The sequence below is a fragment of the Methylobacterium sp. WL8 genome, from assembly GCF_008040045.1.
GTDB classification, from domain to species: domain Bacteria; phylum Pseudomonadota; class Alphaproteobacteria; order Rhizobiales; family Beijerinckiaceae; genus Methylobacterium; species Methylobacterium cerastii.
In genome coordinates, this window is the sequence record NZ_VRVF01000013.1 from 1 (window position 1) to 56952 (window position 56952).

At 69.5% G+C, this 56952-nt stretch carries 50 protein-coding genes, 1 tRNA gene and 1 pseudogene (1 of these 52 only partly in view); 30 read left to right on the forward strand and 22 right to left on the reverse strand.

The window, feature by feature from the left end; genetic code table 11:
* From FV234_RS26615 to FV234_RS07175, 5 genes and pseudogenes are all read left to right on the forward strand, one after another.
* Positions 1 to 96 (forward strand): annotated as a pseudogene (locus FV234_RS26615) (porin family protein); the annotation flags it as partial.
* 265 nt (positions 97 to 361) lie between these two features.
* On the forward strand, positions 362 to 1108 hold the full coding sequence (locus FV234_RS07160; protein WP_147828593.1) for a DUF2076 domain-containing protein: 747 nt from the start codon (positions 362 to 364) through the stop codon (positions 1106 to 1108).
* 546 nt (positions 1109 to 1654) lie between these two features.
* Complete coding sequence (locus FV234_RS07165) at positions 1655 to 2068, forward strand: transposase (protein WP_147828544.1); 414 nt, start codon at positions 1655 to 1657, stop codon at positions 2066 to 2068.
* Positions 2065 to 2412 (forward strand): IS66 family insertion sequence element accessory protein TnpB, encoded by a 348-nt coding sequence (gene tnpB / locus FV234_RS07170; RefSeq protein WP_147763623.1) that lies wholly within the window; start codon positions 2065 to 2067, stop codon positions 2410 to 2412. Before FV234_RS07165 ends, tnpB begins: the two co-directional genes overlap by 4 nt.
* 102 nt (positions 2413 to 2514) lie before the next feature.
* Complete coding sequence (locus tag FV234_RS07175) at positions 2515 to 4020, forward strand: IS66 family transposase (RefSeq protein ID WP_187273611.1); 1506 nt, start codon at positions 2515 to 2517, stop codon at positions 4018 to 4020.
* Between the two features lie 173 nt (positions 4021 to 4193).
* Here FV234_RS07175 and FV234_RS07180 read toward each other — a convergent pair whose 3' ends face one another.
* On the reverse strand, positions 4194 to 6071 hold the full coding sequence (locus FV234_RS07180) for a TniQ family protein (protein WP_147828546.1): 1878 nt from the start codon (positions 6069 to 6071) through the stop codon (positions 4194 to 4196).
* Positions 6071 to 7000: a TniB family NTP-binding protein gene (locus FV234_RS07185; RefSeq protein ID WP_210250860.1), complete on the reverse strand. Its 930-nt coding sequence runs from the start codon at positions 6998 to 7000 to the stop codon at positions 6071 to 6073. Before FV234_RS07185 ends, FV234_RS07180 begins: the two co-directional genes overlap by 1 nt.
* A gap of 16 nt (positions 7001 to 7016) precedes the next feature.
* Between FV234_RS07185 and FV234_RS07190 the strand changes: the two genes are divergently transcribed.
* The gene (locus FV234_RS07190) at positions 7017 to 7943 is read left to right on the forward strand and encodes a heparan-alpha-glucosaminide N-acetyltransferase domain-containing protein (RefSeq protein ID WP_246686131.1); all 927 of its coding nucleotides are present in this window, start codon (positions 7017 to 7019) and stop codon (positions 7941 to 7943) included.
* A gap of 187 nt (positions 7944 to 8130) precedes the next feature.
* Here FV234_RS07190 and FV234_RS07195 read toward each other — a convergent pair whose 3' ends face one another.
* The 8 genes from FV234_RS07195 to FV234_RS07230 form a co-directional block, all read right to left on the reverse strand.
* Positions 8131 to 8391 (reverse strand): hypothetical protein, encoded by a 261-nt coding sequence (locus FV234_RS07195; RefSeq protein ID WP_147828548.1) that lies wholly within the window; start codon positions 8389 to 8391, stop codon positions 8131 to 8133.
* A 477-nt stretch (positions 8392 to 8868) separates the two neighbouring features.
* Entirely contained in the window at positions 8869 to 9423 is a 555-nt protein-coding gene (locus tag FV234_RS07200) for a threonyl-trna synthetase (RefSeq protein WP_147828549.1), read from the reverse strand.
* A gap of 4 nt (positions 9424 to 9427) precedes the next feature.
* Positions 9428 to 12685 (reverse strand): CusA/CzcA family heavy metal efflux RND transporter, encoded by a 3258-nt coding sequence (locus tag FV234_RS07205; protein WP_147828550.1) that lies wholly within the window; start codon positions 12683 to 12685, stop codon positions 9428 to 9430.
* A gap of 13 nt (positions 12686 to 12698) precedes the next feature.
* On the reverse strand, positions 12699 to 14063 hold the full coding sequence (locus tag FV234_RS07210) for an efflux RND transporter periplasmic adaptor subunit (RefSeq protein ID WP_147828551.1): 1365 nt from the start codon (positions 14061 to 14063) through the stop codon (positions 12699 to 12701).
* Positions 14064 to 14205: 142 nt separating this feature from the next.
* Positions 14206 to 14568 (reverse strand): hypothetical protein, encoded by a 363-nt coding sequence (locus FV234_RS07215; protein ID WP_238272898.1) that lies wholly within the window; start codon positions 14566 to 14568, stop codon positions 14206 to 14208.
* A 65-nt stretch (positions 14569 to 14633) separates the two neighbouring features.
* Positions 14634 to 14879, reverse strand: coding sequence for a hypothetical protein (locus tag FV234_RS26110; RefSeq protein WP_187273609.1), 246 nt, complete (start codon positions 14877 to 14879; stop codon positions 14634 to 14636).
* Positions 14880 to 15061: 182 nt separating this feature from the next.
* Positions 15062 to 16048, reverse strand: coding sequence for a cation diffusion facilitator family transporter (locus FV234_RS07225; RefSeq protein WP_147828552.1), 987 nt, complete (start codon positions 16046 to 16048; stop codon positions 15062 to 15064).
* Between the two features lie 45 nt (positions 16049 to 16093).
* Entirely contained in the window at positions 16094 to 16843 is a 750-nt protein-coding gene (locus FV234_RS07230) for a cation transporter (protein WP_147828553.1), read from the reverse strand.
* Between the two features lie 68 nt (positions 16844 to 16911).
* Here FV234_RS07230 and FV234_RS07235 point away from each other — a divergent pair, with 68 nt between their 5' ends.
* Positions 16912 to 17331: a helix-turn-helix domain-containing protein gene (locus FV234_RS07235; protein WP_147828554.1), complete on the forward strand. Its 420-nt coding sequence runs from the start codon at positions 16912 to 16914 to the stop codon at positions 17329 to 17331.
* Between the two features lie 320 nt (positions 17332 to 17651).
* Here FV234_RS07235 and FV234_RS07240 read toward each other — a convergent pair whose 3' ends face one another.
* Positions 17652 to 18449: a L,D-transpeptidase gene (locus FV234_RS07240; protein ID WP_147828555.1), complete on the reverse strand. Its 798-nt coding sequence runs from the start codon at positions 18447 to 18449 to the stop codon at positions 17652 to 17654.
* 247 nt (positions 18450 to 18696) lie between these two features.
* Here FV234_RS07240 and FV234_RS07245 point away from each other — a divergent pair, with 247 nt between their 5' ends.
* From FV234_RS07245 to moaD, 4 genes are all read left to right on the forward strand, one after another.
* Positions 18697 to 19422 (forward strand): chemotaxis protein, encoded by a 726-nt coding sequence (locus tag FV234_RS07245; protein WP_147828556.1) that lies wholly within the window; start codon positions 18697 to 18699, stop codon positions 19420 to 19422.
* A 63-nt stretch (positions 19423 to 19485) separates the two neighbouring features.
* Positions 19486 to 21570, forward strand: a complete 2085-nt coding sequence (uvrC, locus tag FV234_RS07250; RefSeq protein ID WP_147828557.1) for an excinuclease ABC subunit UvrC — start codon at positions 19486 to 19488, stop codon at positions 21568 to 21570.
* Positions 21571 to 21665: 95 nt separating this feature from the next.
* The gene (gene pgsA, locus FV234_RS07255; RefSeq protein ID WP_147753593.1) at positions 21666 to 22265 is read left to right on the forward strand and encodes a CDP-diacylglycerol--glycerol-3-phosphate 3-phosphatidyltransferase; all 600 of its coding nucleotides are present in this window, start codon (positions 21666 to 21668) and stop codon (positions 22263 to 22265) included.
* Between the two features lie 97 nt (positions 22266 to 22362).
* Entirely contained in the window at positions 22363 to 22614 is a 252-nt protein-coding gene (gene moaD / locus FV234_RS07260) for a molybdopterin converting factor subunit 1 (protein WP_147828558.1), read from the forward strand.
* Here moaD and FV234_RS07265 read toward each other — a convergent pair.
* Genes FV234_RS07265 through aroA form a run of 3 tightly spaced genes read right to left on the reverse strand, consistent with a single transcriptional unit; the run spans position 22611 to position 25845 of the window.
* Complete coding sequence (locus FV234_RS07265; protein WP_281407951.1) at positions 22611 to 23795, reverse strand: multidrug effflux MFS transporter; 1185 nt, start codon at positions 23793 to 23795, stop codon at positions 22611 to 22613. The genes moaD and FV234_RS07265 overlap by 4 nt on opposite strands.
* A 48-nt stretch (positions 23796 to 23843) precedes the next feature.
* The gene (locus FV234_RS07270) at positions 23844 to 24491 is read right to left on the reverse strand and encodes a (d)CMP kinase (RefSeq protein WP_147828559.1); all 648 of its coding nucleotides are present in this window, start codon (positions 24489 to 24491) and stop codon (positions 23844 to 23846) included.
* Positions 24492 to 24495: 4 nt separating this feature from the next.
* Complete coding sequence (gene aroA / locus FV234_RS07275; RefSeq protein WP_147828560.1) at positions 24496 to 25845, reverse strand: 3-phosphoshikimate 1-carboxyvinyltransferase; 1350 nt, start codon at positions 25843 to 25845, stop codon at positions 24496 to 24498.
* 340 nt (positions 25846 to 26185) lie between these two features.
* On the opposite strand from aroA, the gene FV234_RS07280 reads away from it, so the two are divergent.
* Both FV234_RS07280 and FV234_RS07285 read left to right on the forward strand, forming a co-directional pair.
* A tRNA-Ala gene (locus tag FV234_RS07280) sits at positions 26186 to 26261 on the forward strand.
* Between the two features lie 285 nt (positions 26262 to 26546).
* Entirely contained in the window at positions 26547 to 26765 is a 219-nt protein-coding gene (locus FV234_RS07285; RefSeq protein ID WP_147828561.1) for a hypothetical protein, read from the forward strand.
* Between the two features lie 24 nt (positions 26766 to 26789).
* Here FV234_RS07285 and pcaD read toward each other — a convergent pair whose 3' ends face one another.
* Complete coding sequence (pcaD, locus tag FV234_RS07290; RefSeq protein ID WP_147828562.1) at positions 26790 to 27563, reverse strand: 3-oxoadipate enol-lactonase; 774 nt, start codon at positions 27561 to 27563, stop codon at positions 26790 to 26792.
* Positions 27564 to 27565: 2 nt separating this feature from the next.
* A complete protein-coding gene (locus tag FV234_RS07295) occupies positions 27566 to 28411 on the reverse strand; it encodes a 3-keto-5-aminohexanoate cleavage protein (RefSeq protein ID WP_147753589.1) in 846 nt (281 codons plus the stop codon).
* Between the two features lie 218 nt (positions 28412 to 28629).
* On the opposite strand from FV234_RS07295, the gene aroQ reads away from it, so the two are divergent.
* The 3 genes from aroQ to FV234_RS07310 all read left to right on the forward strand — a co-directional run bounded on the left by aroQ (position 28630) and on the right by FV234_RS07310 (position 30285).
* The gene (gene aroQ / locus FV234_RS07300; protein WP_147753590.1) at positions 28630 to 29085 is read left to right on the forward strand and encodes a type II 3-dehydroquinate dehydratase; all 456 of its coding nucleotides are present in this window, start codon (positions 28630 to 28632) and stop codon (positions 29083 to 29085) included.
* Between the two features lie 140 nt (positions 29086 to 29225).
* Positions 29226 to 29780 carry a hypothetical protein gene (locus FV234_RS07305; protein WP_147828563.1) on the forward strand — a complete coding sequence of 185 codons (555 nt, stop codon included), beginning with the start codon at positions 29226 to 29228 and terminating at the stop codon, positions 29778 to 29780.
* Positions 29781 to 29868: 88 nt separating this feature from the next.
* On the forward strand, positions 29869 to 30285 hold the full coding sequence (locus FV234_RS07310) for a DUF2147 domain-containing protein (RefSeq protein ID WP_147828564.1): 417 nt from the start codon (positions 29869 to 29871) through the stop codon (positions 30283 to 30285).
* A gap of 176 nt (positions 30286 to 30461) precedes the next feature.
* On the opposite strand, the gene alaS is transcribed toward FV234_RS07310, so the two are convergent.
* Complete coding sequence (gene alaS, locus FV234_RS07315; protein WP_147828565.1) at positions 30462 to 33146, reverse strand: alanine--tRNA ligase; 2685 nt, start codon at positions 33144 to 33146, stop codon at positions 30462 to 30464.
* A gap of 315 nt (positions 33147 to 33461) precedes the next feature.
* On the opposite strand from alaS, the gene FV234_RS07320 reads away from it, so the two are divergent.
* From FV234_RS07320 to FV234_RS07340, 5 genes are all read left to right on the forward strand, one after another.
* Positions 33462 to 34646, forward strand: coding sequence for a transglycosylase SLT domain-containing protein (locus FV234_RS07320; protein ID WP_147750784.1), 1185 nt, complete (start codon positions 33462 to 33464; stop codon positions 34644 to 34646).
* A 181-nt stretch (positions 34647 to 34827) separates the two neighbouring features.
* Complete coding sequence (locus FV234_RS07325; protein ID WP_147750790.1) at positions 34828 to 35349, forward strand: response regulator; 522 nt, start codon at positions 34828 to 34830, stop codon at positions 35347 to 35349.
* Positions 35350 to 35466: 117 nt separating this feature from the next.
* A complete protein-coding gene (locus FV234_RS07330) occupies positions 35467 to 36366 on the forward strand; it encodes a transglutaminase family protein (protein ID WP_147828566.1) in 900 nt (299 codons plus the stop codon).
* 68 nt (positions 36367 to 36434) lie between these two features.
* A complete protein-coding gene (locus tag FV234_RS07335) occupies positions 36435 to 37253 on the forward strand; it encodes a transglutaminase family protein (RefSeq protein ID WP_147828567.1) in 819 nt (272 codons plus the stop codon).
* Positions 37254 to 37403: 150 nt separating this feature from the next.
* Positions 37404 to 38075 carry a L,D-transpeptidase gene (locus tag FV234_RS07340; RefSeq protein WP_147828568.1) on the forward strand — a complete coding sequence of 224 codons (672 nt, stop codon included), beginning with the start codon at positions 37404 to 37406 and terminating at the stop codon, positions 38073 to 38075.
* Between the two features lie 631 nt (positions 38076 to 38706).
* On the opposite strand, the gene FV234_RS07345 is transcribed toward FV234_RS07340, so the two are convergent.
* Together FV234_RS07345 and FV234_RS07350 are read right to left on the reverse strand one after the other, a co-directional pair.
* A complete protein-coding gene (locus FV234_RS07345; protein WP_147764034.1) occupies positions 38707 to 39042 on the reverse strand; it encodes a hypothetical protein in 336 nt (111 codons plus the stop codon).
* A gap of 161 nt (positions 39043 to 39203) precedes the next feature.
* Positions 39204 to 39692 (reverse strand): phasin, encoded by a 489-nt coding sequence (locus tag FV234_RS07350; RefSeq protein WP_147828569.1) that lies wholly within the window; start codon positions 39690 to 39692, stop codon positions 39204 to 39206.
* 228 nt (positions 39693 to 39920) lie between these two features.
* On the opposite strand from FV234_RS07350, the gene FV234_RS07355 reads away from it, so the two are divergent.
* The 5 genes from FV234_RS07355 to FV234_RS07375 all read left to right on the forward strand — a co-directional run bounded on the left by FV234_RS07355 (position 39921) and on the right by FV234_RS07375 (position 49192).
* Positions 39921 to 42686 (forward strand): ATP-binding protein, encoded by a 2766-nt coding sequence (locus FV234_RS07355; RefSeq protein WP_147828570.1) that lies wholly within the window; start codon positions 39921 to 39923, stop codon positions 42684 to 42686.
* Between the two features lie 349 nt (positions 42687 to 43035).
* On the forward strand, positions 43036 to 44985 hold the full coding sequence (gene acs, locus FV234_RS07360) for an acetate--CoA ligase (protein WP_147828571.1): 1950 nt from the start codon (positions 43036 to 43038) through the stop codon (positions 44983 to 44985).
* A gap of 144 nt (positions 44986 to 45129) precedes the next feature.
* On the forward strand, positions 45130 to 45504 hold the full coding sequence (locus tag FV234_RS07365; RefSeq protein ID WP_147828572.1) for a DUF485 domain-containing protein: 375 nt from the start codon (positions 45130 to 45132) through the stop codon (positions 45502 to 45504).
* On the forward strand, positions 45501 to 47195 hold the full coding sequence (locus FV234_RS07370) for a cation acetate symporter (protein ID WP_147828573.1): 1695 nt from the start codon (positions 45501 to 45503) through the stop codon (positions 47193 to 47195). Before FV234_RS07365 ends, FV234_RS07370 begins: the two co-directional genes overlap by 4 nt.
* 290 nt (positions 47196 to 47485) lie before the next feature.
* The gene (locus FV234_RS07375) at positions 47486 to 49192 is read left to right on the forward strand and encodes an MFS transporter (protein ID WP_147828574.1); all 1707 of its coding nucleotides are present in this window, start codon (positions 47486 to 47488) and stop codon (positions 49190 to 49192) included.
* 169 nt (positions 49193 to 49361) lie between these two features.
* Here the strand turns inward: FV234_RS07375 and purH are convergent, their stop codons facing one another.
* Together purH and FV234_RS07385 are read right to left on the reverse strand one after the other, a co-directional pair.
* Positions 49362 to 50960 carry a bifunctional phosphoribosylaminoimidazolecarboxamide formyltransferase/IMP cyclohydrolase gene (purH, locus tag FV234_RS07380; protein ID WP_147828575.1) on the reverse strand — a complete coding sequence of 533 codons (1599 nt, stop codon included), beginning with the start codon at positions 50958 to 50960 and terminating at the stop codon, positions 49362 to 49364.
* Positions 50961 to 51033: 73 nt separating this feature from the next.
* Entirely contained in the window at positions 51034 to 52779 is a 1746-nt protein-coding gene (locus FV234_RS07385; RefSeq protein WP_147765108.1) for a heparinase II/III family protein, read from the reverse strand.
* 105 nt (positions 52780 to 52884) lie between these two features.
* On the opposite strand from FV234_RS07385, the gene FV234_RS07390 reads away from it, so the two are divergent.
* Positions 52885 to 53211 (forward strand): amino acid transporter protein, encoded by a 327-nt coding sequence (locus tag FV234_RS07390; RefSeq protein ID WP_238272892.1) that lies wholly within the window; start codon positions 52885 to 52887, stop codon positions 53209 to 53211.
* Positions 53212 to 53500: 289 nt separating this feature from the next.
* Entirely contained in the window at positions 53501 to 53728 is a 228-nt protein-coding gene (locus tag FV234_RS07395; RefSeq protein ID WP_147750769.1) for a hypothetical protein, read from the forward strand.
* 3 nt (positions 53729 to 53731) lie between these two features.
* Here the strand turns inward: FV234_RS07395 and FV234_RS07400 are convergent, their stop codons facing one another.
* Positions 53732 to 54637, reverse strand: a complete 906-nt coding sequence (locus FV234_RS07400; protein ID WP_238272907.1) for a metal ABC transporter substrate-binding protein — start codon at positions 54635 to 54637, stop codon at positions 53732 to 53734.
* A gap of 302 nt (positions 54638 to 54939) precedes the next feature.
* Between FV234_RS07400 and FV234_RS07405 the strand changes: the two genes are divergently transcribed.
* Both FV234_RS07405 and FV234_RS07410 read left to right on the forward strand, forming a co-directional pair.
* Positions 54940 to 56712, forward strand: coding sequence for an ABC transporter transmembrane domain-containing protein (locus FV234_RS07405; protein ID WP_147828577.1), 1773 nt, complete (start codon positions 54940 to 54942; stop codon positions 56710 to 56712).
* Between the two features lie 213 nt (positions 56713 to 56925).
* Positions 56926 to 56952, forward strand: partial view of a cobalamin B12-binding domain-containing protein gene (locus FV234_RS07410; protein WP_238272891.1) — the beginning only. The gene runs 951 nt beyond the window's last position; only the first 27 of its 978 coding nucleotides appear in the window; it begins with the start codon at positions 56926 to 56928; its stop codon lies beyond the right edge, outside the window.

Here is a 56952-nt window from a genome sequence, read left to right on the forward strand (position 1 = left end):
GGCGTGACCGTCGTGCAGAGCGGCCTGAACCGCAACAACAGCACCGAGTTCGCTGTCGTGCGCGCCGGCCTGAACTACAAGTTCGGCTCGTACTAGGACCTTCGGGACCGGACGCGGCCCGCACCCCCGGGCCGCAGCCGAACCCGATCCTCGACCCGACACGCAGAAGCCCGGCCGAAAGGCCGGGCTTCTTGCGTTTCCGGCATCTTGCTTTTCAAGAGGTCGTCCGGCCCTGAAGGCGAGGGTGCGCCTCACGGTGAAGTTTTCCGCGCGGCCCCTGACAAAGCGCCGCGTCCTCCCCATCTCTTCTGCATCCAGGCGGCGCGAGACGCCGCGGGTTCGACCTGAGGAGGACGACTCCATGAACAGCGAAGAACGCGACGTCATCTCCGGTATCTTCCAGCGCCTGGAGCAGGCTTCGAGCCAGCCCCGCGACGCCGATGCCGAGCGCTTCATTGCCGACAAGCTCCGGGCCCAGCCCTACGCGCCGTACGCGATGGCGCAGCTCATCTACGTGCAGGAAGAGGCGATCAAGAGCCTGAACCAGCAGCTCGAGCAGGCCCGCCAGCAGCAGGCGCAGCCGCAAGGCTCGGGCGGCGGCGGCTTTTTGTCGAGCATCTTCGGCGGCGGCTCGCAGCGCCAGGATCCGCAGCCGCAGCAGCGGGCCGGCGGCGCCTGGGGCAACCAGGGCGGCGCGCCGCAGGGAAACCCTCAGCAAGGCTATCCTCAGCAAGGCTACCCGCAACAGGGTTATCCGCAGGGCGGCCCGCAGCAAGGCGGACCTTGGGGCGGCCAGCAGCAGGCGCCCGCCCGCGGCGGCGGCTTCATGGCGACGGCCTTGCCGATGGCGGCGGGCGCGGCCGGCGGCATGCTGCTTGGTAGCGCCTTGTCGAACGCCTTCGCCGGCGGCCATTCGAGCCTCGGCAGCGCCTCGGCGGCCGGCCTTGGTGGCGGCACCACCATCGAGAACAACTATTTCGGCTCGGATGCCGGCGGCACCCAGGATTTCGGTGCGCCGCTCGGCGCCGGTAGCGACGCGGCCTTCGATGGCGGCAACGACGACTTCGCTGGCGACCTCGGCGGCGGCGACGACAGCGACTGGGCCTGATCGAAACCGGCGAAGCGGGCACGCACATTCGGGCTCGACGTCCGCTTCGCCGCCGCTCCGTCGTAATGCAAAAAGGGCTCGGGACCGCCTTTCGAGGCGGCCCCGAGCCCTTTGTCTTTCCGTCTCGCTGTGCGAGAGCAGAAAGTTTGTCGGCCGGGTCTACGCTAAGCCATTGATATCGCTTAGCATGGTTCTTCGGGCATTCAGTGAGTTTGTCGGCCAATGTGTGCAATGTTTGTCGGTTAGGGCAAAAACCCTCCGGCGTGTGCTTTAAGCGCTCCCATAGGGCGTAGGTTTGACGGCATCTCGACTCCGGAGCTACGCTGTTCTTTCTGTGTTCCTGATCCGCTTAGAGAGATATAAAACGCTGCTTGGGTGGTGCCGATGCCGCATTACATGCGCTTCGCAATTAGGCTGGAACCATGACATCGTTGGACCGCTGAGCATGCAATTCGTACGCCTCCGGTGAGGGCCGCGGTCGAGGGCATCGCGCTCTGCGCTGAAGCCTGACCTTAATGCTGGCGTTAAGGTCAGCGGGTCGGGGTGATGCGGGTCGAGCTCCTGGAGAATGCCGAACGGCGGCGGCGCTGGTCGTTCGATGACAAGGCGCGGATCGTCGAAGCCTCGTTTGAGACAGGCGTGTCGGTGTGTTCGGTGGCGCGCCGGCACAGGATCGCCCAAGGCCTGCTGTTCACTTGGCGGCGTCAGGCGCGGGAGGGCCGTTTGGGCGGGGACGCGCAGGCCCCGGTCCTCGTGCCCGTCGCGATCGCCCCGGAGCCGTCACGTCCTGTTCCCGCTGCGCAGTCGGATGATCCGCGTGCTCCAGCGCCGCCGCGCCGGCTTCGTCGCAAGAGCGGCGTCATCGAGATCGATCTCGGCGGCGGTCGGCGTCTCACGGTCGACCGGGACGTCGACGCCGGAGCTCTGCGTCGGGTGCTCGATGCCCTGGAGGGCCGATGATCCCGCTGCCGGCCAACGTGCGGGTCTGGTTGGCGACCGGCCACACCGACATGCGCAAGGGCTTTTCCAGCTTGGGGATGATCGTCCAGGAGACGCTGCGGCGCGATCCCCATTCCGGGCACCTGTTCGTCTTCCGCGGCCGGCGCGGCGACCTGATCAAGGTGATCTGGCACGATGGCCAGGGCGCGTGCCTGTACACCAAGCGGCTCGACCGCGGTCGTTTCCTGTGGCCGTCGGTGGCCGACGGTGCCGTGACGATCTCGACGGCGCAGCTCGGCTACCTGCTCTCGGGCATCGACTGGCGCATGCCGCAGGAGACGTGGCGCCCGAGTGCGGTCGGATGAGGATAACGCGTTACAAAGCCTGAGCAATATGCTCTTCTCTCAGGCGTGCCGAACGCGTCCGAGCCCCCGCCGCTCCCCACCGATCTCGCTGCCGCCCACGCCATGATCCTGGCCGAGCGGGCGGCGCGGCTCGTGTCCGAGATCGCGGTCGAACGGCTGAAGCTGGAGGTTGCCCGGCTGCGACGGGAGCGCTTCGGGGCCTCCTCGGAACGCAGCGCCCGGATCGACCAGCTCGAACTCGTCCTGGAGGATCTGGAGGAGACGCTGGCCGAGACGGACGCGCAGGCGGTTGTCGAGCCCGATGCGCTCCCCGGTGTAGCTTCCTCGCGGCGCAAGCTCGCTCGTCGACCTCTCCCCGAGCACCTGCCGCGCGAGCGCATCCTCCATCCCGGCCCGACGACCTGCGCCTGTTGCGGCGGGGCACGCCTACGCCACCTCGGCGAGGACGTCACCGAGACCCTGGAGCGGATCCCGGCGCGCTGGGTGGTGATCCAGCACGTGCGCGAGCGCTTCTCCTGCCGCGACTGCGAGACCATCGCGCAGACCCCGGCTCCGTTCCATCCGATCTCGCGGGGCCGGGCCGGGCCGAACCTCCTGGCCGAGGTGATGATGGCCAAGTTCGGCCTGCACCTGCCGCTGCATCGCCAGAGCCAGCGCTTCGCCCATGAGGGCGTGCCGATCGACGTCTCGACCCTGGCTGGCTGGGTCGGGGCCGTCACCACCGCCCTGTCGCCTTTGGTCTCTCGGATCGAGGCCCATGTTCGGGAAGCCGACCGCCTCCATCTCGACGACACGCCGGTGCCGGTTCTGGCCAAGGGCAAGACCCGCACGGGCCGGCTCTGGACGGTGGTGCGCGACGACCGCCCCTTCGGTGGACCCGAGCCGCCGGCGGCGGCCTACTTCTACTCTCCCGACCGCTCCGGCGCGCATGCCGAGACCTGGCTCGGCGACTTCCACGGCATCGTACAGGCGGACGCCTTCTCCGGGTTCGTCCGCCTGTACGACCCCGGCCGCAAGCCGGGTCCGATCCACGAGGCGGCCTGCTGGGCCCATGCCCGACGCAAGTTCTTCGAGCTGGCCGATCTGAAGAAGGCTCCGATCGCCATCGAGGCGGTGACGCGGATCGATGCGATCTTCGCCATCGAGCGCGCCACCAACGGTCTTGCCCCCGATGAACGCTGCGCGCACCGCCGCGCCCGCTCGGCTGCTCTCGTCACCGACCTGGAGACGTGGCTGCGGGAGAACCGCGCTAGACTCTCGGCCAAAGCGCCCACGGCAGTAGCGATCGATTACCTGCTCAAGCGCTGGATCGCCTTCACCCGGTTCCTCGACGACGGGCGCATCTGCCTCTCGAACAACGCCGCAGAACGCTCAATCCGTCCCATCGCGGTGGGCCGCCGCAACTGGACCTTCGCCGGCTCGGATGCGGGCGGGCATCGCACGGCTGCCCTCTACACGCTGATCGAGACCGCCAAGCTCAATCACATCGATCCCCAGGCCTGGCTCGCCGATGTGCTCAGGCGGCTGCCCGACCATCCGGCCCGGCGTATCGACGACCTTCTGCCCTGGAACTGGACCCAGCCTCAGCCCCGGCAGATCGCAGCCTGATGCCCCGTCGGAAGCACAACTGCGGCCTTCACCGTAGGCGTACTGCAATTCCAACATCAATGACGAAAAGCCCGGCCAGGATGAACCTGGCCGGGCTTTTCAATCGATCGACGAATAGGTAGACTTAGTGCTACTGCTTGTCGGTCCTACGGATCCGAAGCTTTGTCACCGACTTAAAGCGCCTCACTTTGTTTTTCCATTCCCGCGCCCGTTAGTGCCGGGATTTTTGGTAGCAACGACCTTTCGTAAAAGTCGAGATGGAATTCGGCCTTCGAGAGAGCCGGTGTGATCCCCCGTGCTGCAAGTGTGGCCCTTAGGCCCTTGAACGGAAGACCGAGCGCCCGGGCTGTATCGGCCGACTTGGCGTACTTCGCACAGAAGTGTTCGAGAGCCTCCGGCGCAATGACTACAATGTCCTTAAGAATTGAGGGGTGGCGCTGAACGGTGGTGGGTATGATACCCCGCTCGGTTAGGGCGATCACAGTAGGAAAAGGAATTCTAAGCATCACTTCGAGATCGCTTCGTGTGTGGCCAACAAGCTCTGGTCGACGAACATGCGCACGAATTTCCTGTACGTTCACCAAGATCGCACTAAAGCCCTCTGCTCCAGCCAGCCGCCCAATCCAACGTAGCGATCTGTTGGCGACGAGACTTACTACGTCGACCAACGAGCACTTGGCCTTCCGAGTTGCCGCCCTGAGGTTGCAACTGCCAGGAGGGACCGAGGCGACGGTTTTAGCCTCAGCATATAATCGGTCGAGGAATCTTTCGATCTCCTGGACATCGAAACAATGATTGGCGGTGGCAGCGACGTTGCCGTCCAAAGCGCGCAGATACCTGGCGCGTGCAAGCTGCCGAGCCTGAGCCCAAGTTATTTGTAACACGGCCGCCACGTCGACAAGGGACAGTGCTTTCGAGAGCTGTCCGAGAAGTTCCGACGTTGCGACGGCATCAAACGTCACCTCGTGATCCGCATAGCTGGCGTGACCGGTCGGAAGATAACCCCCGTGATCGAGCGCTTTGCGGAGGCGAGGCGCGCCCAAACCCGTCTCGTTCGCTGCTGTCCTCAACGAGTGCACCTTCCGGTAGGGCACCGGCTCACCGAACATGCGCTCGTTGCAATGGAAGGGTGCACGCTCGGCAACGCAACGAGCGAGGATATCACGAATAAGATCGTAGTCAGCGTCTTTCGTGCCAGTATCCAGCCACCTATAAAGATCTCCAAACCAAGCTTGAGGTCCCACCGGTGTTGCTCGGTCCCCCTCATATCCGTGGATGAGATCTCCGAGCCACTGGTCAATTGAAGCCGGTCCTCCCGAGGCGATGTCGAATCCCTCTTTCCCAGCGGGGGCCCAATCATTATTCGTCAGCATTTTAAGACTAAGCTTTCGTCCAAAGGCGGAGACGGCGCCCATCATTTCGCAGGTCCGTGCAACTGCATGGAACGGGATGCCGTCGAGCCAACACTCCGTCGGTCGTCCTTCCAGCCGATCAAGTAGGTATGCTTCGAAAGTGGATACCGACCTCCGGCGGGTATCGGGCATGACGATCCGCCCGCCTTGGTAGAAGGGCGCGACGATGGTCGTAAAATCCTGGATGATGGCCTTTGGGATCCCGGGAAGGTCAACCAAAACAGTCTCGTGGGCTGGGCAGGTGCGAAGGTGTGCAACAGTCCATGTCGTCCGCCCATAAGCGGCCAGATGCCTGGAAACGCCGCCGTTAGACGCCGAACCATCCTCGGCGAGGCAGGTCGGGCAGATCCGAACGTTTGCTCCTAAAAAGCTTGCCACGACGAGCGATTGGCCCCGGAGGAGATAACGATTTCCGTTGCGGCGGCGGCATTCGCGCATGAGGGTCTCTGCTTGGCTTCCCGTGAGTTCACAGATGCGGGCGACCGACCCCGCCATTCCGCCGACGAGACCTTCGACCGAGATGCCCAGATCGCTGCAGAGTTCTCGACCGCTCCGAATGCCGTTGATAAAGGCCAAGCGGGAAACGTAGCTCGGCAGCGTCTCGCCTGGCATGTGAGGCAGGCACGGTTCCAACCTCATCACTTCCTCCTTTCGGGACGCGCCTTCCTCGCCGGCACCTCGTTCACCTGCAGGACGAGCGAGCAGTCGAGCTTCTTCCAGTCGATCACCATGAACGGGTTTGCGCCGTCAGCGCATCGAGTCCGCTCCCTGTAGGCTAGCTTGAAATGAACCATGTCGAGGGTCGCCACACGCGGCTTGGCCTCTAACGCTTGACCGATGGCTTCGTGCGCGAGTTGCATCGTCGTACCAAGCTCGTAGATGGCGGCGTGGATCAGGCGGGGCACAATTTTCACATCGATGTCGTCCGTGACCTTCAGGGCGGCCACCTCGGCCATGTCCTTGACGGCCCCAGCGATCATCTTCGCATCGTGCGGAAGCATCAGGGAGCGGAGGTTGACGAACACGGCGCGACGGCGAACCTCGCCCCTGGTATCCGCATTTGTCAGGCTGTTCTCGTCGGGATCGTTCAGCCCCTCAAAGAAGGAAATCACCTCCGGCAATCCGGAGAGCAGGAGGACGACCGGCCAGTCCGGCGAGATCAAAAAAGCCTTGATGAACGTGCGGATCTGCGTGAGCTCGGTCACGTTCGCGGTCACGAGGACGTTATGGATTTCGTCGAGGTGAAGAACAACTTTACCAAGGAATTCGAGCCGCTCGCGAACCCGTCCCCAGATCGCTGGCGCCGGCCGTTGGGCAGCCATCGGGTAACCGAGGACCCGCAAGATCTCGAGGCCGAGTGCCTTCGGGTTGCAGGGCGACGGCGTCTGGACGGAAACCGCCCGGCAGCCTGACCCGGGAACACCGAACCCGGTGAAAGCCGGATGCGCGGAGATGGTTCGGGAGATCATTGTACTTTTCCCGGCGCCCGTCTTGCCGGTCAGCACGAGGGCCCGCGTCTGGCTGCGATTGCCTGGCCCGAGGGGGCGGGACGTATCGATCCGGGTCACCAGATCGGCGTAGAGCTTGTTGAACGTCGCGGCGGTTTCATCGTCGCGGTCCGCCGTCTACCTGCTGAAGCGTGGGCTCGTGCTGATGGCGCTGGAGGTCCTCTACCTATCGGAACTGTACTGGGGCGTGGCCAGTCCGACGCTCTGGCTGCAGGTGATCTGGTGCATCGGCGTCTGCATGATCGTCCTGGCGGTGCTGGTCGGGCTTCCACGCCCGGTCCTCCTCGCGGTCGGACTGCTGATCGTCTGCGGCCACAACCTCCTCGACCCGATCCACATCCAGCCTGACCAACCGTTTTTTGCGGTCTGGGCGATGCTGCACCAGCGCAACGTCATCGCGCTCCCGTTCGGGCTGGTCGCCAAGACGACCTATCCGGTGCTCCCGTGGATCGGCGTGACCGTGCTCGGCTACGCGGTCGGCCCGTGGTTTCTGCCCAAAGTCGCCACGCACACCCGCGAGCGCCGGTTTATGGCCCTCGGCTGCTCGATGCTCGTCGCCTTCATGGTCCTGCGTCTGGCGAACGGCTACGGCGACAAGCCCTGGTTCGTCGTCGAGGGCGATCCGCTTCGGACCACGATGAGCTTCGTTTCTCTAACGAAGTATCCCCCCTCGCTGCTGTTCCTGCTGCTGACGCTCGGGATCGGGGCGCTGCTGTTGGTTGCCCTTGAACGGATGCGCGACGCTTCGGTCGTCTCCGCTCTGGCGGTGTTCGGCGGTGCGCCGCTGTTCTTCTACTTGCTCCACCTGACGATCCTGCGGCTCATGTATCACGGCGCCGCTGCCATCTGGGGCCCGACGCAGGGCACGGTGTTCGGCGTTGCGAGCTATGGCTGGGTGCTGGCCTGGTACGTCGGGCTGGTCGTACCCCTCTACTGGCCGACGGCCTGGTTCTCGCGCTTCAAGGCGTCCCGACGCGATATCGCCTGGCTGAGGTATCTCTAGCCTTGCAAGGCCGGATGAGGCTGGTCGAACCGTTACGCCCTCTTCGCCTGATGGAAGCGGAGTTTTGGAAGTACGGACCTCGCCTGGATTGCGGGGGGCTCCTGTATCAGGTCTCCGCAATCACGTCGCGACAACTGGGCCCGGGGGTCGTCGGATACTATAAGGGGCCCCGAAGGACCCCTGCCGGTCACATGCGGTGATGGCGATGGCCATGCCCGTGGCGCATCATGTGCCCACGGTGGTGATGGTGGTGCCGCATCATGTGCCCACGATGATGGTGATGGCGCATTCCATGACCGCGATGGCTGTGCATGCCGTCCATCCGGACCTCGGTCACGGCCGTCGGGGCGTCGACGGCGCCGATCATGCCGGGGGCGGCCGAGGCCGGTGCGACCGAGGCGACGCCCAGGGTTGCCAGGATGGCGGCGGCGAACAGAGACTTTCTCATGGGCTTCCTCAAATCGTTGTCGGCGATGCGTCGAAACCGACGGCACCCGAGCCTCGGGAACGGCTCCGTTTCCATGACCGTTCCGCGGGGTACGTTCTCCTCCGCCGGACGTGCTTAACAAAATTTGCGTTCGCCACCGCCCGGGCCGGCGGCATGCCCCGCGGCGATGCGATCCTCGTCGTCCTGGCCAGCCGGGAGTGGCGGACGGTCCCGGCGATCCGCGGTCGGCCCCGTTACGGCATCGATGCGAGCCAGCCGAACAGCGCCAGGACCCCGGCGATCAGGATCGCGGTCGTGAGGAACGCCCGCGCAGCGGCCTTGCGTATGTGCGGCCGGACCTTGCGCCGTCGTCCGCCCCCGCCGCCCCCCTACTCCATCCGGCGGCCGAGCTTCTTGCCCGTCACCGTTGCGGCAACCGATGACGATGGATCTCGCGGTGGTCGACCAGGCATTCAGGCCGGGGTCGCGTCGGTAGGCTCAAGGCACGCCCGACCGGAGCAGGTCGGCTACATGGGCGTCGGCGGGATGGGGGGTGGCGGCGCGGTGGCTTTCCGAGCAGGCCGCGTAGTCCGGGCCGGAGGCCGACATCACGAGTCCCCGCGTGCCGTCTGGCATCGCGCGCGTTCGCCAGTACGGTTCGTCCGGCAGACCATTCGAGCGATCCGTGAGCGGTCCCGGCCGTGGCTCGCCGTAGATGCAACCCCCTTCGCGACGGACGGCGTCACGCGCGATGAGGTGGGCCTCGTCGGCGAGTGGCCGGCCGACCCAGACGACCTGCTGGAGACCTTCCTCCCGGCAGACCACCAGCATCACCTCGACCGTGTCGGGACCCGAGGCAAGCGGTCGGTCGTGGAGGTAGTACAGGCCGGTCAGGTTGGCCTCGCGGTCGACCATCGAAGGGGTATCGATCCGGTCCACCGGACCCCATGCCAGTCCGAACGGCCCCTCTCCGGCGGGTCGCTCGGCCGCGTGCGCCGTACCGGCCATTGCCGTCAGGACGAGCGCGGTCGGGAAGACCCATCGGCGCGCCATCGGCCTACTCCGCGGCCTGGGGAACGACGGGATGGGGGCGGGCCCCGGCATCCGTCGCCTTGGCCCTGGCGGGGACGACGGCACCGGCGAAGCGGGCGAACAGCGCCGGCAGCACGACCAGCGTCAGCAGGGTCGCCGAGATGAGCCCGCCGATCACCACCGTCGCGAGGGGCCGCTGGATCTCCGCCCCGGTCTCCGTCGCCAGGGCCATCGGGACGAACCCGAGCGACGCCACGAGGGCGGTCATCGCCACCGGCCGGAGTCGGGTCATCGCGCCCTCCAGGATGGCCTCGCGTCGTGGTCGGCCTTCCGCGATGAGCTGCTTGATGTAGGTCAACATCACCAGGCCGTTGAGCACCGCCACCCCGGACAGGGCGATGAACCCGACCGCCGCGGGCACCGAGAACGGCATCCCCCTCAGCCACAGGGCCGCGATGCCGCCGGTGAGAGCCAGCGGGACCGCGCTGAACACCAGCAGGGCGTCCCGGGCCGAGTTGAGGGCCGAGAACAGCAGCAGGAAGATCAGGAAGAAGCACACCGGGACAACGACCATCAGGCGCTGTCGGGCGGAGGCCAGGTTCTCGAACTGCCCGCCCCAGGTCACGTAGTAGCCGGCGGGAAGCCGGACCCCGGACGCGACCTTGGACTGGGCCTCCGCCACGAGCGAGCCGATGTCGCGACCGCGCACGTTGGCCGTGACCACGACCCGACGGCGACCGTTCTCGCGCGAGATCTGGTTCGGTCCCTCGGTGACGGAGAAGCTCGCGACCTGCTTCAGCAGCACCGAGGAGGCCCGACCGTTGACGCCGGGGGGCAGCGGGACCGGGATGTTCTCCAGGGCCTCGCGATCCTCGCGCACCTTGTCGTTCAGGCGCACGACGATGGGGAAGCGACGATCGCCCTCGAACACCATGCCGGCCTCGCGGCCGCCGATGGCCGCGCCGATGACGTCCTGGATCGAGGACGTGCTCAGGCCTAGCCGGGCCGCCTCGACCTTGTTGATCTTGATCTCCAGGAACGGCAGCCCGGCCGTCTGCTCGACCTTGACGTCGTCGGCGCCCTCGGTCCCGCGCAGGATCGCGGCGACCTGGTTGGCGGCCTTGAGCATCGGCTCGAACTCCTCGCCGAACACCTTCACGGCGAGGTCGCCGCGGGTCCCGGCCAGGAGCTCGTTGAAGCGCAGCTGGATCGGCTGGGAGAACTCATAGACGTTGCCGGCGAGCGCCCCGAGGGCCTTCTCGATCTGCTCCTGCAGGTCGGCCTTGGACAGGCTCGGGTCGGGCCATTCCTCCTGCGACTTCAGGATGACGAAGGTGTCGGACGAGCTCGGCGGCATGGGGTCCGAGGCGACCTCCGCGGTGCCCGTCTTTGAGAACACGTAGGCGACCTGAGGGAATCGGCTGATGGCCTGTTCGACCTTCAGCTGCATCGCCTGCGACTGGGTCAGGGAGGTCGACGGGATGCGCTGGGCGTTCAGCGCGATGCTCTTTTCGTCGAGCTGCGGGATGAACTCCTGCCCCAACCCTCTGAACAGGAACCCGGCCCCGACGAGCAGCACGAGGGCGACCGCGACGAAGGTCATCGGAACCCGCAGGGCGGCCCCGAGGATCGGGCGGTAGGCGGCCTTGAGCCCGCGGATGAGGACGTTGTCTTTCTCCGTGACCTTGCCGGTGATGACGATCGCGATCATCGCTGGCACGAAGGTCAGCGACAGGACGAAGGCCGAGACGAGGGCGATGATGACGGTGAGCGCCATCGGCTCGAACATCTTGCCCTCGACCCCGGTGAAGGTGAGGAGCGGCACGTAGACGAGGATGATGATGGCCTGCCCATACAGGGAAGGCTTGATCATCTCCTCGGCCGAGGCGCGCACGGTGACGAGGCGCTCCTCCAGGTCGAGCTTGCGCCCGAGTTCCCCCTGGCGCTCCGCGAGGTGGCGCAGGGCGTTCTCGGTGATGATGACGGCGCCGTCGACGATGAGGCCGAAGTCCAGCGCCCCGAGGCTCATGAGGTTGGCGCTGATCCTGCCTTGGACCATACCCGTCATGGTCATCAGCATCGCCACCGGGATGACGAGGGCGGTGACGATGGCCGCCCGGATGTTACCGAGCAGCAGGAACAGGATGACGATGACGAGGGCGGCGCCCTCGGCGAGGTTCTTGGCGACCGTTCGGATAATGGCCTCGACCAGCAGGGTCCGGTTGAGCACGGTCTGGACCTCGACGCCGGGCGGGAGCGTGCGCCGGATCTCGGTCATCTTTGCGTCAACGGCGGCCGAGACCGTCCTGCTGTTCTCGCCGATCAGCATCAGGGCGGTGCCGATGACGACCTCGCGCCCGTCCTCGCTGCCCGACCCGGTGCGTAGGTCCCGCCCGATCCGGACCTCCGCGATGTCCGAGATGCGGACCGGCACCCCGCCGCGCGTGGTCACGACCACGGAGCCGATGTCCTCCATGGTCTCAAGGCGGCCGGCGGCACGGACGACGTAGCCCTCGCCGTTGTCCTCCAGGTAGCGGGCACCCAGGTTGGCGTTGTTGGCCTCCAGCGCCCGGCCGATGTCGGCGAAGGACAGGTCAAGGGCGGTGAGCTTCATCGGGTCCGGCTGGACGTGGTACTGCTTGTCGAAGCCGCCGATGCTGTCGACGCCGGCCACGCCCGGCACGGTCTTCACCTGGGGGCGAATGATCCAGTCCTGGACCGTGCGCAGGTAGGCCGTGCGTTCGAGCTCTGTCGCAAGCCGCTGACCCTCGGGGGTCAGGTAGCTCCCGTCGCCCTGCCAACCCGGCTTGCCGTCCGGGGAGACCTTACGATCCTTCGGTTGGGCGTAATGGATCGACCACATGTAGATCTCGCCCAGGCCCGTGGAGATCGGGCCCATGTGCGGCTCGGCCCCCGGCGGCAGGGTCGACTTCGCCTCGCCGATGCGCTCGGCGACCTGCTGGCGGGCGAAATATACGTTTGTCGCCTCCGAGAAGACCGCGGTGACCTGCGAGAAGCCGTTCCGCGAGAGCGAGCGGGTGTATTCGAGGCCCTTGATCCCGGCGAGCGCGGTCTCGACCGGGTAGGTCACCTGCTTCTCGATATCGACCGGGGAGAGCGACGGCGCCGTGGTGTTGATCTGCACCTGGTTGTTGGTGATGTCCGGGACGGCGTCGATGGGAAGCTTCGTCAGCGAAAACACGCCGAAGCCCGCCGCGAGGAGCGACAGCAGCACCACGAGCCATCGCTGATGGACGGAGAAGTCGAGGATCTTCGAGATCATGGCCGGCCCCCGTTCAGTGGTCGTGGTCGGCTTCGGCCTTGCCGAGCTCGGCCTTCAGGACGAAGGAGTTGGCCACCGCGACCTCGTCGCCGGGCTTGAGGCCGGTCAGGATCTCGAAGGCGTCGTCGTCGGCCTTGCCGATGGTCACGTCCCGGCGCTCGAAGCCCTCCTGGGTTCGGACAAACACGACCTTCTCGCCGCCGATGGTCTGGATCGCGGACTTCGGCAGCCGGACCTTGACCGGGTCGCGGGCGATCTCGACCTCGGTTGTCACGAAGGTGCCGGGCCGCCAGGCCATGTCATTGTTCGGCAGGGCGACGATGACCCGGGCGGAGCGCGTCTCGGCGTTGAGGATCGGGCTGACGAAAACGACCTTGCCCTCGCCGCGGGGGCCGTCGTCGCCTCCGACGATGGTCACCTTGGCGCCCTCCCGGACCTTCGAGAGCTCCGTGGTCGGGATGGCCAGCTCGATCCACACGGAGGAGAGGTCGGCGACGGTGTAAACGTCGGCCGGATCGCCCTCCTTGCCGACGGCGGTTCCGACGTCGACCTTGCGCTCGACCACACGGCCGGCGAGCGGGGACTTGAGCTCGTAGCGGCGCAACGAAGATAGGTTCGGGGTAGTCTCGTCCTTCTTGGCGGACGTCGCGACCTCGGCCGCGTTCAGCCCCAGGGCCGACAGCTTCTGGCGTGCCAGGTCGACCCGAAGCGTCGCCTCAGAGTAGGCCGCCTTGGCGTTCAGGAATGCGGACTCGGCCGAGATCCGCTTGTCCCAGAGGGCCTGCTGGCGGTCGAAGTTCGTCTTCTCCAGGTCCGCCTTGACCGTCGCGGTGAGGAAGTCGCTCTTGGCCTCGGCCACCTCGCGGCTGTCGAGGACGGCCACGACCTCGCCCTTGGCGACTTCCTCGCCGAGGCGCTTGCGCATCTCGGCCACGGTTCCAACGACCCGCACGGGGACGCGAGCGATCCGGTCGGCGTCCTGGGCGATGGTGCCGGGGACCAAGAGATGGCGCGAGAGGATGCCGCCCTCGACCGTGGCGAGCTTGATGTCCTGCTCCTCGGCCTGCTCGGCCGTCATCTTGATCTTGCCCTCGCCCTCCTCGTCGTGGCCGTCCGCCTCGCCCTCGGAATGCTTGTGGCCGCCGGCAGGTTTAGTCTCGGCGTCGGCGTGCCCGTGGCCATGCTCGCCGTGACCGTGGCCATCGTCGGCTGCGACTGTCGCCCGCTTGGTCACGGCCGCGTTGGTCGGAGGCGTCGCCCGGGCGTTCGTAAGGCCGGCGGCGGCGAGCGCGTCCTGCACGACCTCGGACACACGGGGGAAGGCACCGCCGACGGCGATGCCGATGGCCAGGAAGGCCACGGAGAGGAATGCACGCATGGAAATGGCCAGGTTCCGACCGGGACATCGCCTCGCCGCTCGTGCGGCCTGGGACGGACCCGTGTTGGGAGTTCGCGATGGTGAGGCGGCCGGGGCCTGCGAGGGGCCGGCCAGGACGCGCCACGGACGTGGCGACGTCGCCTCAGGCGCGAGGCGGCCTGGGAAGGCGGTCGGGCGAGACCGATCCGATGGTGGTGGTCACGGTCGCGTAGGAGGCGCGCGCGGTCCCGCGGGACGGCAGGGCGGGCGTCGCGTCGACGTTCAGGGCCTGGTGGCAGCCGCAGTTGGCATGGCAGGCCGGGCAGGTATCGGCGTGATCCGTTCGGGCGACGTCCGTCGGGGCCGACATGGAGAGTTCGTGGCTGACGGACCGGTGGGCCTCGGCGGAATGGATCGCGCCGGGGACGACGAGCGCCATGACCAGGACGAGCGAGAGCGCGCGGACGATGGTCGCCCACCAGCCGCGCATCGTCTCGTAGGCCCTGATCCGAGGTCCCGTGGTCATGGTCGCCTTATGAACGATTCAGGGCCACCCGTACATGCCGGGTGACCCACGACGAGGGCGGAGCCTCAATAGTCGTCGTGATGATGGTGGTGCCTGCGCTCGCCGTAGAACCGGCGCTCGCCATAGTACGCCTGGTCGCCGTAATCCCGGTGCGGTCGGTGGATGACGACGTCGTCATGGTCGCCATGGTGGTAGCGGTCGACATGGACGTCGCCGCGCCGGTCGAAGTCGCCGCCGTAGTATTGGGCGGACGCCGCGGCCGGGGCGAGGATCAGGCTGACGGCGACCAAGGCCGGGATGCGGACACGCATGGCTCGTTCCTCAAGGGATGATGCCGTAAGGATCGGCTTCGTCGGTTGAACGAAGCCTGAAACCGCCGTTCATCCATCGGTGGCCGGAAGCAACGAACCGATGTCTCGCGACGCGGATACAGGTCTCCTCCGGTCGCACGTGTTGGAGGCATCCCCATCGCGTTGGGCATGTTTCCGATGGCTTAGACGACGTTGGCGGGGGCGAGGGCGCAGGCGGTGTCGGCGCTCGTCTCGACCTGCAGGGTGGTGTGGCCGATGCCGAACCGTTCCTTGATGCCGGTGGCCGCGTCCATGAGGAAGGCGTCGTCGGGGCGGCCGCCGGGCATCAGGAGATGGGCGGTCAGGCAGATCTCGGTGGTGCTCATCGCCCAGACGTGCAGGTCGTGCAGGGCGGTGACCCCGGGCAGTCCTTCGAGGTGGCTTCGGACGGCGGGCGGATCGATGCCCGGCGGGACGGCGGCCAGGGACAGCGTGAGGCTGTCGCGCAGGAGTCCCCAGGTGCTCCAGACGATGACCGCGACGATGGCGAGGCTGACGACCGGATCGAGCCAGGTCCATCCGGTGTAGAGGATCACGAGGCCGGCGATGACCACGCCCGCCGAGACGGAGGCGTCCGCGGCCATGTGCAGGAATGCGCCCTTGATGTTGATGTCGGCCTTGGCGCCGGATGCGAACAGCCACGCGGTGATGCCGTTCACGAGGATGCCGACCGCGGCGACGATCATCACGGTCTTGCCGGCGACCGGAGCAGGCTCGCCGAACCGCTGGATCGCCTCCCAGGCGATGGCGCCGACGGCGACCAGCAGGAACACCGCGTTGAACAGGGCCGCCAGGATCGACGAGCCCTTCATCCCGTAGGTGTAGCGGGCGCTCGGGGCGCGCTTGGCCAGCACCACGGCGACCCAGGCCACCACCAGGCCGAGCACGTCGGAGAGGTTGTGGCCGGCATCGGCCAACAGGGCCATCGAGTTCCCTAGCACCCCGTAGGTTGCCTCGACGGCGACAAAGCCGACGTTGAGGGCGATGCCGATGGCGAACGCCTTGCCGAAGCTCGCGGGGGCATGGGAATGGCCCGGCTCGTGTGAATGGCCGGCATGGCCCTCGGCCGAATGAGCCTCGTGGTCATGCGATCCGTGATCGTGGCCGGCGTGTGCATCGTGCGTCGTCATGGCGTCCTGTAGGGGGCGGTATCGGTCGATGAATTGCGGCGCAGCCTAGTCGGCCGGCGCGGGATGGATCGCGCCAGTGCCTTCCCGATGCTCGGCCCAGGCCTGCCGAAGGATCTGGAGGGACGAGGTCAGGAAGATGCCGGCCATCACCGCCGCCACGGCTAGGTCGGGCCAAGCGCTGGAGGAGCCCCAGACCCCGAGCGCGGCGACCATGACCACGACGTTGCCGATGGCGTCGTTGCGCGAGCACAGCCAGACCGACCGCACGTTGGCGTCGCCGTCCTTGTAGCGGCGCAGCAGCAGGACCGATCCGAGGTTCGCGGCCAGCGCCATGACGCCGATGACGCCCATGACCTCCGCCCTGGGCACGCCGAGCACCATCGTCTGGTAGACGGTGCTGCCGAACACCCAGAGCGCCATCAGGAACAGCGAAGCGCCCTTGAACAGGGCCGCCTTCGAGCGGACTGCCAACGACGCGCCGATCACCGCGAGGCTGAGGCCGTAGGTCACGGTGTCGGCGAGGAAGTCGAGGGCGTCGGCCTTGAGCGCCTGCGATCCGGCGAGTTGGCCCGCTGCCATCTCGGTCACGAACATCGCACCGTTGATGCCGATGACGGTCCAGAGGACCGCCTTGTAGCGCGGGTCGACGCCGTCGAAGACCGGCACGCCGCCAGAGCAACATGAGCCGCCGCCCTTGTCGTGCACCGGCGTTTGCGTGGGGGGCCCGGGGAGCGCGAGCTTGGGAGGGGAACAGCAGGCGTCAGCCTTGGTCGCTCCGCAGCAATGCTCGCTCATCACGTCTCCTTCCCATCGATCGGAGGCGACGCTACAACCTCTAGCGGCTAGAGGTGCAAGCGGAAATCATGGATATCGCAATCGGGGAGCTGTCCCGGCGGACCGGCGTGAAGGTGCCGACGATCCGGTACTACGAGCAGGTCGAGCTGATGCCGGTGCCCCCCCGGTCGGCCGGGTTGCAGCGCCGCTACGGCGAGGCCGATGTCGCGCGGCTGAACTTCATTCGCCATTCCCGCGAGCTCGGCTTCGAGGTCGACGCCATCCGGGAGTTGCTGACGATGAACGCGCATCCCGACCGGTCATGCGCCGACGTCGACTTGATCGCCCGCCGCCACCTCGCCGAGGTCGACCGGCGGATCGAGCGGCTCATGGCGCTGCGAGGCGAGCTCGACCGGATGATCTCGGAATGCGGCAAGGGCCGCGTTGGCGAATGCCGGGTGATCGAGACGCTGTCCGATCATGGAAAGTGCGCGCACGGGAGCCACTGAAAACCAAGCAATCTGCGTTGTGAGGCACATCGATCCGCGTTCCCACGCGGACGAACACCCCAACGCGCCGTGACGTATTTCGAAGCTACGCCACGGCACGCACTTTAGGTTGATTTCGCTCGGAACCTTGGGCGTTCAGATTGGATCTCTGTGTCGGCTATCACCAGAGATGCGCCAGAACGCCGGAGGAGCGGCAGAACAATGATATTGGTGATCTCAATCCCCAGGTTCGCGGCGGAGCGGGTGCCGACAAACATTGGGGTACGGAGCCGACACACCACCATCTCCTACCGTCAAACTTTCCGCGTTCGCACACTCGCCTACATCACCTCGACGCGCGTTCCCACCGGCACCCGTTCGTAGAGATCGACCACGTCGTCGTTCATCATCCGGATGCAGCCGGACGACACGTTCTGGCCGATCGTGTGCGGCTCGTTGGTGCCGTGGATGCGATAGAGCGACGAGCCGAGGTAGAGTGCCCGGGCCCCGAGCGGATTGCCCGGACCGCCCTCCATGTGGCGCGGCAGGTCCGGCCGGCGGGCCAGCATCTCCGCGGGCGGCGTCCAGTCCGGCCACTCGGCCTTGCGGCTGATCGTCTTGAGGCCGGACCAGGCGAAGCCGGGGCGTCCGACGCCGATGCCGTAGCGCATCGCCCGGCCGCCGGGCTGGACGAGGTAGAGGAACTTCGAGGGCGTATCGATCACAATCGTTCCCGGCCGCTGATGGCCGGGGAACGCGACCTCCTGCCGGGCGTAGCGCGGATCTGGGGCACGGGCGATCCGGTCGGCCTCGGGGGGCGGGCCGCCCTGGACGGGCAACGCGGCGTAAGCGGGCGAGGCGTAGGCCGGTGCGGCACCGCCATAGGGCTCGATCGGGTCGCCGGAGCGCATTGCGGAGCCGTAAGCTGCCGCCTGGTACCCGGAGCGCGCAGAAGCGGAGCGGGCGCCTCCGTAGGACCCGCCGCGCGATCCGCCACGGGCGCCGACATCGCCGGTGAACAGGTACTCGATCAGGCCGCCGCCGTATCCGTCATCCTCCGAATAGCGCGCCTGCGCTTGCGCTGCACCCGACCACACGGACGCGACCAGCGCCGCCCCTACGCACCAACTCGCCCGCATCACCGCACTCCTGCGCCGCGGTCTGGCTCGGTGCCGCCCGCTATGGTGCACAACGTTGGACCGGGATGCGCGACATCCGGTGAAGGAACGTGGTGAATCGAAGCCAGCGGCTCCGCAGGGGCTCGGTCGTCTCGAAGCAGCATGAATCGAGCGTGAATCTGTCGCGGACACGAGCGATCTTCAGCAAACCGCAACCCTTATCGGTCTTAGATCAGGTTCGGATTTCCAAGACCACCGGTTCGAGCCGATGAATCAGAAGCGTTACCGCATCGAGGACAGCCTGGGCCTGGCGCCGGCCGTGGTGATGGCGCCGAGCGTCCAGCCCGTGGCGGGGGGCGCCAACCTCGACGAGATCCTGTCCGCGATCCAGGACCTGCGCCGCATCACCCAATCGAGCGCCGGCGAGACCATCGATGCGTGCCGCCGCGAGCTGAGCGAAGCCTTCGCGATGCGGTCCGAGCTCGACGTGATGAAGGCGGCGATCACCAACACCCGCGACGAGATCGCGGCGCTCTATCATTCCGAGAGCAACGGCAAGGGGATGCGCCGGGCGGCCGACGAGCTCGGCGCCGTGGTCGGCTCGACCGAGCGCGCCACCTCGACGCTGCTCACCGCGCTGGAGGACATCGAGGCGAACGCCAACATCTTGCGGGCCGGCAACCTCGGCAAGGGCGGCCAGGACAAGGTCGACGTCATCCTCGACCGCGTCATCGTCGCCTACGAGGCCTGCAACTTCCAGGACCTGACCGGCCAGCGCATCAGCAAGATCGTCAACGTGATGAGCTTCGTCGAATCGCATCTCGACCGGATGATCTCCGCCTGGAGCGGGCTCGACGGCTTCCGCGACCTGATCGACGGCGGCGTCGAGGCCGTCATCGACCCGGACGACGAGCGCTCCCTCTTGAACGGCCCGAAGCTCGACGAGGATCCGGGCCACGTCGATCAGTCGGACATCGACGCGCTGTTCGGCTGAGGCGGCGCGCCTTAGCGCGTCCCGCCCCTTCCCTCCACAGTTTTGCGGGCTTAGATCACGGCGATGAGCCGGAGAGTCCCGTCAGGTCGCACCACCGAGGATCTGCCTCCCGAGGGCTTCGACGACGAAGCCTCGGAGAACGGAGCCTTCGACGACGAGCGGGACGAGGCCGTACCGGCGCAGGCCGACGAGGCGCCCGAGATCGACTTCGATTTCGAGCCCGGCGCCGTCGAGGCCGGCACGGAGGTGATCCGTCGGTTCTGGAGCACGCTGCCCTTGGGGCCGGGCGTCTACCGGATGTTCGATGCCAAAGGCGACGTGCTCTACGTCGGCAAGGCCAAGAACCTGAAGGCCCGTGTCGGCTCGTACGCACGGGGCCAGGCGCATTCCAACCGCATCGCCCGGATGATCTCGCAGACGGCGGCGATGGAGTTCGTCACCACTGCCACCGAGACCGAGGCGCTGCTACTCGAGGCCAACCTGATCAAACAGTTGAAGCCGCGCTTCAACGTGCTGATGCGGGACGACAAGTCGTTCCCCTACATCCTCGTCACCGCCGACGGGCCGGCGCCGCAGATCGTCAAGCATCGCGGCGCACGGCGCCGCAAGGGCAGCTATTATGGGCCGTTCGCCAGCGTCTGGGCGGTGAACCGCACCGTGAACGCCCTGCAGCGCGCCTTCCTGCTGCGCACCTGCACCGACAGCTATTACGAGAACCGTACCCGGCCCTGCCTGCTGTTCCAGATCAAGCGCTGCTCCGGCCCCTGCACCGGCGAGATCGCGCTGGAGGACTATGCCGGCATGGCCGACTCGGCCAAGAACTTCCTCGCCGGCAAGTCCAACGCGGTGAAGGACCGGATGCGCCTGGAGATGCAGACCGCCTCCGACGCGATGGAGTTCGAGCGCGCCGCCCGCTTCCGCGACCGGATCAGTGCGCTGTCGGCGATTCAAGGCGTTCAGGGTGTCAACACGCAAGGGGTCGAGGAGGCGGACGTGTTCGCCCTCGACGAGCAGGCCGGGCAGTTTTGCATCGAGGTGTTCTTCTTCCGCAACTTCCAGAACTGGGGTAACCGCGCCTATTTCCCCAAGGCCGACCGCTCGATGACGCCGGACGAGGTGCTGGGCTCGTTCATCGGCCAGTTCTACGATGCGATGCCGGCGCCGCGCCTCGTGCTGACGAGCCATGCGGTCGAGGACGCGGAGCTCGTCGCCGCGGCTTTGTCCAGCCAGGTCGCCTACCGGGTCGAGCTGCATCAGCCGCAGCGCGGCGAGCGCAAGGCGTTGGTCGAGTACGCCCAGCGCAACGCCAAGGAGGCCCTCGGCCGGCGCCTCGCCGACACCGCCTCGCAGGGCAAGCTCCTGGTCGCGCTGGGGCAGGCCTTCGCCCTCGACCGCACGCCGCGCCGGATCGAGGTCTACGACAACTCGCACATCATGGGCACCAACGCCGTCGGCGGCATGGTGGTCGCGGGACCCTCGGGCTTCATGAAGACGCATTACCGCACCTTCAACATCAAGTCCGAGGAGCTGACGCCCGGCGACGATTACGGGATGATGCGCGAGGTGCTGCAGCGCCGCTTCAAGCGCCTGGTGAAGGAGGCGCCGCGCACCCCCGCGCAGGCCGCGGTCGCGGCGAGCGAGGGCGGCGCGCCGGAGCCGGCGCCCGAACCGCCCGAGGAGGCCGACGCGTTCCCAGCCTGGCCCGACCTCGTGCTCGTCGACGGCGGCAAGGGCCAGCTCGACGCCGCGCGAAAGGCCCTGGAGGAGATCGGAGTCGCCGACGTGGCGCTGGTCGGTATCGCCAAGGGGCGCGACCGCGACGCCGGCCGCGAGACCTTCTTCGTACCGGGCCGCCCGCCGTTCAAGCTGCCGCCGCGCGACCCGACCCTCTACTTCGTGCAGCGCCTGCGCGACGAGGCGCATCGCTTCGCAATCGGGACCCACCGGGCCAAGCGCAAGCGGGAGCTGGTGCGCAACCCGCTCGACGAGATCGCGGGCATCGGCCCGAGCCGCAAGCGCGCGCTCCTGCACCAGTTCGGCACCGTGAAGGCGATCGAGCGGGCGGCCTACGAGGACCTCGCCAAGACGCCCGGCGTCAACGCCGCCACCGCGCGCGCCGTCTACGACTTCTTCCATGCGGGGGGCTGAGGCATGAGCGGAGCGGGAGGCTGAGGATGAGCGATCGCATCGGGGATTCGTCGGAATGGTTGACGCTCGCGCAGGCGCATGATTTCACCGGCGCGATGAACGCCGTCCTCCCCCGACGCCGGTCGCAGGCTTGGACGCTCGCGAACTGCCTGACCTACGGCCGCCTGGTCGCCGTCCCGGTGATGGTCGCGCTGCTGTTCTGGCCCGATTCGACCGCGATGCGCTTCACAGCCTTCGCGGTCTTCGTGCTCGCCGCGATCACCGACTACCTCGACGGCTACGTCGCCCGCGCCTACGCGCAGAGTTCGGCGCTCGGGCGCATGCTCGATCCGATCGCCGACAAGCTGCTGGTGGCCGCCTGCCTGCTGATGCTGGTGGCCGACCGCACCATCGTTGGCTCCTCCGTCTGGGCAGCGATCGTGATCCTGTGCCGCGAGGTGCTGGTCTCCGGGCTTCGCGAATACCTCGCCGAGCTGAAGGTCGGCGTGCCGGTGAGCAAGGTCGCCAAGTGGAAGACCACGGTGCAGCTCGTGGCTTTGGGTTTCCTTGTCGCGGGACCGGCGGGCGAGACGATCCTGCCCGGCACCGAGCGGATCGGCCTCGTCCTGCTCTGGCTCGCCGCCGCCCTGACGCTCTGGACCGGCTGGGACTACATGCGCGCGGGCATCAAGCACGTCATCGACGATCCGCGATAAGATCCCCGAATAGGGCGCGGGTCCATTCTCTCAGGGGGAGAGGGGGTAGCTCGGCGCCCGTCCCGCTGGGGCCGGCGTCGGACCAGGAAACCGAACCATGAAGCTCGTCTATTTCGCCTGGGTCCGCGAGCGCGTCGGGCGCCCCGAGGAGACCGTGACGCCGCCGGCCGAGGTGGCGACGGTGGGGGACCTCATCGGCTGGCTGAAGGGGCGCGGCGAGGAATATGCCTACGCCTTCGAGAAGGACGGCGTGGTCCGCGCCGCGATCGACAAGGTGCACGCCAAGCCCGACGCTGCGATCGCGGGCGCCCGGGAGATCGCGTTCTTCCCGCCGATGACCGGCGGTTAGGGCCGCCGCAGGGCCGCGGCCGCGATCAGCGCCGCGCCGAGCAGCGTCGCCGCCACCGGCGTCGCCGAGGCGTCGTGCCAGGCGGCGACGACCAGGGTGAAGCCGGCGCCGAAGGCCATCTGCAGGAAGCCGTAGAGGCTGGAGGCGGAGCCGGCCGCATGCGGGTCGACGTTCATCAGCCCGGCGACCGCGTTGGGGCCGAGCAGCCCGACGCCGACCGCGTACAGCACGAGCGGCGCGATCAGGCTCGTCACCGAGAGACCGCCCGCCTGGTCGATCGCGAGCAGCGAGGCGGCGCCCGCGAGGCACAGCCAGTTCCCGCTGCGGGCTGCCCGCAGGATCGGGACGCGGCCGGCGAGCCGGCTCGCCAGGGTCGCGCCTGCGACCATGCCGAACACCACGATCAGGCAATCGAGCCCGACCTCCTGCGTCGAGCGCCCGAGGCGATCGACCAGGAGGAACGGCGCCACCGCAAGGAAGGCGTAGAGGCTGGTCCCAGCACACGACCCGGCCACGACGTAGGCGCGGAAGGTCGGGTTCCGCAGCAGCCGAAGATAGCCGGCGGCCATCGCCCCGATTCCCGGCAGTGGCGTCTTGTGGCGGTTGGTCTCGGGCAGCAGTACGAGGACGAGGATGCCGAGCACCGCGACGAGGGCGGCGAGCGCGACGAACACCGCCCGCCAGCCGAAGGCATCCGAGATCAAGCCGCCCAGGCCCGGGGCCAGGGCCGGCGTCAGCGTCATCGCGAGCGTCAGGATCGCGAGCTTGCGCGTGGCGTCGGCGCTGGTCGAGACGTCGCGCACCATCGCCCGGCCGATCACCAGCGACCCGCAGGCCCCGAGCGATTGCAGGATGCGCGCGACGACGAGGACGCCGATGCTTTGCGCCGGGATCGCAAGGAGCAGCCCGAGCAGGTAGAGCGACAGCCCGCCGAGCAGCACCGGCCGGCGGCCGAACCGGTCGGAGAGCGGTCCGTAAACCAGCTGCCCGCTCGCGAGCCCGACGAGGTAGAGTGTGATAGTCAGCTGCGCCGCCGCCGGCGTCGTCCCGAGGTCGGCTGCCGCCGCCGCAAGCGCCGGCACGAAGACGTGCAGGGCCAGGGTCCCGGTCATCGTCACCGCGACGAGGAGCGGCAGCGGGGCCTTCTTCTCAGGGGGCGGTGGGGGCCGTCGATCGCGCAAAGGTGAGCGTCCCCGGTCGCAGCGTTTCCCGACGCCTGGGTCAGGCCGTTACTGCGAGCGGGCCCGGTCGACCACGGCGCGGGCCGCGGCGAAGGCCTCGTCGGCGTCGAGATGGGTGGTGTCGAGCCGCACCGCGTCGTCGGCCGCCTTGAGCGGGGCCGTGCTCCGCGCCGCGTCCCGGGCGTCGCGCGCCTCGATGTCGGCGAGGATGGCGGCCAGCGTCGTCGTCTCGCCCCGGTGTTCCAGCTCTCGATGGCGGCGGCGGGCACGCTCGGTTGCGTCGGCCGTGATGAACAGTTTGACCCGCGCGTCCGGGCACACCACCGTGCCGATGTCGCGCCCGTCGAGCACCGCGCCGGCGCTGGTGCCGGCGAAGCGCTGCTGCCAGGCCAGAAGCGCCGCGCGCACCGCCGGCACCGCCGAGATGCGCGAGGCCGCCTCCCCCATCGCCCGGTCGCGGAGGCGCGGGTCGGCGAGGCGGTCGGCGATCAGGCTCTCGGCGGCCCGGGCCGCCGCGGCTTCGTCGTCGAGGGAGGCGCCGGCGTCGAGCAGCGTCAGCGCGACGCCGCGATAGAGCAGGCCGGTGTCGAGGTGGGGCAGGCCGTAGTGCCGTGCGAGGCGCTGGGCGAGCGTGCCCTTGCCGGAGGCGGCCGGGCCGTCGATGGCGATGACCATGGCGTTCGGGTTGTCGGGCATCGGGTTACGCCCCGATCCCGGCGCCGAGCGCCTGCATCGTCGGCAGGAAGCTCGGGAAGCTCGTGGCGATCATCGCGCCGTCGTCGACGGTGACCGGCTTGGCGGTGGCCAGCCCCATCACCAGGAATGCCATGGCGATGCGATGGTCGAGATGGGTCGCGACCGTGCCGCCGCCCACCGGCGCGGTGCCGTCGCCGTGGACGATCAGGTCGTCGCCCTGGATCAGGTGGGCGACGCCGTTGGCCTTGAGGCCGGCGGCCACCGCGGCGAGCCTGTCCGATTCCTTTACCCGCAACTCGTGCAGTCCGTGCATCCGCGTTGTGCCCTCGGCGAACGCCGCGGCGACCGCGAGCACCGGGTACTCGTCGATCATCGCCGGCGCCCGCTCGGCCGGCACGTCGACGCCCCTGAGCCGGCTCGCACGGACGCGCAGGTCGGCGACGGTCTCGCCGCCCTCCTCGCGCTCGCGCAGGCGCTCGATGTCGGCGCCCATCTCGATGAGCGTCGTGATCAGCCCGGTGCGCAACGGGTTCATCATCACGCCCTCGATCGTGACCTCCGAGCCCGGCACGATCAGCGCGGCCACCAGCGGGAAGGCAGCCGAGGACGGGTCGGCCGGCACCACCACGTCGGTGCCGCGCAGCGTCGGCTGGCCGGTCAGCGTGATCGCGCGGCCGTGGCCGTCGGGCCCGTGTGGGACCACGGAGACTTCGGCGCCGAACAGGCGCAGCATCCGCTCGGTGTGGTCGCGGGTGGCCGCGGCCTCGATGACGGTGGTGGCTCCAGCGGCGTTGAGGCCGGCGAGCAGCACCGCGGACTTGATCTGCGCCGAGGCCGCCGGCGTCTCGTAGCGGATCGGGATCGCCTCGCGCGGGCCGCGCAACGTCAGCGGCACGCGGCCGCCCTCCGCCTCGGCCAGCACCTGTGTGCCCATGAGCCGGAGCGGATCGAGGATGCGGCGCATCGGCCGGCTGCGCAGGGAGGCGTCGCCGTCGAAGGTTGCGGTGACCGGCTGGCCGCCGACCACGCCCATCATCAGGCGCGAGCCAGTGCCGGCATTGCCGAAATCGAGGGTCTCGGCCGGATCGGACAGGCCGCCGACGCCGACGCCGCGGACGACCCAGCGCCCCTCGCCCAGGCGCTCCATTGAGGCGCCGAGCGCGCGGGCGCTGGCGGCGGTGCGCAGCACGTCGTCGCCCTCCAGCAGGCCCTCCACCCGCGTCTCGCCGATGGAAAGCAGGCCGAGGATCATCGCCCGGTGCGAGATCGACTTGTCGCCGGGCGGGCGAAGCCGCCCACGCAGGGGCGCGCCGGGCGCGGCGGTCAGCGGAGTCGGCTCGGAATCGTGCGACACGGGCGGTCAACTTCGCGAGGGCATCCGGGCCGAGGCCTGGGGATCGCCGGAAGGCGCTGGGGCGCCGAAAGCCGTCGCGACGCCGGGGCGTCGTGCGGGAACATGGGGCGGTCGGTTATCACGCGCGCCGCGATCCGTCATCCGAGGCGCAGCTCGATCCGGTGTCCAGTGAGGCTCAGGCGCGCACCGAATGTCGCCGACGAACGACCCAAGTTCATTTTTCGGCAAAAAGGGGGTTGAGTCCGATCCGACGCCCGCCTATAGAACCGCCCTCGCCGGACGGCATCGCCGGGCCAGCGAGACACCAGCGCGGACCTCCAGAGCCGCGGTGGAAGAGAGTGGGGCCTTAGCTCAGCTGGGAGAGCGCTTCCATGGCATGGAAGAGGTCATCGGTTCGATCCCGTTAGGCTCCACCACTCTCCCTTTCCAACTCAATTTGCTTCGATAGGCACCCCGTAAAGGTGCGCTCGGTGTTTAGCAAAAAACGGGCGCTCGCATCGTGTCTCGCACGCGCGGCTGCTCGTTTCAGGCTGCTCCTACGCGTCAGCTTTCCTGCATCGGATCGCCATCGGCGCGTGCGCGCGGCCGGCGGGTTGCGTTCATCCTGATCGGTCGCGGTGGAATTTTTCCCGCCTCTCCGAGGAACCGAATCGTCTACCACGCCCTTCATCGCTCAATCAGTGGTTGTGTATGAGGCCGTGATGGTTGCGATCGTGATGGCGGCGCTGTTCGGTGCGGGTGCGTCGACGCTGTTGCTGGCGAAATTCGGCTTGCTGACCGCACTCCTGGCGATCCCCATCGGTGGAAGCGCTGCCGGCATGGCGGCCGCATTGGGCTTGGCCGTGGCGCGGGATCGGCACTTTCGGGGCCGGACGTGCGAACCTCGTGTTGCGGTGCGCGCCTTCCCCGTCGCTCGTTGACCCGACGCCTCCGTCGCCCGTGCTTCAGCCGTGCCTGTCCAGGAACTGTGCGAGGTAGGCCCCAGCTGCGTCCGGCCGTTCCACGGCGAGGAGGTGGGCGGCCTGCGGCAGGATCACGAGCTCCGCCTGACGGATGCCCTGGCAGATCTCTTCGGCCATCGCAGGCGGGGTGGCCGGGTCGTCTCGTCCTGCGACGATCAGCGTCGGGGCGGTGATCGCCGGGAGCCTCGGGCGCAGGTCCATCCGGCCGATCGCGCCGCAGCAGACCGCGTATCCGACGGCGTCGCAGGCCGTGAACGCGTGACGAATCGGCTCGACCACGTCCGGATGCCGCTCGGGAAAGCCCGGCGTGAACCAACGGCCGAGCGTCGCCTCGACGATCGCCCCGGTGCCCTCCGCCCGCACCGTCGCGGCGCGGGCGTTCCAGCTCGCCTCGCTCGGCATGTGGGCGGCGGTCGCCATCAGGGTTAGGCTCGCCACGCGGTCGGGCGCGGCGCTCGCCAGCGCCTGCATCGTCATGCCGCCGAGCGACAGGCCGACGGCGTGGATGCGGGCGATGCCGAGCGTGTCGAGCAACGCGAGAAGGTCGCCGGCGAGGTCGTCGATCTCGGCCGGTGCGTCCTGGGTCGCCGAGCCGCCGTGGCCGCGGGTGTCGTAGCGCAGGATGCGGTAGCGGTCGGAGAGGCGCGGCATCAGCGCGTCCCACATGACCAGCGTGGTCCCGAGCGAATTCGAGAACGCCACCACCGGCGCGTCCTCCGGGCCGGAGAGGGTGTGGTGCAGGGAAGCGGGCGCCATGGTCAGGCCGCGAGCCCAAGGACGGCGCGCGCCTCGGCCGGGTTCGCCACTCGGCGGCCGTGACGGCGCACCGCCTCGGCCGCGAGCCCGACGAGCTCGGCGTTGCTCGCGGCGAGCCGATCCTTCGTGATCCGGATGTTGTCCTCGAGGCCGGTGCGGACCGCGTCGGCGCCGCGCGCCAGCGCCCACTCCATCACGATCGCCTGGTTTCGGCCGATGCCGGCGGCGGTCCAGGTCGCCCCGGGCAGGATGCGCCGGCTCTCGGCGAGCAGGATGTCGAGCAGGTGCTCATCGGCCGGCATCGCGTTCTGAACGCCCATCACGAACTGCACGTGCGGACGCGCGTCGATCAGGCCGGCCTCGACGAGGCGCCGGGCGCCGTGGAGGTGCGACAGGTCGAAGATCTCGATCTCGGGCCGCACGCCGTATCGCTTCATTTGCGTGGCGAGATCGGTGACCAGGGTGGCTGCGTTCTCGTAGACGATGGTCGGGAAGTTGACCGATCCGGTCGAGAGCGAGGCCATGTCCGGCCGGTGCTGCAGCGAGAGCCCGCGGCTCGCCGGGTCGCGTCCCCGCCCGCCGGTGGAGAACTGCACCACGAGGCCGGGGCAATGCTTGCGCAGGCCCTCCTGAACGGCGGCGAAGCGATCGGGGTCTGAGGACGGCGTCTCGTCGTCGTTGCGCACGTGAATGTGCGCCAGCGTCGCCCCCGCCTCGTAGGCCTGATGCGTCGACTCGACCTGCTCGGCCACGGTCACCGGAAGCGCCGGGTTGTCCGCCTTGCGCGGCACCGAGCCGGTGATCGCCACGGCGATGACGACGGGCGCGCTGGTCTCGATCTGGCTCATGGTCCCTCCGTGGGTCGGCCGCGTCTCCGCGCGCTGCCGACGGATGTAGACCGCCGCGCCCGCGCGCAAAGCCCGGGACGGAGACAGCGCCGCCGCTCTGTCCGCACCGGCGCGGCCCGCTTGATGCGGCGGTCGCACCGGTTCATGGGTTGATGGTCCGCGCCGCGGTCCGCGAGTCGAGCGCGAGCGACCGCGAGCCGCGTGCGATGGAGGATGTCATGAGCCGTCTCGTCACCGTGCTGAACGGTCCGAACCTGAACCTCCTCGGCCGGCGCCAGCCGGAGATCTACGGCCATGAGACCCTGGCCGACATCGAGGCCGCCTGCCGGGCGCTCGCCGACGAGCTCGGGCTCGGGCTGCAGTTCCACCAATCGAACCACGAGGGCGAGCTGATCGATTGGATCCACGCGGCGCGGGACGAGGCCGCCGGCATCGTCATCAACCCGGCCGCCTTCACTCACACCTCGGTGGCGTTGCTCGACGCGCTCAACGCCTTCGACGGGCCGGTGATCGAGGTGCACATCTCGAACGTCCACAAGCGCGAAACCTTCCGGCACCATTCCTACGTCTCGCTGCGCGCCGACGGCGTCATCGCCGGGCTCGGCACCGAGGGTTACGGGCTGGCGCTCCGCCGCGTCGCGACGCTGATCGGCCTGGCCGAGGCGGCGCGCTGATGCGTGACGGCGCGGTGGACCGCGACAGGAGCGTGCACGCGGCGCATGGACGGTTCGGCCGCCGATGCCTATGGCGTTGCGCGAGCCCGCGTCCGCCGGTCCGGGTGCTCCTCCTGCTTGCGATGGCGATGTTCGGTTCGATGCGTCCCGTCTCGGCCGAACCGGTCCCGCCCGCCGAGGCGACGGCTGGGCTGGTCGCGGCCCTCCAGGCCCGCATCCTGTCCGGCCACAGCGCTACCGCGGTGCTCGAGGCGTGGTGCGCCGAGCGCGGCCTGTCGGCCGACCCGCACCTCGTCGCCCGCCGGATCTCGGGCCCCGACAAGCCCCTCGACGCGGCCCAGCGCCAGCGGCTCGGGCTCGCGCCGGACGAGCCCGTCCGCTACCGGCGGGTCCGGCTCGCCTGCGGCGTCCACGTTCTGTCGGAGGCCGACAACTGGTACGTGCCGGGCCGGCTCACGCCCGCGATGAACGCGGCTCTCGACGAGACCGACGCGCCGTTCGGCCGGGTGGTGCGCCCGCTGGAGCCGACCCGGCGCAACGTCGCGCTGCGGCCGCTGCGCGACCCCGACGCCCCTCCCCCGGGGCCGGACGACCCGCTGTTCGAGATCGACGCAGTGCTTGCGACCGGGGCCGGCCTGCCGTTCTGCGAGGTCGCCGAGACCTATCTCGGGGCCGTGCTCGGGCGCGGGCTCTAGCGGACGCTTCCGCGGCTTGCGGGAGCGCGGTGCGCGCGGCTATTGCCGGGGCGATCGCCTGGACGGGCGGCACCCTCGGAGACCCCGCATGAGACCGGCAACAGTGTTCGCTCCCGCCCTCGTCGCCCTCTGCCTCGCCGGCGGCGGCGCGCAGGCGCAGAAGGCCGCCGACCCGGCCGGGATCTGGCTGACCGAGACCGGCGATTCCAAGGTTCGGCTGTCGCGGTGCGGCGCCGGGTATTGCGGCACCATCGTCAGCACCACGGGCAAGGGCCTCGACGCCAACAACCCGGACCCGGCCCTACGCGCCCGCAGCGTCGTCGGCGTGCAGATCGTCAACGCCACGAACGCATCGGGCGACGGCTATTCCGGCACCCTCTACAATCCGAAGGACGGGAAGACCTATTCCGGCTCGCTCAAGATGACCGGCCCGAACGCGATCGAAGTTTCGGGCTGCGTGATGAGCGTGTTCTGCAAGCGCCAGACCTGGAAGCGGGTGGGCTGAAGGTTTCCGCGGTTTATCGTCTGGCGATTCAGGCTGCGTACCCTCCCCCGCACCCAAGTCGGGCTTGCCCGACTCGGGCACACAGAGTGCGGACCTCGGGCAAGCCCGAGATCCGTCGGGGGGAGGCAGCGCGCGCACGACCGGACCGATTGGCCGACAACAGGTTCGATGGACGCTTAGCCGGCGGCGGCGGCAACCGCCGCGGTGATGGCGTCGAGGGCGGCCTGTGCGCCGCCGCCCTCGGGGCCGCCGGCCTGGGCCATGTCGCGCCGGCCGCCGCCGCCCTTGCCGCCGAGATGGCCGGCGCCGGCCCGCACCAGGGCGACGGCGTCGTAGCGCTCGGTGAGGTCGGCGGTGACGCCGACCACGAGACCGGCCTTGCCGTCGGCGCCGACGCCGACGATGACGACGATGCCGGAGCCGAGCTTCTGCTTGCCGGCATCGGCCAGGCTCTTGAGGTCGCGCATCTCGACGCCCTCGATGGCGCGCGCCATCAGCTTGACGCCGGCCACCTCCGTGGCCTCGTCGCCGCCTCCGGCGCTGCCGCCCATCGCCAGCTTCTTGCGCAGGTCCGAGACCTCGCGCTCCAGCCGGCGGCGATCCTCCAGCAGCCCTGTGAGCCGGTCGGACACCTCCGCCACCGGCGCCTTGAGCTGGGAGGCGAGCGCCCCGAGGGTGCGGCTCTCCTCGCTGCGGTGTCGGCGGGCGGCGTCGGCCGTCATCGCCTCGATGCGGCGGATGCCGGCGCCGACCGCGCTCTCGGCGAGGATCGTGATGGTGCCGATGTCGCCGGTGCGGGCGGCGTGCGTGCCGCCGCAGAGCTCGATCGAGAAGCTCTGTAGGCGCCCGCCCTCGACCTCCCGCCCGGCCTCGTCCACCGGCCGGCCCATGGAGACGACGCGGACCTCGTCGCCGTACTTCTCGCCAAACAGCGCGCGGGCGCCGGATTCGATCGCCTCGTCCACCGCCATCAGCTTGGTCACCACCGGCGCGTTCTGCAGCAGCACCGCGTTGGCGATATCCTCGACGCGGGCGAGTTCGGCTGCCTCGATCGGCTTCGGGTGGGAGATGTCGAAGCGTAGGCGCTCGGACGAGACGAGCGAGCCCTTCTGCGCGACGTGGTCGCCGAGCACCTGGCGCAAGGCTTCGTGCAGGAGGTGGGTGGCGGAGTGGTTGGCGCGGATCGCGGCCCGGCGGGCGTGGTCGACCTTCAGCTCGACGGCCTGGCCGACGCTTAGCGTGCCTTCGTCCACGCTGACGTGGTGGACGAAGAGATCGCCGAGCTTCTTCTCGGTGTTGGTGACCCGCGCCTTCAGCCCCGGCGCCGCGAGCGTGCCGGTGTCGCCGACCTGGCCGCCCGATTCGGCGTAGAACGGCGTCTGGTTGGCCACGAGCAGCCCGCTCTCGCCGGCCTGTAGGGCCTCGACCTCGGCGCCGTCGCGCAGCAGCGCCGTCACGACGCCCTCGGCGGCCTCCGCCTCGTAGCCCAGGAACTCGGTGGCGCCGGTTCGGTCGCGCACGGAGAACCACACGGTCTCGGTGGCGGCCTCGCCCGAGCCCGACCACGCCGCGCGCGCCGCCTGCTTCTGGCGCTGCATCGCGACGGCGAAGGCGTCGGTGTCGACGCCGATGCCGCGGGCCTTCAGTGCGTCCTGCGTCAGGTCGAGGGGGAAGCCGTAGGTATCGTAGAGGGTGAAGGCGGTCTCGCCGGCGAGGTTCTGGCCGGCGGCGAGGTCGCGGGTCTCGGCGTCGAGGATCGCGAGGCCGCGCTCCAGGGTGCGGCGGAAGCGGGTCTCCTCGAGGCGCAGGGTCTCGGAGATCAGGCTCTCGGCCCGCACCAGCTCGGGGTAGGCCTGCCCCATCTCGCGCACCAGCGTCGGCACCAGGCGGAACATCACGGGCTCGCGCGAGCCGAGCAGCTCGAGGTGGCGCATGGCGCGGCGCAGGATGCGGCGCAGCACGTAGCCGCGGCCCTCGTTGCCCGGCAGCACGCCGTCCCCGATCAGGAAGCTGCCGGCGCGCAGGTGGTCGGCGATGACGCGGTAGGAGGCGACGTTGGAGGCCTCCGGCGGCCGGCCGACCGCGTGCGACACGGCGTCGATCAGCGCGCGGAAGAGGTCGGTCTCGTAGTTCGAGGTCACGCCCTGTAGGATCGCGGCCATGCGCTCGAGGCCCATGCCGGTGTCGATCGACGGACGCGGCAGGACCAGCCGGTTGCCCGGCTCGACCTGCTCGTACTGCATGAACACGAGGTTCCAGAACTCGAGGAAGCGGTCGCCGTCTTCGTCGGGCGAGCCGGGTGGGCCGCCGGCGAGCCCCGGACCCTGGTCGATGAAGATCTCCGAGCACGGCCCGCAGGGACCGGTGTCGCCCATCTGCCAGAAGTTGTCCGAGGTGCCGATGCGGATGATCCGGTCGTCGGAGAACCCGGCGATCTTGCGCCACAGCGTCGCCGCCTCGTCGTCGTCGGCGTAGACGGTGACCAGGAGCCGGTCCGGCTTCAGGCCGAACTCCTTGGTGATCAGGTTCCAGGCCAGCTCGATCGCTCGCGGCTTGAAGTAGTCGCCGAACGAGAAGTTGCCGAGCATCTCGAAGAAGGTGTGGTGACGCGCGGTGTAGCCGACGTTGTCGAGGTCGTTGTGCTTGCCGCCGGCGCGGACGCATTTCTGCGCCGTCGTCGCCTGGCTGTAGGGGCGCTTCTCGACGCCGGTGAAGACGTTCTTGAACTGCACCATCCCGGCGTTGGTGAACATCAGGGTCGGGTCGTTCTTCGGCACGAGCGAGGACGAGGGCACGATCGTGTGCCCCGCACCCGCGAAGTAGTCGAGGAAGGCCGACCGGATCTCGTTGACGCCGCTCATCGGATAACTCTGTGCTGGGCCGGGCTTTTTCGCGCGGCGACGCCCGGCCGTCCCGGGCCGTTCGTCGCGGATGCGCCCTCATACGGAGGGACGGGCTCCAAGTCACGGGTTCCGATCACAAGTCACAGTTTCCGATCATGGGTTCGCAACTTGGGTCCGCGCGAAGGGCTCGCGAGAGGGTAGCGGATGCCTGGGCGCGCAAAACCGGCGGCGCCACCGGAATAACCCAACCGCGGCCGTGTTGTCGCCACATCTGTCAAGCCAGATCAGGGGGTGGCGCCGCCGTCGGCGCGAAATTGGGATTTTGAGTCGCACATGCTGGGCCGCACCGTCGGAACGTCTCGCAAGGCCATCACGTCCAGCACCGCCGGCGTCTCCAAGGTGGCGCCCGCGGGCCGTTTCGGCGCAGGCGCCGCCGACTGCATCACCCTCTCCGCCCCGGTCGGCCGCGGCCACGGCAGCCGCCCGGCGCTCGCCCGCTCCGTCCTCTCGATGTCGCTGTTCGCCGGCGCGCTGAGCGCCCTGCTGATCGGCTCGGGCGTCGAGCTCGGCAAGATCGGCCTCGAGAACGCGGTGTCGTCGGCCCAGGCCGCCACCGAGATCCCGATGCCCCGCCCGCGCATCCAGGTGAGCGCGCTGCCGCCCGTCGTCGCCGAGGCGCCGGTGGTGCTGCGCGCCTCCTCGGCCTTCGCCGCGGTCCACGACCTGGACACCGAGCTCGGCTCCAACGCGGTCGACCGCGTCTCCTACGACTTCCTGCTCTCGGAGAGCGCCGGCGGCGACCCGAACGACGTGCTTGAGTTCGGGCCGATGAAGATCCGCCGCCACATCGTTCAGACGATCGTGCGCGCCGCCCAGGCCGTGCAGACCGATCCGGTGCTGCTGATGGCGGTGGCCGACAAGGAATCGAGCTTCATCACCGCCGTGCAGGCGAAGACCTCTTCGGCCACCGGTCTGTACCAGTTCATCGAGCGGACCTGGCTCGGCTGCGTGCGCGACTTCGGCGCCAAGTACGGGATGGAGAAGGAGGCGTCGGTGATCGTCCCCGACGCCAACGACCGGCCGACGGTGGCGGATGCCGCCGAGCGCACCCGGATTCTCGAATTGCGCCGCGACCCCTACCTCTCGGCGCTGCTCGCCGGCGAGATGCTGAAGCGCGACGCCGCGCGGATCTCCCTGCGGATCGGGCGCGAGCTGTCGCTCGGCGAGGTCTACCTCGCCCACTTCCTCGGGCCGGACGACGCCGAATCGTTCCTTGCCAAGGTCGTCGACAAGCCCGGTGCCGCCGCCGCCCAGCTGCTTCCCGGGCCGGCGCGTGCCAACCGCTCGATCTTCTTCGCCTCCGAGCGCAGCCGTCGCCGCAAGGCCGCGAGCTTGTCGGTCGCCCAGGTCCACGAGAAGTTCGAGGCGATGATGAGCGCCCGCGGCGCGCGCTACCGCGACGTCCGCGCCGTGTCGGGCGTGATGGCCTACGCCGACGCCGACGCGACGGCCCGCTGATTTTTCGCGGTCCGCCCGGATCGAACGACCGCCTGAATCGTGGAGCCGGCGCAACTGACGGCGCGTTCCCGACTTCTTGCTTCAAGAGCCTCCGCATCCGCGGGGCGCGACGCGAAGACTTCGGGGGAAGTTCTTGACCAATCCGCTGCGCCACCGGCCCATCGACACCTTGAGCCCCGACATCCCCCTCGACCGGATCGGGGAGACCCTGGCCTCGTTCTACGACAGCCTGGTCGCCGAGGGCGTGCCGGAGCATCTGGCCGCCCTGGTACGCAAGGTCCGGCAGTCCGAGGCCGGCGAGCCTGCCGCGGCACCGGTCGCACAGCTGCAGCGCATCGCGCTGGTGGTCGAGGACAACCGGGAAGTGCGCGTCCTCGCCGAGGCCCTGCTCGAGGAGACCGAGCTCGCGGTGGTCGGCTGCGACAGCGCCGAGGCGGCGCTCGCGGTTCTGCAGGCGCGCGGCGGCGACGTCGCCCTGGTCTTCGCCGACGTGCGCCTCGCCGGTGAGATGGACGGGCTCCAGCTGGCGCATGCGGTCGCGACGCTGTGGCCGCGGGCGCGGCTGGTCGTCACCTCCGGGCATTGCGTCGGCCGCCCCGAGATTCCGGTGGAGGCTGTCTTCATTCAGAAGCCCTGGCGCGCCTTCGACGTGCTGGTGGAAGCCGAGCGTGCCGTGGGCGGGTCGGCGCCGCCGATCCGCTGACGCCAAACGTTTCCTCGACGGAAGTGTTTCCTCCGTGATGCCGAGTCGGGACGGGCGCCGAGGCGTGATACTTGCAGCGTGGCCGTCGCACCGGCGCATCCGCGGAGTGTTACGTCCTTGCCGATCCTGTCCGTCCGGCACGTCACCGTGTACCGCTACCGCCGCCCGGTCTCGTTCGGTGAGCACCGGATCATGTTCCGCCCGCGGGACAGCTACGACCAGCGCCTGATCGAGGCCACCCTGGACATCGACCCGCTGCCGGCGAGTGTGCGGTGGATGTTCGACGTGTTCGGCAACTGCGTCGCGATCGCGAGCTTCGACACGCGTAGCGACACGCTCCGGTTCACTTGCGGCATCACCCTCGACCACACCCCAGAGCACGCGCCCGTATTCCCGCTGGCGCCGCACGCGACCCACTATCCCTTCGGCTACGGCGTCGAGGATATGCCGGACCTGTCGCGCTCGATCGAGCGACAATGGCCCGACACCCACCACATGGTCGATGCCTGGGCACGCAGCTTCATCCCGGCCGACGGCCGCATCCCGACGCAGGACCTGCTCGCCGACATGACCCGCGGCATCCGCTGCAACTTTACCTACCTCGCCCGCAGCGAGAAGGGCGTGCAGGACCCGGTGACGACGCTCCGCCTCAAGCGCGGCTCGTGCCGCGACTTCGCGGTACTGATGATGGAGGGCGTGCGCTCCCTCGGCATGGCGGCCCGCTTCGTCTCCGGCTACCTCTACAATCCGCGCAACGACCGCGACCGCCACGTCGGCGGCGGCTCGACCCATGCCTGGGTCGGCGTCTACCTGCCCGGCGCCGGCTGGATCGAGTTCGATCCGACCAACGGCATCGTCGGCAACCGCGACCTGATCCGCGTCGCCATCGCCCGCGACCCGCGGCAGGCGGTGCCGCTGCACGGCTCGTATTTCGGTCTGACGAGCGACGACCTCGGCATGCGCGTCGACGTCGCCGTGACGGAGACATCAGCACCGGACCTCGTCCCGGCGCATTAGGCATCTCGGCGCGCCAGAGCGGACACGCCCGGCGCGCGCTTCGGTGAGAAAGGTTGGCAGGTGGCGCGATGAAGATCAGGACCGGTTTCGATATCGCCTTCGACTCAGCGCAGCCGACCCCGATGATCCTGATGCTCAGCATCCACCCGTCACGCCTGCCGGACCTGGTGACGCCGCAGGCGATCAGTTTCGATCCGCCGATCCCCTGCCATCAATACGAGGATGCCTTAGGCAACCTCTGCCATCGCATCGTCACGCCGACCGGCCCGCTGACGATCTCGGCCGACTTCACGGTGCGGGATTCCGGCCTGCCGGACGCATATGCGCCGGATGCGCGGCAGTTCGCGGTGCAGAACCTGCCGGACGAGGTCCTCGTCTACCTCCTCGGCTCGCGCTACTGCGACACCGACAAGCTCTCGCAGACCGCTTGGTCGCTGTTCGGCGCGACGCCGGAGGGCTGGGCCCGGGTCCAGGCGATCGTCGACTACACCCACGAGCGCATCCGCTTCGACTACATGCGCGCCGACGCCACCCGCAGCGCCCATGACGGCTTCATGCAGCGCGAGGGCGTGTGCCGCGACTTCGCGCACCTGGCCGTCACCTTCTGCCGCTGCATGAACATCCCGGCGCGCTACTGCACCGGCTATCTCGGCGATATCGGCGTGCCGAAGGACCCGGCGCCGATGGACTTCTCCGCCTGGTTCGAGGTCTACCTCGACGGGCCGCAGGGCGGATGCTGGTACACGTTCGACGCCCGCCACAACGCACCGCGCATCGGCCGCATCGTCATGGCCCGAGGGCGCGACGCCACCGACGTCGCGATCACCACCAACTTCGGCTACGTGCACCTAGCCCGCTTCGACGTGCACACCGACGAGATGGCATGAGCGCGCCCCGCCGGGCGGGTCACATCTTCGCCGGCCACGTCTTGTCCGCTTACGTATTCCCGCGCCGCTGAAATCTTCGCCCGGCCGTGGAACCCTCTGCCTATGCTCACGCTTGTAATGGCAAAGGTTACTGCACAGGTAGGCCACATCATGAAGACCTCAGCCACCGCTCTCGCCGCCCTCCTCGGACTTTCGATTGTTGCCAGCGTGCCGGCCATGGCCGCCTCGACCTACGATCCCTTCGGCACCGATGCCGGATACGAGGAAGACCAGTCTTACGGTTACCAGGGCACGCAGAACCGCGACTATTACGGTCAGCAGCCCGCCTACTCCCCCGGCTACGGCCAGGGTGTCCAGGCCGCGCCGCAGGCGCAGGTCCAGCCGATCCCCCGCGAGATCGTGGCGTTCAACGGCAACTACGCCCCAGGCACCGTCGTCGTCTCCACCGCCGAGCGTCGCCTGTACTTCGTGATGCCGAACGGCGAGGCGATCCGCTACGGGGTCGGCGTCGGCCGTCCCGGCTTTACTTGGTCGGGCACCAAGACCGTGACCGCCAAGAAGGAGTGGCCGTCGTGGACGCCCCCTGCCGCGATGATCGCCCGTCGCCCCGACCTGCCGCGCTACATGGCCGGCGGCATCGAGAACCCGCTCGGCGCGCGCGCCATGTACATCGGCAACACCGAGTACCGCATTCACGGCTCCAACGAGCCGGACACGATCGGTCAAGCCGTGTCCTCGGGCTGCATCCGGATGACCAACGACGATGTCACCGACCTATACGAGCGCGTGAAGGTCGGCGCCAAGGTCGTCGTCCTGAACTGATCTCGCGCGACGCAACTTCGCGATCCGATTGGGGCCGCGCCATCCGGAAGGGTGGCGCGGCCCTCGTCATTCCGCTGCGTAGGCGTCGTCGACCGCGTAGAGGCGGCACGGCTTGCCGCCGGCCGACGATTCGCAGCGATGCAGCTCCGCCTCGATCGCCGCCGCCTTCGTGCCCTGCGCGGTCTGCCACGCGTAGGCGCTACCTGCGCTGACGGCGAAGGCCTTGTGCGAGGCCGCCGCGCGATAGGTGTCGAAATCCCTACGTTCGCCGGCGCCGACCTGCGGCGGCGGTCGGATGGCCGCGCGCCTGGAGGAAGGCCTCGACGATCGGCTCCCAGATCGGTCCGCCCCCTTGCGTGAACAGGCCGTGCCCGTCCGAGCCCGTCGGCGGCCCAACGCGGCGAGCCGTGGCTGATCAGCGCCAAGAGATGCCGGCCCAGGGTGCCGGGCGTCATCACCAGGGCATCGAGCCCCTCCGGCCCGGCGACGTCCATCGGAGCCCGAATCGCTTCCGTGCCGAGCCCCTGCGCCGACGCGGCGGCGACACCGAGCCCCGACGCGAGGCCGACGCCCGCGAGCCATCGCGCGCTCAGCGAATCGCCCGTCGCGGGCCTGCGGCCGGATCGTCCGTTCAGGGCACCACGCGGCCGACCGCGGTCTGCGGCTGGCTGAAGGAGGCGATCGGCATGTCGCAGAAGCAGCGCGCCCCGAGCGGGCGCGGACCCGGCAGCGGGCAGGAATAGGGCTGCGGCCCGGAGAGGCCCTGCTGGACCGCATCGCAGTTCAGGCCGACCGGGCGGGCCGGGCCCGGGCGCTCGCCGCGCCGCGGGTAGACGGGACGTTCGTCGTAGGCCGGGCGCTCCTCGTAATACCCGCGCCGCGGCGCATCGTAGTACTGCGCGTCGGCGGCCTGCACGGCGCAGGTCGCGAGGAGGGCGGCGAGGCCGAGGCGTGTGATCTGTCGCATGGCATCCCTGTCGGCGGAGGGTCTGATGCCCGGTCCGGGCGCGACGCAGGCATGCCCGCGCAATCGGGGCGAAAACGAGACGGCCCGCCCCCGATGGATCGGGAACGGGCCGGGAGCGGGCGCGGGTGGCCCGCCCTCGAGGGGCGAGCCTGGCGGCGGGCTTAGTGGGTCGCCTTGTTGGCGGCGTCCTGCGAGTCGTGCGCGGCCTGCTTGGCGGCGTCGGCGCCCTGCTCCATCGCCTTGCGGGCGTTGTCGGCACCTTCCTGCATCGCGGACTTGGCGCGCTCGGCACCCTGCTGCATCGCGTTCTGGGCGAGGCCGCCGAAATCCTTGGCCTGCGCCTGGATCGCGGCGAACTGGCTGCGCACGAACTCGGCCTGGTGCTGCATCGCCTCCTGCACGTCCTTCGAACGGACGAGCTTCTGCGCGAGGTCGAAGGCGGCGTTGACGTTCTGCTCGGCATACTCGAAGCCGCGGGAGGACACGTCCTTGACGCTAGTGCGGGTCACCTCTGTGGAGCCGGTGACGGTCTCCGCGGTGCGGCGTGCGGCGCCGATGAAGCTGTCGAAGGCCTTGCGGGCCTGGTCGACGCTCTTCTCGGCGAAGTCGCGCATCTCGGTCGGGACTTCGTAGGTCGGGGGATTGCTCATCGCTCGTCTCCTCTCACGTTGCCTGTGGACGCATCATTGTGCGCTGCACAATAACACATGTATCATCGTACGCTACCCGCCGGAGCAGCATTAACGTTGATGCGAGGTAAACGTGTGACGGACGCGCGAAAGGTCCAGCGTCCGGAGCCGCTCCGCCTACAATAAGCCTTGGGCAATCATATTTTCCGTCACGAAACGGGCTGGGGCGCGGCCGATGGGGACTGTTCGGTGAACGTTGGCGACAGCACGCGCGCGGGCCTCCAGGCCGCACTGGAGGCCTGGGCGGGCGATCCCGTCCTGGCCGCGCCGCTAGCTGATTCGGCGCGCGCCTTCCTCGTCCTCGACGGGATGGCGACCACGATCCTGCACGCCTCGCCGGCCGCCGTGCCGTTCCGCGACGCGGTGGCGGATGAGGTGGGCCGCTTGAGCCCCGGCCTCGCCGGCCAGATCCGCGCCGTCAGCGGCATTGCCCGGCCGCGGCTCGTGCGCTTGCGCCTCGATCCCCGTCGGATCGCGCCGCCGACCGCGTGCCTGATCGCGGGCGGCACCGTCGAGGCCGCGCCCGCCCTGCTCCTCGTCGCCCTCGGCCCCCTCCCCGCGATTCGCCCACGCGCCGTCCGGGCCGATCCGGCGCCGGATCGCCAAGCGGCGTCCGCCGAGCCGACCGGACACGCCGCACCGGATGCGCCCGGCGATTCCGACCGAGCCGTCGCGCCGGCGGCGGGCGACCGCTTCGTCTGGCGGAGCGACGCCGGCGACCGCATCGCGACGATCTCGGGACCATCCTTCGAAGCGCTCGCGCCGCGCCTCGTCGGGCGCAGCTGGGCCAACCTCGCCGAGGCCGGCCAGCTGCGCGACGCCGACGCGTTCCTCGCTGCGGTCGAAACCCGGCACACCTTCCGCGCCCTGCCGGCGGTTCTGGATGCCGGCACAGTCGGCACGCTCGCCCTCGACCTGTCCGGCGCCTGCCTCGGCCGCAGCGGCGACGCGTTCTCGGGTCTGGGCGGGTACGGCGTCGTGCGCGCCGTGACCGCGCCGGCCGTGGCGACCGTACCGCCGGCCGCCCCGGTAGAAACGCATCCCGATCCGGTTGAAACCGCAAGCGTCGAGGTGCCGGACTTCGATCTTCCGTCCGACGCGAATACCGACCGCCCGAATGCCGCCGGTGAGCCGGATCGTGTGCTCCCCGACATCCGCAACGCCGCATGGCCTCCGGTCGCGGTCGCGACCGAACACCTCGACGACCATGCGGCTGGCGATCCCTGGTCCGGCGCGCGTGGCCCCGGTCGGGGGCACGAGGCCGTCGGCGTGGCACCGAACGCTCTCCTCTCCCGTGTGGTGCCGGAACCCGTCGCGCCGAGCCTTCCCATCGACCGCCCGGTGGCGGCGCAGGAGGGTACCGATGCCGCCCTGTCGGTGACCGAGCACGCGGCCTTCCGCGAAATCGCGCGCGCCCTCGGCGCCCGCTACGCAGGAGACGACGAGGTTCGCGAGGCGATCGACGCGGATGCGCGTGGCGCGGGCGCGGCGGTGATGCCCTTCCCTGTGCCGAGGCCGGCCGAGACGCCGCCGCCGGCACCACGGGACACGTTGCCGCCGCCGCTAGACGACGTTCCGGCCGCGCTCCTGATCCATCGCGGCGACGCGGTGCTGGCCGCCAACCGCCGCCTGCTCGACCTGACGGGCCATGCCGACCTGGCGAGCCTGCAGGCGGCCGGGCTCCGTCGCCTGTTCCGCGGGCTGCCTCCGGCACCGTCCGGCGGCGATCCGGCGGCGTCGGACGGCCCCCGCATCATCGAGACGGCGCAGGGCGGCAGCCGGCCGGTCGCGGTGGAACGCGGGCCGATGGCCTGGGACGGCGCGCCGGCGACCTGCCTCATCCTGCGCGTGGTCGCCGAGGCCGATCCGGCCCGCGAGCGGGCGGCCGAGCGCTTGGCCGAGTCGTTTCGCGAGCGTCACGCCGCCGACGCCCGCGCGACCCTCAACGCCCTCGACGACGGCGTCGTCACCCTCGATGCGGCCGGCCGCATCGTCGCGATGAACCGCGCCGCCGCCGCCCTGTTCGCCTGCGAGCCGCGCGAGGTGGTCGGCACCGCCTTCGATTCCCTGTTCGATGCCGCGCAGCGGGACGTGGTCCGCGCCGCCCTCGCCGGCCTCGGCACCGAAATCAGCATCGCCGCCAGCGGCCGGCCCGTGACGCTGCGTGTGTCGGTCCGAGAGGGCGCCCGCGTCGCGGTACTGCGCGCGCCGTCCGAGGTCGCGGCGCGGAGCACTTCGGATGTCGATCCCCAAGCCTTCGATCCCCAAGCCTTCGATCGCCCCGCCTTCCTTGGGCGCCTCGACCGCGAGATCCGCACGCCGGTCGAGGGCATCGTCGGCCTCGCCGACGGCATCCTCGCGGAACCGCACGGGGTGCTCGACGAGCGTTACCGCGTGCCGCTGCGCGCGATCCGGGCGGCGGGCGACCACGTGCGCGGACTGGTCTCCGACCTGATCGAGATCGCCACCATCGAGTCCGGCGGCCTCGCCCTCTCAGTCCGGCCGCTGCCCCTGAACGAGCTCGTCTCGGGCTGCGTCGAACTCCTGCAGCCCGAGGCGGCGCGCGGGCGCATCGTCCTGCGCACCAGCTTCTCGCCAGACCTGGCGCCACTGGAGGCGGACGAGCCGTCGCTGCGGCAGGCGGCGCTCGCCGTGATCGGCGAGGCGATCCGGGCGACCGCGGCCGGCGGCCAGGTAATCGTCTCGACGACGCCGGGAGAGCGCGGCGGGGTCGCGCTCAAGGTGCGCGGCACCGGCCCGGGCGCGCGCGCGTCCGAGATCGAGGCCGGGCGTGCCCCGCGCGAGGGCGGCGAGGCGCATGGTACCGGGCTCGGCTTGCCGCTCACCAAGGCGTTGATCGAGGCCAACCACGGCCGCGTGCGCGTCTCCAACCGTAGCGGTGAGGGGATGCTGGTGGAGATTATTCTCCCAGGATCTAAAATGCGGGCTATGTGACGGGCGTGCCAAAACAATCCCCGATCTTTGTCAGAAGACTGGCTAGAAACGTAGCAGTGCCGTTAGACTCCGCACGCTCAGCCGTGCAGATCATCCATCAGGCACGAAATCGGAACGTCGGGCCGCCTCGATCATCTGAACACGGGTGGAACGAGGCGTCGTCGCGGGCGACGGACCGGCTTGACAGTCCTCTGCGGGCGCCCCTAGCAGGAATTGGGTTGCCCCTGACCTTTTAAGGTTCGAGGCTGTGGCAGGCGTTGGCGTCATGCCGAAGCCGACGATAATCTTTGGAAGACCCGGCTGCGCGGGCCACCGCGATACGATCGGGCACCAATCAGGGAGACGCGGGATGGACGAGAAGATCGTCGAGGTGCGGGATTCGTGGCGCGAGGGCGCCCATGCCGACGACGCCAAGTATCTCGAGATGTACGCGGCCTCCGTCTCGGACCCGGATGCCTTCTGGGCCGAGCATGGCAAGCGCATCGATTGGGTGACGCCGTTCTCGAAGGTCAAGGACACCAGCTTCGAGCCGGGCAAGGTCTCGATCAAGTGGTTCGAGGACGGCAGGACCAACGTCGCCTACAACTGCGTCGACCGGCACCTCGAGACCCGCGGAGACCAGACCGCGATCATCTGGGAAGGCGACGACCCGAACGAGTCCAAGCACATCACCTACCGCGAGCTGCACGCGCAGGTCTGCCGGATGGCCAACGTGCTGCGCAACCGCGGCGTCGAGAAGGGTGATCGCGTCACGATCTACATGCCGATGATTCCCGAGGCCGCCTACGCGATGCTGGCCTGCGCCCGCCTCGGTGCCGTGCATTCGATCGTCTTCGGCGGCTTCTCGCCGGATTCGCTGGCCTCGCGCATCGAGGGCTGCGACTCGAAGATCGTCATCACCGCCGACGAGGGCCTGCGCGGCGGCCGCAAGGTGCCGCTAAAGGCCAACGTCGACGCGGCGATCGCTCGCCTCGGCAAGGACGTGGTCGATCACGTCGTGGTCGTGCGCCGCACCGGCGGCAGCGTGGCGATGGAGCCCGGCCGCGACGTCTACTACCACGAGGCCGCCGAGCAGGTGACCGACCAGTGCCCGGCCGAGGCGGTGGAGGCCGAGCACCCGCTCTTCATCCTCTACACCTCGGGCTCGACCGGACAGCCCAAGGGCGTGGTGCACACCACCGGCGGCTACCTGGTCTACGCGGCGATGACGCACGAGTACGTCTTCGACTACCGCGAGGGCGAGGTCTACTGGTGCACCGCCGACGTCGGCTGGGTCACCGGCCACAGCTACATCGTCTACGGGCCGCTCGCCAACGGTGCGACGACGCTGATGTTCGAGGGCATCCCGACCTATCCGTCGAACTCCCGCTTCTGGGACGTGGTCGACAAGCACAAGGTCAACATCTTCTACACCGCGCCCACCGCGATCCGCTCGCTGATGGGCGGCGGCGAGGGGCCGGTGAAGAAGACCTCGCGCGCCAGCCTGCGCGTGCTCGGGTCGGTCGGCGAGCCGATCAACCCCGAGGCCTGGGACTGGTACTACAGGGTGGTCGGCGACTCGCGTTGCGCCGTCGTCGACACCTGGTGGCAGACCGAGACCGGCGGCATCCTGATCACGCCGCTGCCCGGGGCGACCAGGCTGAAGCCCGGTTCGGCGACGCGCCCCTTCTTCGGCGTGCAGCCGGCGATGGTGGATGCCGAGGGCAAGGTCCTCGACGGCCCGTGCGAGGGCAACCTCTGCATCACCGATTCTTGGCCCGGCCAGATGCGCACCGTCTACGGCGACCACGAGCGCTTCGAGCAGACCTACTTCTCAACCTATCCGGGCAAGTACTTCACCGGCGACGGCGCCCGCCGCGACGCGGACGGCTACTACTGGATCACCGGCCGGGTCGACGACGTGATCAACGTCTCGGGCCACCGCATGGGCACGGCGGAGGTCGAGTCCTCGCTGGTCGCCCACGCCAAGGTCGCCGAGGCGGCGGTCGTCGGCTACCCGCACAACCTCAAGGGCCAGGGCATCTACGCCTACGTCACCCTTAACGAGGGCGAGGAGGGCGACGACGCGCTGCGCAAGGAGCTGGTGACCTGGGTCCGCAAGGACATAGGCCCGATCGCCTCGCCGGACCTCATCCAGTTCGCACCGGGCCTGCCCAAGACCCGCTCGGGCAAGATCATGCGCCGCATCCTGCGCAAGATCGCCGAGGACGACTTCTCCTCGCTCGGCGACACCTCGACGCTCGCGGAGCCCGCGGTGGTCGACGACCTGATCGAGAATCGACAGAACCGCGCCCCCTGAGGCCGGTCTTCGACGCTGGGCGGGCCCCGACCCGCTCGCCGAGGCGGACGTCCCACGGGTGTCCGCCTCCAACATGAAAAACCATCGTCACATCGACCGGAAGGCGGCCCCGATCGCGGGTCCCCTTCATCGGAGGGAGCGTACATGTCCACGTCAACAAGCGGCCCCGGCGGCCGTCCCGTCCCAGCAGCGCCGCGGCTCGGCGGCACCGTGCTCGGCTCCGCCGACGACAAGGTCGCCAGGAGCCCGATCTTCCGCCAGCTCGTCGAGGAGCGCACGCGCTTCGGCTGGATCCTCACCGGCCTGATGCTCGCCGTCTACTTCGGCTTCATCGGCCTGATCGCCTTCGACAAGAGCCTGCTCGCCGTGAAGATCGGCAGCGGCACCGCCTCGCTCGGGCTGCTCCTCGGGGTCCTCGTGATCCTCTTCGCCTTCATTCTCACCGGCATCTACGTCCAGCGCGCCAACGGCCGCTACGACGACCTGACCGCCGCCCTCAAGCGGGATCTCGGCCGATGAACCGTCTCAAGCATCCCCTCGTCCTCGGCAGCGCGCTCGCGGTCCTCGCCGTCACGGCCGCCCTCGCCGCCGGCCCCGACATCGGCGCGGTCACGAAGGCGGCGACGAACTGGCCGGCGATCGGCATGTTCGGGTTCTTCGTGCTGCTCACCCTGGGCATCACCTACAAAGCCGCCAAGGGCACCAAGTCGGCGGCCGACTTCTACGCCGCCGGCGGCGGCATCTCGGCCGGCACCAATTCGCTCGCCATCGCCGGCGACTACATGTCCGCCGCCTCGTTTCTCGGCATCTCGGGCCTGGTCTACACCTCCGGCTTCGACGGCCTGATCTACTCCACCGGCTTCCTCGTCGGCTGGCCGATCGTGCTGTTCCTCATCGCCGAGCGGCTGCGCAACCTCGGCAAGTTCACCTTCGCCGACGTGGCGTCGTTCCGCCTCGACCAGACCTCGATCCGCATCATCTCGGCCGTCGGTACGCTGGTTGTGGTGGCGTTCTACCTGATCGCCCAGATGGTCGGCGCGGGTAAGCTGATCCAGCTCTTGTTCGGCCTGCCCTACCTCTACGCCGTGATCATCGTCGGCGTGCTGATGATCGTCTACGTGGCGTTCGGCGGCATGAAGGCGACCACTTGGGTGCAGGTGATCAAGGCCTGCCTGCTGCTCGGCGGCGCGACCTTCATGGCCGGCGCGGTGCTCTACAAGTACGGCTTCAACCCCGAGACCCTGTTCGCCGCCGCCGTCGCCACCCATCCAAAGGGTGACGCGATCATGGCGCCGGGCGGTCTCGTGTCGAACCCGATCGAGGCGATCTCGCTCGGCGTCGGCCTGATGTTTGGCACCGCCGGCCTGCCGCACATCCTGATGCGCTTCTTCACGGTGTCGGACGCGCAGGCGGCCCGCAAGTCGGTGTTTTATGCGACCGGGTTGATTGGGTACTTCTACATCCTCACCTTCATCATCGGCTTCGGCGGCATCGCCCTGCTGATGTCCGATCCGAGCTACTTCAAGCTCGGCCCGGCCGGCGCCTTCGACAAGCTGAAGGACATGGTCGGCGGCACCAACATGGTGGCGGTGAACCTCGCCAACGCCGTGGGCGGCCCGTACTTCCTCGGCTTCATCTCGGCCGTGGCCTTCGCGACCATCCTCGCGGTGGTGGCGGGCCTGACGCTCGCCGGCGCCTCCGCGGTCAGCCACGACCTCTATGCCCAGGTGATCGCCCGCGGGCGCGTCAACGAGGCCGCCGAGGTCCGGCTCTCCAAGCTCGCCGCCGTCGGCATCGGCATCGTGGCGATCTACCTCGGCTACGTCTTCGAGAACCAGAACGTCGCCTTCATGGTCGGCCTCGCCTTCTCGGTGGCGGCGAGCTGCAACTTCCCGGTGCTGACCATGTCGATCCTGTGGAAGGGCACCACGACCTGGGGCGCCCTCGTCGGCGGCCTCGTCGGCCTCATCGCGGCGGTCGGCATGGTGGTGCTGTCCAAGGCGGTCTGGGTGACGACCTTCGGCAACCCGGTGGCGATCTTCCCCTACGACAACCCGGCGCTGTTCTCGATGCCGCTGGCCTTCGCGACGATCTGGATCGTCTCGAAGCTGGACAAGTCGCGGCGGGCCGAGCGCGAGCGGGCCGCCTTCGAGGCGCAGTTCGTGCGCTCGGAGACCGGCATCGGCGCGGATGGCGCCCACGCGCACTGACGCGCGGCGTCACGCACGGGACCCGACGAAAAAGGGGCGTGGCATCCGCCGCGCCCCTTTTTCGTACCGGCGGCGGCGCGCGGACGTCGGGCGATCCGGGGGGGAAAAGTCGTCACATCGACATGTTCATCTTCCTTCCAAACCATCTGCCCATGCAGTGGCACCATCACCTGCGCTAACGTTCGCGGGTTCGAATCTCGGCGAACGGCCGAGCGTTGCCGGCACGTCGTCGTCGAGCCCGGTTCCGCGAAACGAGTGCCGGGACGGACAGGATGGGGAGGACCGTCGCCATGGCCGCTGCAACCACGATCCCGCGGCCGGGAGACGCCGCCCGCCCGATGACAGCCGCCGACAAGCGCGTGATCTTCGCGTCGTCGCTCGGCACGGTGTTCGAGTGGTACGACTTCTACCTCTACGGCGCGCTCGCGACGATCATCGGGGCGCAGTTCTTCTCCGCCTACCCGCCGGCCACGCGGGACATCTTCGCGTTGCTGGCCTTCGCCGCCGGCTTCATCGTCCGCCCGTTCGGCGCCCTGGTGTTCGGCCGCGTCGGCGACCTCGTCGGGCGCAAGTACACCTTCCTGGTCACCATCCTGATCATGGGCCTGTCGACCTTCGTCGTCGGCATCCTGCCCAACGCCGAGACGATCGGCATCGCGGCGCCGATCATCCTGATCGTGTTGCGCCTGGCGCAGGGCCTCGCGCTCGGCGGCGAGTACGGCGGTGCGGCGACCTACGTCGCCGAGCACGCCCCGAACGGACGACGCGGCTTCTACACCAGCTGGATCCAGACCACCGCGACGCTGGGCCTGTTCCTGTCGCTGCTGGTGATCCTGGCGACACGCTCGTTCACCGGCGAGGAGGCGTTCAAGGTCTGGGGCTGGCGCATCCCGTTCCTGGTCTCGGTGCTGCTGCTCGGCGTCTCGGTCTGGATCCGCCTGCAACTCGCCGAATCGCCTGCCTTCAAGAAGATGAAGGACGAAGGCACGACCTCGAAGGCGCCGCTGACGGAGGCTTTCGGCCGGTGGAAGAACGCGAAGATCGCGCTCATCGCCCTGTTCGGCCTCGTCGCCGGCCAGGGTGTCGTTTGGTACACCGGCCAGTTCTACGCGCTGTTCTTCCTGCAATCGATCCTGAAGGTCGACGGCTACACCGCGAACCTGCTGATCGCCTGGTCGCTCCTGCTCGGCACCGGCTTCTTCGTGTTCTTCGGCGGCCTCTCGGACAGGATCGGCCGCAAGCCGATCATCCTGGCCGGCTGCGCCATCGCGGCGGCGAGCTTCTTCCCGCTGTTCCATGGGCTGACCGCGGTGGCCAACCCCGCCCTGGAGCGGGCGATCGACCAGGTGAAGGTGACGGTGGTGGCCGACCCGAAGGAATGCGGCAACCTGTTCAACCCGGTCGGCACCCGCACGTTCTCGGCGCCCTGCGACCTCGCCCGCGACTTCCTTGCGAAGTCGTCGGTGAAGTACGCCACCGAGGCCGGGCCCGCCGGCCAGCCGACCGTGGTCAAGATCGACGACACCGCCGTGCCGTTCCCGGCCGGAAGCCCGGCGGCGGACTTCGGCAAGGCCGCCACCGCGGCGCTCCAGGCCGCGGGCTACCCGAAGGCGGACGACGCCGGCATCGTCAAGATGAAGAGCGCGTTCGACGTCTTCCGGCCGCAGGTGGCGAGCGTGATCGGGCTGCTCTTCGTCCTCGTCCTGTTCGTGACGATGGTCTACGGGCCGATCGCGGCGATGCTGGTGGAGCTGTTCCCGACCCGCATCCGCTACACCTCGATGTCGCTGCCCTACCACATCGGCAACGGCTGGTTCGGCGGCCTGCTCCCGGCCACCGCCTTCGCCATGGTCGCCCAGACCGGGGACATCTATTACGGCCTCTGGTACCCGATCGTCATCGCGGTCGCGACCGTGATCGTCGGCGTGTTCCTGGTGCCGGAGACCAAGGATCGCGACCTCTACGCCGACGCGGACGCGCCCGCACCACCCCGCTGATCCTCGGCGAACAGTCCTGATCCGGCGCTGCGCCGGGGCATGATCGTCGTCGCGTCACGCAAAAAGGCCACGCCTGTCCGGCGGGGCCTTTCTCGTTTCTCATGCCAAATTTGGTCGATCCCCCAGGATGGCGGATTTGGGCGTCGCTCAGGCAAGCCCGCACGGCGGATCAGTGCCGGAAGTGGCGCACCCCCGTGAACACCATCGCCAGACCGGCTTCGTCGGCGGCGCGGATCACGTCGTCGTCGCGCATCGAGCCGCCGGGCTGGATCACCGCCGTGGCGCCGGCTTCGGCCGCCGCCATCAGGCCGTCGGCGAAGGGGAAGAACGCATCGGAGGCGACCACCGCCCCGACCGCAAGGCTCTCCGCCCGGCCGAGGCGCTGGGCGCCCTCCGCGGCCTTCCAGGCGGCGATCCGCGAGGAATCGACCCGCGACATCTGCCCGGCGCCGATGCCGACGGTGGCGCCGTCCTTGGCGTAGACGATGGCGTTCGACTTCACGTGCTTGGCGACGCGGTAGGCGAAGCGCAGGTCGGAAAGCTCCGCCTCGCTCGGGGCGCGCTTCGTCACCACGGTCAGCGCCATGTCGTCGATCACCCTGGCGTCGCGGCCCTGCACCAGCAGGCCGCCGGCGAGCGTGCGCACGGTGTCGCCCGCGGCCCGCGGGTCCGGCAGGCCGCCGGCCAGCAGCAGGCGCAGGTTCTTCTTGGCGGCCACGATCGCGATCGCCTCCTCCGAGGCCTCAGGCGCGATGATGACTTCGGTGAAGATCTTGACGATCTCGGCGGCGGCCTGCGCGTCGAGGGGCCGGTTCAGGGCGACGATGCCGCCGAAGGCCGAGGTCGGGTCGCAGGCGAGCGCGCGGGCATAGGCCTCGACGAGGTTTTCGCCCTCGGCCACGCCGCAGGGGTTGGCGTGCTTGATAATCGCCACCGCCGCCGCGCGCGCCGGATCGAACTCGGCGACGCATTCGTAGGCCGCGTCGGTGTCGTTGAGGTTGTTGTAGGATAGTTCCTTGCCCTGCACCTGCCGCGCGGTGGCGATCCCCGCCCGCGCGATCCCCGGCGCCCGGTAGAAGGCGGCCGCCTGGTGCGGGTTCTCGCCGTAGCGCAGCCCCTGCGCGAGCGCTCCGCCGAAGCTCCGGAAGGGCGCGGTGCCCGCGGCCTCGACGTGCCCCGACATCCAGTTGGCGATCGCCGCGTCGTAGGCGGCGGTGCGGGCGTAGGCCTTCTGGGCGAGCGCGCGGCAGAACGGGCGGGTGAGCGTCCCGTTCCCCTGCGCCAAGGCGTCCAGCACCGGGGCGTAGTCGGCGACGTCGGTGACGACGGCGACGTCGGCGTGGTTCTTGGCCGCCGCGCGGATCATCGCCGGGCCGCCGATGTCGATGTTCTCGACGCAGTCGTCGTAAGAGCGGCCGGCCGCGATCGTCGCCTCGAACGGGTAGAGGTCGACCACGAGCAGGTCGATCGCGGCGATGCCGTGGGCGGCGAGCGCCGCCTGATGCTCGGGGTTGTCGCGGATGGCGAGCAGCCCGCCATGCACCGCCGGGTGCAGCGTCTTCACCCGCCCGTCCATCATCTCGGGGAAGCCGGTGAGCTCGGAGACCTCGGTGACCGGCAGCCCGGCCTCGGTCAGCGCCTTGTGGGTGCCGCCGGTGGAGACGAGGGCGACGCCGCGTGCGCTCAGGGCGCGGGCGAAGTCGACGAGCCCCGCCTTGTCGGAGACGGAAAGGAGCGCGCGGGCAACCCGCACCTGATCATGCGACATCGTGGTTCTTGTCGTTTCGAGGGCCGTTGGCGGCGCGGTAGCACGAATGGCCGCAGTCGGGCCAGAAGTCCGCTCAGGCCGCGGCAGTCGGCGCGCGTCCCGGGGCGGAGGCGAGGCGCTCGAACGTCCAGTCGACGCGCACGTCGTCGTGGACCGGCAGGTGCAGCACGATCTGGTCGGTGCGGCGCGCGCCGGTGAGGCCGGCGAAGTAGACGCTCTCCTCCAGCCGGATCTCGGCGCCGGTGGCGTGGAACCGCCAGACCTCGCCCAGCGGCGAGGACAATTCGAGCCCGTCCTCCAAAGACCGCACGGCGATCGCCGGGTGGAGGTGGAATCGGATCGCCACGTCCTGCGTCCGGACGCGGCCCGCCTTCGTCGCCGGGCGCAGGAACGCGTCCTGCCCGTCCAGGCGGCCCTCCGCGCCGTCGAGCTGCCAGCGCCGCTCGTGGACGATGCCGTGGTCGCGGGCGTAGCCGTCGTGCCGGGCGGCCAGCACGGTGGCGGGGCCCTCGTCGCTGCGCTCGGCCTTCACCGCCGCGGGGCCGCGCAGGACCACGGGGCCGACCCGCCGCTCGAGCCAGCGCGCGGCGACGCGCTCGCCCCACCACCCGCCCGACCCGAGGAAGCGGCAGGACGACGCGTCGGCGACGCAGGCGGTCGAGTGAGCGGCGGTGGTGCGGGCCAGCCGGCGCAGCTCCGGGCCGCTCGCGGGCAGGCCGCAATTGATCACGATCCGCTGCGGCCCGCTCGACATCTCGAAGGAGAGGCAGCCGGCCCCGGCGTTGAGCGAGTACGGCAGCGGCGGCGGCGCGCCGACATCGGCCACGATGACGATGCGGCCGCCTTCCAGGCGCTCGTAGCCGGAGTTCGGCGCGTGCATCATCGGCTGCGCCAGGGCGCCGTCGTAGATCAGCAGCGTCGCGAGGTGGTCGGCGGCCGTCGCGCCCATGCCGTTGAAGTGGCTGAGCGAGGCGTCGGCGTGCCGGAGCAGGCGCAGCAGCGGCAGCATCCGGTCGATGGCGCCGAGCAAAGCCGCCGGCGGCTCGACGCTGCGGCTGAGATAGCTCTGGCGCAGGGGCAGCAGGTCGAGGAGCAGTTCCATCGCGAAGCGCGGGTCGCGCGAGCGGTGGCCGCCGTCGGCCATGATCTGGCGGTCGAGCTCGCGCGAGAGCACGCGGGTGGCCCGCCGCAGGATCGGCTGGATGCCTTCGCAGCACAGGCCCGCGAAGCACAAGGCGACCGCCGCGTTCAGCCGCCATTGCGGCGGCACCCCGCGGCGCAGGTCGCGCTCGAGCTGCTGCGCGCCCCGGGCCAGCGCCTTCAGGAAGGCCTGGTAGAAGGCGTGGTCGGCCCCTTCCAGCACCAGCGGCGACTGGCTGAGGAACGAGATCAGCCGGCGCGCGGCCACCGGCGTCTGGCGCGCCAGGGCGGCGTCGCCGCGCCCGGCGATGAAGTCGGCCACGAAGGCGCGGGCGTTGGAGCGGGCGAGCGCGGTGTCGGCGGCGCGCAGGTGCCTGAGCCAGCCGAAGCCGTAGAGCACGTCGGCCCATTCCGGCGAGGGCGGGGTGTAGTCGAACGGCGAGCCGCCGCTCACCGCCAGCGAGCGCCCGGCGAAGACGAACAGCCCGGCATAGATGTCGTCGGCGAAGGTGGCGTCGGAGGTGCGCAGGTCGTGCGGCGCGATGACCAGGCCGGTGACGCGGACGCGGGCGAGGATGTCCGGCGGCGCGGAGAGACGCGCCGAGGCGGCGCGCGCGGTCCGCGCGACCTCGCGCCCGACCAGCCGATACAAGCGCCAGCGATCAGCCCCCCAACGCACGTCGGTCCCCCGAAGGCCGGCGCGCGGAGATCGGCGCCGGTCACTCTCACGATCAAGCTAGAGCGGGCGTCTTAACCATCGGTTTACGATCTGTCATGGGTCGACATGACCGGCGCCGCGGCGTCGGCGGACCGTTTCTCCCTGCCGGGTTGCCCGCCATGCCGCCTGATGGCCACTGAATCCGAGGCTCCGCGAGATGCGGGCGATCGGGCCAAGCTCGTCGCCAACGAGAGCGCCAAGCTGACCGCGACCTACGTGAACGGCGTCGCCATCGCGATTCTGGCCGTCGGCGGCCTCGCGCCCGTCTTCTCGGGGCGACTCGCCGGCATCGACTTCGGAGCCGCGCTCCTGGGCGCCAACCTCCTCCTTTGCGCGACGACGAGTGCGGCCCTAAATTGGCTGGGACGCAGGATTCTCAGGACCCTCCGATGAGCGATCCGCACGTTCTCTTGATGTTCGCCTTCCCGATCTGTGGCCTCATGCTCGGCCTCTGGGCGTTCTGGCTGACGCGGCGCGCGCACGACTAGACGGGCCGCAGGACGAAGCTGCTCATCGCCGGCGCCGGCCGCTCTCCGTGTGAAAACCGAGGAAAGCGGGGACAACCAGGCCGATTCGCCAGTTCGTTGCCGGCAAAGCCTTGAATGGCCTAAGCCGTTTACCCGTCGAGCTTTTTTCTCGCGTATCCAGGATGGCATCCAGCACCTGCCGGGGGGCGGCGTCGATGCAGTTCGATATCACCGAGGATGCGACCGGCCTGTGGCTCTGGACGCTGGTCGACGACCGCAACGGGCCCGTCGTGTGCTCGCCCGTGCGCTTCCGGACCCAGGTCCAGGCCTATGCCGACGTCGCCGCGTTCAAGGCGATGGTGTCGGGCGCCGGCGTGTTGGTCGGGAACGGGCCCAAGCGCCGCAGCGCCGGCGATGGCGGCGGGCAGCTCGGCCTGCTCTGAGGGTTACGAAGGCGAAAGCGCGGCGCTGAACGCGCGCAGGTTGCTCCGCATCATGTCGAGATAGGTCGAGGCGGGGCCGCCCGGCCCGGAGAGCGCGTCGGAATAGACCTTGTCGCCGATCCGCGCGCCGCTTTCGCGGGCGACCTGCTGCATCAGGCGCGGGTCGGCGATGGTCTCGATGAACACCGCCGGGACCTTGTCCTGCCGGACCTGGCGGATGATCCGGGCGACGTCCTGCGGGCTCGCCTCGCTGTCGGTGGAGACCCCTTGCGGCGCCAGGAAGGTCAGGCCGTAGGCGGCGCTGAAGTAGCCGAAGGCGTCGTGCGTGGTGATGACCTTGCGGTGGTCGGCGGGAATCCGGGCGAGCGCGGCGCGGATCTCGGCGTCGAGCGCGTCGAGCCTGGCGAGGTAGGCCTCGGCGTTGCGGGCGTAGTCGGCGGCGTGGCCGGGATCGGCCTTCGCCAGCCCGTCGCGGATGTTGGCGACGTAGACCTTCGCGTTGGGAACGCTCTGCCAGGCATGCGGGTCGGCGTCCGCACCCGCCGCGTCGCGGCCGCCCTCGCCGTGGCGATGGTCGTGGCGGCCGGGGATCGTGGCGACGCCGGCCGAGGCGACGACCACGGGGGCCTTCGAGCCCGAGGCGCGGATCAGCCGGTCGATCCAGCCTTCGAAGCCGAGGCCGTTGACGAAGACGATGCCGGCGGCGGCCAGCGTCCGCGAATCGCCCGGCGCCGGGCTGTAGCCGTGGGCGTCGGCATCGGGTCCGACCAGCGTCGTCACCGCGACCGCGTCGCCGCCGACCTGCCGCACGAGGTCGCCGAGGATCGAAAAGGTCGCCACCGCCCGCAGGCGCTCCGCCGCGGAGGCCGGGAGCGCGCCGCCGGCCAAGCTCAGCGCCAAGGCCGACATACGCGCGAAGCTTCGCCAGGCTGCAATCCAGGTCCTCATCGTGGTCACGCTCCTCAAGCCGGTCGTGCCTGCTGATAGTGTCATACTGTTACATCGCCAAGCCGCCGGGCGGGGCGGACCACCGAAACACGGGCGCCGTCAGGCCCTAACGGAGGCGGCACGACCGACGAGCCGGCCCCCGCGACGCCCGCCGAGGCCAGGCGGCGCTTGATCCGCGGGGCCGAGGGCGGCACACCCGCGCCACCGCCGCCTCGGGCGACGGTGGGCCGGCGCCCTTCGCCGGGACGATTGCGGAACCCGCGATGGCGCGCCTGAAGGGCGACACGATCCCCCTGCTCCGCCGGCTCTGGCGCGAATGGCTGTCGCCGCACCGGGGCACGCTGGCCGTCGTGCTGGTGCTGATCGCGCTCGTCGGCGCGTCCACCGGCCTGTACCCGGCGCTGATCAAGGGTGCGTTCGACGCGTTCGACCGGAAGGATTCCGGCGCTCTCGCCTACGGCCCGCTGATCGTCATCGTCGTCACCTCGGTGCGGGGTTTTGCGCTGTTCGGGCAGACGGTGCTGACCAACCGCGTCGTCACGCGGGTCGAGGCGGACATGCAGGCGGCGCTCTACGGCCACCTGATCGACGCCGACCTGGCGCAGCTCGGCCGCGAGAGCCCGGCCGCCTTCACCCAGCGCTTCACCACCGACTTCGCCTTCATCAAGGAGGCGCTGACCCGCATCTCGACGGTGCTGCTGCGCGACGTCGCGATGCTCGTCGGCCTCGTCGCCGCGCTGATCTGGATGGACCCGGTGCTGACGGGGGTTGCCGCCGTCACCGTGCCGTTCGTCGCCGGGCCGATCGGGAAGATCGGCAAGAAGCTCAGGCGCGTCTCCACCACCACCCAGGAGCAGATGGGCGCCACCGCGAGCCTGATCTCCGAGAGCCTGCAGGGCGTGCGGATCGCAAAGACCTACGCGATGGAGGGCTACCTCAAGGGCCGCGCGGCGGACGCGCTCGATTCGGTCCGCCGCCTCAAGATGAAGGCCGCCAACGCCCGCGGCCGCCTCGACCCGCTGCTCGAGGTCGGCGGCGGCTTCGCCGTGGCGGCGGTGCTGATGCTGGTCGGCCAGCGGGTGATGGCGGGCGAGCGCACGGTCGGCGACTTCACCGGCTACGTCGCCGCCCTGCTGCTCGCCGCCCAGCCGGCCCGCGCGCTCGGCACCCTCAACGCGATCCTGCAGGAGGCGGCTGCCGCCCTCACCCGCTACTTCGCCCTGATGGACGAGGCCCCGACGATCCGCGAGGCGTCGGGCGCCAAGGCGCTGAAGCCCGGCCCCGGCGAGATCGCCTACCGGAACCTGCATTTCCGCTATCGGGCGGACGCGCCGGCGCTGGAGGGCATCGACCTCGTCGTGCCGGCGGGCTCGACCACGGCGCTGGTCGGCCGCTCGGGCTCGGGCAAGTCCTCGCTCCTGAACCTCGTGCCGCGGCTCTACGACGCCACCGGTGGCACCGTCGCCATCGACGGGCAGGACGTGCGCGGGGTGACGCTTTCGTCGCTGCGCGCCGCCGTCGCGGTGGTCTCGCAGGAGGTGGTGCTGTTCGACGACACCATCGCGGCCAACATCGGCTTCGGCCGGCCCGGCGCGACGATGCCCGAGATCATGGCCGCCGCCGAGGCCGCCGCCGCCCACGGCTTCGTCTCGCGCCTGCCCGAGGGCTACGACTTCCGCGTCGGCCCGGCCGGCGGCCGGCTCTCGGGCGGCGAGCGCCAGCGCATCTCGCTCGCCCGCGCCTTCCTCAAGGACGCGCCGATCCTGCTCCTCGACGAGGCGACCTCGGCGCTGGATTCCGAATCCGAGCGCCTGGTGCAGGACGCCCTGACCCGGCTGATGAAGGGCCGCACCACGCTGGTGATCGCCCACCGGCTCTCGACCGTGCGCGAGGCCGACCTGATCGTGGTGATGGAGGCCGGCCGCGTCGTCGAGACCGGGCGGCACGAGGCGCTGATCGCGCAAGGCGGCGCCTACGCCCGCCTGCACCGGATGCAGCTGTCCGACGATCCCGCGGAGCCGGCGACCGTGCCGTGAGCCGACCCGCCCCGGCCGTGAAGATCCGACGGCGGGCACCCGCGAGACGCCTCCGAGCCGGGTCGGGAGCGGTCGGTCCGCTTCGGGCCACGGCCGGCGGCAGGGGAACGTTCGAGGACCTCCGCCTCGGCGAGCGGAGGCTTTTCAGCCCGCCGAAACCACCGCCATCGGCGGCAAGCGCCGGGACCGTCGCCGTCTTTACAACGTGCGCATTTGCGTCTCTGTTGCACCCCGTACTCG

Bases quoted from the DNA above. Each gene is read 5' to 3' on its own strand.
- FV234_RS07160 (WP_147828593.1), top strand. From the start codon at position 362: ATGAACAGCGAAGAACGCGACGTCATCTCCGGTATCTTCCAGCGCCTG.
- FV234_RS07165 (WP_147828544.1), top strand. From the start codon at position 1,655: ATGCGGGTCGAGCTCCTGGAGAATGCCGAACGGCGGCGGCGCTGGTCG.
- tnpB (WP_147763623.1), top strand. From the start codon at position 2,065: ATGATCCCGCTGCCGGCCAACGTGCGGGTCTGGTTGGCGACCGGCCAC.
- FV234_RS07175 (WP_187273611.1), top strand. From the start codon at position 2,515: ATGATCCTGGCCGAGCGGGCGGCGCGGCTCGTGTCCGAGATCGCGGTC.
- FV234_RS07180 (WP_147828546.1), bottom strand. From the start codon at position 6,071: ATGAGGTTGGAACCGTGCCTGCCTCACATGCCAGGCGAGACGCTGCCG.
- FV234_RS07195 (WP_147828548.1), bottom strand. From the start codon at position 8,391: ATGAGAAAGTCTCTGTTCGCCGCCGCCATCCTGGCAACCCTGGGCGTC.
- FV234_RS07200 (WP_147828549.1), bottom strand. From the start codon at position 9,423: ATGGCGCGCCGATGGGTCTTCCCGACCGCGCTCGTCCTGACGGCAATG.
- FV234_RS07205 (WP_147828550.1), bottom strand. From the start codon at position 12,685: ATGATCTCGAAGATCCTCGACTTCTCCGTCCATCAGCGATGGCTCGTG.
- FV234_RS07210 (WP_147828551.1), bottom strand. From the start codon at position 14,063: ATGCGTGCATTCCTCTCCGTGGCCTTCCTGGCCATCGGCATCGCCGTC.
- FV234_RS07215 (WP_238272898.1), bottom strand. From the start codon at position 14,568: ATGACCACGGGACCTCGGATCAGGGCCTACGAGACGATGCGCGGCTGG.
- FV234_RS26110 (WP_187273609.1), bottom strand. From the start codon at position 14,879: ATGCGTGTCCGCATCCCGGCCTTGGTCGCCGTCAGCCTGATCCTCGCC.
- FV234_RS07225 (WP_147828552.1), bottom strand. From the start codon at position 16,048: ATGACGACGCACGATGCACACGCCGGCCACGATCACGGATCGCATGAC.
- FV234_RS07230 (WP_147828553.1), bottom strand. From the start codon at position 16,843: ATGAGCGAGCATTGCTGCGGAGCGACCAAGGCTGACGCCTGCTGTTCC.
- FV234_RS07235 (WP_147828554.1), top strand. From the start codon at position 16,912: ATGGATATCGCAATCGGGGAGCTGTCCCGGCGGACCGGCGTGAAGGTG.
- FV234_RS07240 (WP_147828555.1), bottom strand. From the start codon at position 18,449: ATGCGGGCGAGTTGGTGCGTAGGGGCGGCGCTGGTCGCGTCCGTGTGG.
- FV234_RS07245 (WP_147828556.1), top strand. From the start codon at position 18,697: ATGAATCAGAAGCGTTACCGCATCGAGGACAGCCTGGGCCTGGCGCCG.
- uvrC (WP_147828557.1), top strand. From the start codon at position 19,486: ATGAGCCGGAGAGTCCCGTCAGGTCGCACCACCGAGGATCTGCCTCCC.
- pgsA (WP_147753593.1), top strand. From the start codon at position 21,666: ATGAACGCCGTCCTCCCCCGACGCCGGTCGCAGGCTTGGACGCTCGCG.
- moaD (WP_147828558.1), top strand. From the start codon at position 22,363: ATGAAGCTCGTCTATTTCGCCTGGGTCCGCGAGCGCGTCGGGCGCCCC.
- FV234_RS07270 (WP_147828559.1), bottom strand. From the start codon at position 24,491: ATGCCCGACAACCCGAACGCCATGGTCATCGCCATCGACGGCCCGGCC.
- FV234_RS07285 (WP_147828561.1), top strand. From the start codon at position 26,547: ATGGTTGCGATCGTGATGGCGGCGCTGTTCGGTGCGGGTGCGTCGACG.
- pcaD (WP_147828562.1), bottom strand. From the start codon at position 27,563: ATGGCGCCCGCTTCCCTGCACCACACCCTCTCCGGCCCGGAGGACGCG.
- FV234_RS07295 (WP_147753589.1), bottom strand. From the start codon at position 28,411: ATGAGCCAGATCGAGACCAGCGCGCCCGTCGTCATCGCCGTGGCGATC.
- aroQ (WP_147753590.1), top strand. From the start codon at position 28,630: ATGAGCCGTCTCGTCACCGTGCTGAACGGTCCGAACCTGAACCTCCTC.
- FV234_RS07305 (WP_147828563.1), top strand. From the start codon at position 29,226: ATGCGTCCCGTCTCGGCCGAACCGGTCCCGCCCGCCGAGGCGACGGCT.
- FV234_RS07310 (WP_147828564.1), top strand. From the start codon at position 29,869: ATGAGACCGGCAACAGTGTTCGCTCCCGCCCTCGTCGCCCTCTGCCTC.
- alaS (WP_147828565.1), bottom strand. From the start codon at position 33,146: ATGAGCGGCGTCAACGAGATCCGGTCGGCCTTCCTCGACTACTTCGCG.
- FV234_RS07320 (WP_147750784.1), top strand. From the start codon at position 33,462: ATGCTGGGCCGCACCGTCGGAACGTCTCGCAAGGCCATCACGTCCAGC.
- FV234_RS07335 (WP_147828567.1), top strand. From the start codon at position 36,435: ATGAAGATCAGGACCGGTTTCGATATCGCCTTCGACTCAGCGCAGCCG.
- FV234_RS07340 (WP_147828568.1), top strand. From the start codon at position 37,404: ATGAAGACCTCAGCCACCGCTCTCGCCGCCCTCCTCGGACTTTCGATT.
- FV234_RS07345 (WP_147764034.1), bottom strand. From the start codon at position 39,042: ATGCGACAGATCACACGCCTCGGCCTCGCCGCCCTCCTCGCGACCTGC.
- FV234_RS07350 (WP_147828569.1), bottom strand. From the start codon at position 39,692: ATGAGCAATCCCCCGACCTACGAAGTCCCGACCGAGATGCGCGACTTC.
- acs (WP_147828571.1), top strand. From the start codon at position 43,036: ATGGACGAGAAGATCGTCGAGGTGCGGGATTCGTGGCGCGAGGGCGCC.
- FV234_RS07365 (WP_147828572.1), top strand. From the start codon at position 45,130: ATGTCCACGTCAACAAGCGGCCCCGGCGGCCGTCCCGTCCCAGCAGCG.
- FV234_RS07370 (WP_147828573.1), top strand. From the start codon at position 45,501: ATGAACCGTCTCAAGCATCCCCTCGTCCTCGGCAGCGCGCTCGCGGTC.
- FV234_RS07375 (WP_147828574.1), top strand. From the start codon at position 47,486: ATGGCCGCTGCAACCACGATCCCGCGGCCGGGAGACGCCGCCCGCCCG.
- purH (WP_147828575.1), bottom strand. From the start codon at position 50,960: ATGTCGCATGATCAGGTGCGGGTTGCCCGCGCGCTCCTTTCCGTCTCC.
- FV234_RS07390 (WP_238272892.1), top strand. From the start codon at position 52,885: ATGACCGGCGCCGCGGCGTCGGCGGACCGTTTCTCCCTGCCGGGTTGC.
- FV234_RS07395 (WP_147750769.1), top strand. From the start codon at position 53,501: ATGCAGTTCGATATCACCGAGGATGCGACCGGCCTGTGGCTCTGGACG.
- FV234_RS07400 (WP_238272907.1), bottom strand. From the start codon at position 54,637: ATGTCGGCCTTGGCGCTGAGCTTGGCCGGCGGCGCGCTCCCGGCCTCC.
- FV234_RS07405 (WP_147828577.1), top strand. From the start codon at position 54,940: ATGGCGCGCCTGAAGGGCGACACGATCCCCCTGCTCCGCCGGCTCTGG.